This window comes from Microbacterium sp. ARD31 (genome assembly GCF_031844425.1).
The window spans coordinates 452,158-507,621 of record NZ_JAUZVE010000001.1 but is presented as its reverse complement, the minus strand read 5'-3'; the positions used below and the strand labels follow the sequence as shown (position 1 = coordinate 507,621).

The following is a 55,464-nucleotide window of genomic DNA, read 5'->3' as shown; positions in this document are numbered from 1 at the left end:
GTCGGCTCGCACGCAGCTCCGTGTTGGGCGCCTCGTCAAGGCGCACGGTCTGAAGGGCGCCCTCAAACTCGAGCTCTACACCGACGACCCCGACGGCCGGTTCGTCCCGGGTGCGGAGTTCACCCTGCAAGTGCCGGAGTCCTCGCCCTGGCACGGAAAGACGGTGACGGTCCGCGAGTTCAAGTGGATGAACTCGCACCCGGTCGTCTTCCTGGACGGGATCGACGACCGCACCGCCGCGGAATCCATCGTCCGCGCCATCCTGTGGATCGACCAGGATGCCGCTGCGCCGGTCGTCGAGGACGACGCCTGGTACGACCACCAGCTGGTGGGGCTCGACGTCGTGCGCGACGGTGAGGTCGTCGGACGCGTGACGCGGGTCGACCACTTCCCGGCGCAGGATCTGCTGGGTGTCCAGCTTGCCGCGGACGAACGCGAGGTGCTCGTCCCCTTCGTCAAGGCCATCGTGCCCGAAGTGGACATGAGCGCCGGTCGTCTCGTCGTCACTCCGCCCGCCGGGTTGTTCGAAGACCTCCCCGGTGACGACGAGCCTCGTCCGGAGGCCGGCGACGAGGCCGACGCCGGGTCCTGACGTGCGCATCGACGTCGTCACGATCTTCCCCGCCTTCTTCGACGTCCTCGAAGTGTCGCTGCTGGGGCGCGCTCGGGGCGCGGGACTGCTCGACATCCGTGTCCACGACCTCCGCGACCACACGACCGACCGGCACCGCACCGTCGACGACACGCCCTACGGCGGCGGCGCCGGGATGGTCATGAAGCCCGAGCCGTGGGCGCAGGCCCTCGACGCGATCGTCGCCGGCTCCCACGAGACGGTGACGGATGCCGCATCCGGACCGCTCTTCGTCTTCCCGTCGCCGGCGGGGGAGCGCTTCACCCAGTCCCTGGCGCGCGAGTGGAGCACCGAATCGCACATCGTCTTCGGGTGCGGGCGGTACGAAGGCATCGACGAGCGCGTCTTCGCCTACGCCACGACCATCGGCCGCGTGCGGCTCGTGAGCCTGGGGGACTACGTCCTGAACGGCGGGGAGGTCGCGGCGATGGCCATGATCGAGGCCGTCGGACGCCTCGTTCCGGGCGTCGTCGGCAACCCGGAGAGCCTCGTCGAGGAGTCGCACGAGGACGGCCTCCTCGAGTACCCCTCCTACACGAAGCCGGCATCGTGGCGCGGCTACGACGTTCCCGACGTGTTGCTCAGCGGACACCACGGGCGGGTCGCGCAGTGGCGGCGCGATCAGCAGGTGGAGCGGACCCGCCTTCGGCGCCCGGACCTGCTCAGCGAGTGATCAGCTGACGGCGGTCGCTGCGGCTGCCCGGCGGCGTAGCATCGGAGGATGCCCCTGCGTCGTGGATTCTTCTTCTGGCTCCTGCCGAGCGCGGTCATCCTGCCCCTGTGGCTGATCATCGGATGGATCGTGTCGGATGCCGGTGGCTGGGCGCTCGCCTGGGTGCTGGTCGTCGCGATCCCCTCCGTCCTCATCGGCCAGCTCGTCCTGACGCTCCTGATTCGTTCCCGCGGCACGGTCCGGCACACGCGCGCGGTCTCCTGGTGGGACGTCGGCGGCGTCGGTCTCTGGCATGTCCTGACCATCGCCGTGGGCTTCTTCTCGGAGGCGTGGTTCTGGCCTCTCCTCATCGCGGCGACCGTCGTCTTCCTCGCCGTGTTCTGGCTGTCGCTGCGACAGCTGTTCCAGGAGACACGGCCCTCCGTCATCCTGCGCAGGTACACCGCGCCCGCTCGGACGCCCGAGAGCGTGGTCGTCGTCGAGGAGAAGCGCGACCCGCTCGTGTGAGGCCGCGCGCCGCGGTTTGGCGGCCGTCGGCATCCATGGCAGAATGACCCTTTGTGCCCTGACAGTTCTCTGCCTCGGGGGAGTTCGGAGCCCAGTCGGCTCCGACGGGCGCCACATCCTTTTCTCCTCTTACTCTCGCGGTCGACCTGAGGCGGTCGCAGGAAGTGACGATCATGCAGATCCTCGACTCCGTCGACGCAGCCTCGCTGCGCTCCGACATCCCCGTCTTCAACGCCGGCGACACCGTGAAGGTGCACGTCAACATCACCGAAGGCAACCGTTCGCGCATCCAGGTGTTCCAGGGTGTCGTCATCGGCCGCTCCGGTGACGGCGTCCGTGAGACCTTCACGGTCCGCAAGATCAGCTTCCAGGTGGGCGTCGAGCGCACCTTCCCGGTGCACAGCCCGGTGATCGACCACATCGAGGTCGTCACCCGCGGCGACGTGCGTCGCGCGAAGCTCTACTACCTGCGCGAGCTGCGTGGCAAGAAGGCCAAGATCAAGGAGAAGCGCGACAACTGATCGCGTTCTCCACTGGATGCCCCGGGACTGAGTCCCGGGGCATCCGTCGTTCCCGGGTGTTTTGGTGCTCGGCGTGCACATGATGTGCGACGCTGGTGGATGGTCGCCGAGCCCCGGCACCGGTGAAGGACAGCATGACCACCGATTCCCCGTCCCCGACGCTCGGCAGCGACTCCGATTCCCGTCCCCGACGCGGACCGTGGCCGTTCATCCGGGACGTCCTGGTGATCCTCCTGGTGGCCGTCCTCGTGTCCTTCCTCGTCAAGACCTTCCTGGTGCGGTCGTTCTACATTCCGTCCGGCTCGATGGAGCGCACGCTGCTGAAGGGCGACCGCATCCTCGTCGACGAGTTGACGCCGCGGTTCACCGGGTACGAACGCGGCGACGTGGTCGTCTTCCGGGACCCCGGCGGGTGGCTCCCGACGACGTACGAGCCGGCGCAGCCTCCGTTGACGGCAGCGCTGGACTGGCTGGGCTCCCTCGTCGGGCTCACGGCGTCCGACAGCGACGACCACCTCATCAAACGCATCATCGGTCTGCCCGGCGATCACGTGGTGTGCTGCAACGCGCTCGGGCAGGTCACCGTCAACGACGTGCCCATCGACGAGACGCCCTACCTGGACCTCGGTCCGTCCCAGTCGGCACCCGACGAGTTCGACTACGACGTCACGGTGCCGGAGGGGTCGATCTGGGTGCTCGGCGACAACCGCGACAACTCGCAGGACTCGCGGTACCAGCAGGAGCAGCCGGGGCAGGGGTTCGTTCCGATGGACAACATCGTCGGGCGGGCGTTCCTCATCACGTGGCCGTTCGACCGGTTCGGTCTCATCGATTCGCACCACGACGTGTTCCGCGGGGTGCCGGCGCCGTGATGGCCGTGGTCGCGCCGACGCTGTCGCTCGAGCGTCGACTGCTCCGGGAGCATCCCCTCGTGATCGCGTGCGACGAGGTCGGCCGGGGCGCGCTGGCGGGGCCCGTCGCGGTCGGCGCGGTCGCCGCGGATGCCGCGTTCAGCCGGCGTCGCGTGCCGGAGGGACTGCGGGACTCGAAGCTCATCGTCGAACCGCGTCGAGCGGGGATCGCGGAACGCGTCCGGGCCTGGGTGCCCGCCCACGCGGTGGGGTGGGCGTCGGCGGCGGAAGTGGACGAGGTCGGGATCATCCGGGCCCTGGGCCTTGCCGCCGCGCGCGCCATCGAGGAGCTCCGCGTGCAGGGCGTCGACATCGGCGATGCCCTGGTGGTCCTCGACGGGAACCACGACTACATCACCCCGGTCGCGCCGGTGGGTCGCGGCGTCCTCCCCATCATCAAGGCCGACCGTGACTGCGCGTCGGCGTCGGCGGCATCCGTCATCGCGAAGGTGGCGCGCGACGAGCACATGAGCGAACTGGCCGCCGAGGCGCCGGTCTACGGATGGGTCCGCAACAAGGGGTACGCGAGCGCGGAACACCGCGCGGCCATCGAAGAGCACGGTCTTTCCGGACACCACCGTGCGTCGTGGTCGATCGCGGCCGCCCCGACCCTGTTCTAGGTCCGGGGCCGTTCGCCGCCCGCCTAGGATGGAGTCACCATGGATGACGAAGTCTTCGAGGACTACGACCGCGAACTCGAGCTGGCCCTGTACAAGGAGTACCGCGACGTCGTCGGTCAGTTCCAGTACGTGATCGAGACCGAGCGCCGGTTCTACCTCGCCAACGAGGTCAACGTCGTCCGCCGCGACACCGAGCACGACTTCTACTTCGAGATCTCGATGAACGACGTGTGGGTGTGGGACATCTACCGCGCCGACCGGTTCGTGAAGTCTGTGCGGGTGCTCACCTTCAAGGACGTGAACGTCGAGGAACTCCAGCGGCGCGACTTCCAGCTGCCGGAGGAGCTCTCGCTCGACGGCTGAGTCTCCTCCCCAGGAGTCGTCCTTTCGCGTTCGTCCACCGGGGCGGGTCGACGACCCCGTTCGCCGGGACGGGCGGGCCACGCTGGTCGCATGGCAGCGAAAGACGACCTCGGACGGGCCGGTGAGGAGCGCGCCGAGCGGCATCTGCGTGCCGGCGGGTATCTGATCCTCGACCGGAACTGGCGTACCCACGGCGGGGAGATCGACATCGTCGCGGCGCACGGGGCCGATCTCGTGGTCGTCGAGGTGAAGACCCGCCGGGGGGAGTGGTTCGGGCATCCGTTCGCCGCCGTCGACGCCCGCAAGCGGGATCGCCTGTGGCGGCTTGCCGCTGCGTGGATCGTGGCACACCCGGAGGCGGCCCGGGGACGCCGACTGCGACTCGATGTCATCGGCATCACGGGACCCGACCCGGAGTCGGCCGTGGTGGAGCACCTCGAGGACCTGCGATGAGCCTGGGGCGCACGTGGTCGGTCGTCCTCACCGGGCTGGTCGGCGACATCGTCGAGGTGGAGGCCGATCTGTCGAACCAGGTGCCGGGCTTCTCCATCATCGGATTGGCAGACAAGGCGATCGGGGAGGCGCAGCAGCGCGTGCACAACGCGTGCGCGAACAGCGACCTTCCGCTGCCGCGGCGACACGTGACGGTCAATCTGTCGCCGGCGAACCTCCCGAAGCGCGGATCCGCGCTGGACGTCGCCGTCGCGATCGCCGCGGTGGCGACGGAGGCGCCTCTCGACCGGCAGTCGCTGGCCGAGACCGTCCACCTGGGGGAGCTCGGGCTCGACGGTCGTCTGCGCCCGGTCTCCGGCGTGCTGCCCGCGGTCCTGGCGGCCGCTCGCGCAGGGTTCCGTCGCGTCATCGTGCCGCACGCGAACCTCTCTGAGGCGGAGTTGGTCGACGGGATCGAGGTCCGCGGCGCGGTCAGCCTGCGTGATGTCGCCCGCGCTCACGGCCTCGACGTCCCCGATGTCGTCGCCGAACCCGTGCCGGCCCCCGAGAGCGCGCCGGCGGAGGAGGAGTCGGTCCCCGATCTCGCGGACGTCATCGGGCAGAGCGATGCGGTCGAGGCGCTCATCGTCGCCGCGGCGGGCGGACACCACGTCCTCATGAGCGGTCCGCCCGGGGCGGGCAAGACGATGCTCGCCCGCAGGCTGCCCGGGCTCCTCCCGGACCTGGATGACGAGACGGCGTTGCAGGTCGCATCGATCCGATCGCTCGCAGGTCTGCCCGTCACCACCCTCCGGCGGCGACCGCCCTTCGAGGCGCCGCACCACACCGCATCCGCCGTCGCGCTCGTCGGGGGCGGCAGCCGCATCCTCCAGCCGGGGGCGATCGCGAGGGCGAGCGGCGGCGTGCTCTTCCTCGACGAGGCCGGGGAGTTCAGCGGCCACGCGCTCGACGCCCTCCGGCAACCGCTCGAGTCCGGTCGCATCGAGATACACCGGGTGGGGTTCCGCGCCGTGCTCCCGGCCCGCTTTCAGCTGGTGGTCGCGACGAACCCCTGCCCATGCGGCAACTACGGGATCCCCGGGGGCGTCTGCTCGTGCCCGTCGCTGGCCATCCGCCGCTACCTCGGCAGGCTCTCCGGTCCGTTGATCGACCGCATCGACATCGAGCTCGGTCTCCAGCGGGTGTCGGCGACGCAGACGGTGGGCGCCGGTGTCACGAGCGCCGCCGCCCGCGAGCGCGTCCGGGCGGCACGCGACCGCGCACGACGACGGCTCGCCGGCACACCGTGGACGACCAACGGCGAGGTCGACGGCACGTGGCTGAGATCGGGACCTCTGCGCGCCGCGCCCGAGTCCACCAGGCCGCTCGACGACGCCCTGCACCGGGGATCGCTGACGCTGCGCGGGTACGACCGCGTGCTGCGCGTCGCGTGGACCCTGGCGGACCTCGCCGACAGGGAGTGCCCGGACGCGGCCGACATCGGCGGAGCCCTGTTCCTGAAGCGCGGGGCGTCGTCGTGCTGACCGTGAGCCTCGCTCGGCAGCGCGAGCGATTGGCCGGTCTCGTGCCGGAAGGCGTCCTCGCGGACGAGGATGCCGTCGCCCACCATCACGCCTGCGCCGTCTGGTCGTGCCTGACGGAACCCGGTGACGGCGTCGCGGGATCCCTCATCGCGGAACTCGGCGCGGTCGCTGCGCTCCACGTCGCGTGGGGGAGCGGCGGGCCGACCTCGGCGGAGCTCGAGGCGGGAAGACGGCGGTGGCATGCGCGGCGCGACTCCGTCGAGGATGCGTTCGATCGCGCACGCCGAGTGGGCGCCCAGCTCCTGGTCCCCGGCGGTGACGGGTGGCCACGGGAGGTCGACGATCTCGGCGTCCACGCTCCGCGCGCCCTGTGGGCACGCGGTGACACCACCGCGCTGCGCGGTGCGCGTCCGGCTCTGGCCCTCGTCGGTGCGCGGGCCGCCACCGGGTACGGGGAGCACGTGACGGGGGAGTTCGCCACGCATCTGGTGCGCGCGGGCGTCCGCGTCGTCTCCGGCGGGGCCTACGGCATCGACGGCATGGCCCACCGTGCCTCGCTCGCCGCCGACGGCGTGACGGTGGCCGTCCTCGCCGGCGGTGTCGACCGCGCCTATCCGTCGGGCCATGCGGACCTCCTCGCGCGGATCGCCGCGGGTCCGGGTGTCGTGGTCGCCGAGGTGCCCTGTGGGACCGCGCCGACGAAATGGCGCTTCCTCCAGCGGAACAGGCTGATCGCGGCGCTGTCGGGAGCGACGGTCGTCATCGAAGCGGGGTGGCGCAGCGGCTCGCTCAACACCGCGGGGCATGCCGCCGCCCTCGGGAGACCCCTGGGCGCCGTCCCGGGACCCGTGACGAGCGCCGCATCGGCGGGGTGCCACCGACTGCTCCGCGAGTACGACGCGCGGTGCGTGACCTCCGCCGACGAGGCCCGCGAGCTCCTGGGACTCGACAGCCCCCGGGTCGACGCGTCCTCCGAACGGGTCGATGATGCGACGAGGATCCTGGACGCGCTGAGCGCCCGCAGCCCGCGGACCCCGGACGACGTCGCCCGTCGCGCCGGATTCGCCGCCGGCGAGGCCAGGGGCCTGCTGGCGCTGCTCGAGCTCGACGGACGCGCGCAGCGCGGACCGGAGGGGTGGCGCCGCGCCCCGGCGGCGCGGTGACCATCCGTCGGGCAGGGGCTTCCCCGCACGCCTCGCGCCGGAAGGGCGAAGGGCGAGGCATCCTGGGAGGATGCGGATGTCGGAGGCGGTCGAGCTTTACACGGAGCATCTGGCCAGGGTGCGGCGGCTGTCGCCGGCCACGGTCCGCGCCTACCGGGCCGACCTCGCCGACCTCGCGGCTTTCGCGGACGACCCGGCGGTCGCCGACCTCGACGTCGAGGACCTGCGCGAGTGGCTCTGGTCCGCCACGCAGCGCGGCATCTCCCGCGCCAGCCTCGCGCGACGCACCGCCTCGTTGCGCGGGTTCTTCGGCTGGCTGTCCGCCGAGCGGATGCGGGAAGACGACCCGACACTCCGCCTCGTGACGCCCAAGCGCGGTCGCACGCTACCGACCGTCGCCGCCGCGGCGGAGCTCGACACCGTGCTGGAAGCGCAGCGCGTCGGCGCCGACGGGACAGGAGACCCCGTCGCGCTGCGGGATGCGGCACTGCTGGAGCTCCTCTACGGCGCAGCCCTCCGCGTGTCGGAGGCCTGCGGGCTCGACCTCGGGTCGCTCGACCGCGCAGCGGCGACTGTCCGCGTCCTCGGCAAGGGCGGAAAGGAGCGAGTGGTCCCCTACGGCGCTCCAGCCGCCCGAGCCGTCGATGCGTGGTTGGTCCGCGGGCGACCCGCTCTTCTGACCGACCCCGGGATCACCGCCTTGTTCCTCGGAGCCCGCGGCGGCCGTCTCGGTGTCCGCACAGCCTACGAGGTCGTCCGTCGCACGCTCGGCCCCGTGATCGGCGCGGATGCCGTCGGTCCCCACGCCCTGCGGCATTCGGCGGCGACGCACCTGCTCGACGGGGGCGCGGACCTCCGGGCCGTCCAGGAGATGCTCGGACACGCGAGTCTCGGCACGACGCAGATCTACACGCACGTCTCGACCGAACGGCTCACCGCCGCGTATCGACTGGCCCACCCCCGGGCCTGAGACACCCGGACCTCCAGGTCAGCAGCACGGCAGCAGGATCGCTCTCGGCACCCGCCCGAGCAGCAGGAGCGGGTTGACGTACTCCCCGTCCAGCCGGACGCCGACGTGGAGCGTCCCTGCGGGCGCGTGGCCTCCCGTGGACACGGTGCCGATCGGATCACCGGCCTCCACCGCATCGCCCACGGCGACGGAGGGCGCGATCGGCTCGACGCTCGTGACCCATCCGCCGCCGTGGTCGATCGTGACGACACCGCGGTCGACGACCGTTCCCGCGAAGGCGACCACCCCCGCCGCCGGTGCGACGACGGGACCCGCCACAGGTCCGATGTCGATTCCCCGGTGGCCCGCGCCGTAGTCGTGGGCGGGGGCTTCGAACGGAGCGACCACGCTGGCACCCTCCGCCGGCAGTCGCCAGTCCGGCGCGCCGTCGGGGGCCGCGTCGACGCGCAGAGGTGTCAGCAGGACGAGGGTGGCGGCAGCCACCAGAGCCAGGGTCACGCGGCGGATCGAGGGCATGGCTCGATGGTGCTCCGCGACGTGGCCGGCACGGGCGTCCCGCTCGGCGACGGGGGATGGATGGTGGCGGGCGGCGGCGGGGGAGGAGGTCTCGTTCTTGCTATGCTGGTGGGGCACCCCGTCCGTCGGGGTGACTACGCGTGCCCACAGCGGCTCGATCCGACACCGTCGATCGACATCGCGGCATCCCACCCAACGGTCTCCTCCGGGAGCGGGTGCGTGCCGGGCACCAGGCTCGCCGCGACCATCGTCCGGCGCGATCAACCACAACGAACAGGAGAACGGCCATGGCCGTCGTCACCATCCGCCAGCTGCTCGACAGCGGCGTTCACTTCGGACACCAGACCCGTCGGTGGAACCCGAAGGTCAAGCGCTTCATCCTCACGGAGCGCAGCGGCATCCACATCATCGACCTGCAGCAGTCGCTCGGGTACATCGACAAGGCGTACGAGTACGTGCGCGAGACGGTCGCCCACGGCGGCACGATCCTCTTCGTCGGCACCAAGAAGCAGGCGCAGGAGATCATCGCCGAGCAGGCCACGCGTGTCGGTCAGCCCTTCGTCAACCAGCGGTGGCTCGGTGGTCTCCTCACCAACTTCTCGACGGTCTCCAAGCGCCTGGCGCGCATGAAGGAGCTCGAGGAGCTCGACTTCGAGAACCCGGCCGAGAGCGGCTTCACGAAGAAGGAGCTCCTCCTCAAGAAGCGCGAGCTCGACAAGCTCCACAAGTCGCTCGGTGGTATCCGCAACCTGCAGAAGACCCCGTCGGCGATCTGGGTCGTCGACGCCAAGCGCGAGCACCTCGCCATCGACGAGGCCAAGAAGCTCGGCATCCCCGTGATCGGCATCCTCGACACGAACGCCGACCCCGACGAGTTCCAGTTCCCGATCCCGGGCAACGACGACGCGATCCGCTCGGTCAGCCTGCTGACGCGCATCATCGCCGACGCCGCTGCCGAGGGTCTCATCCAGCGCCACAACCCGACGGACGAGTCGGCCGAGGCCGAGCCGCTGGCCGACTGGGAGCGCGAGCTGCTCGAGTCCGCTCCGGCCGAGCAGACCGAGGCCCCCGCCGCCGAGGCGCCCGCTGACGAGGCTCCCGCCGCGGAGGAGGCCGCTGAGGCTCCCGCCGCCGACGAGACCGCCGAGGCGAAGTCCGCCGAGTGATCGTTCCGCCTGTGCCCCGCCATCCGCGGGGCGCAGGCGCCTGGAAACACCCACCCAACTACTGAGGAGCCGCCACCCATGGCAAACTTCACCATCGCCGACATCAAGGCGCTGCGCGAGCAGCTCGGCACGGGAATGGTCGACACGAAGAAGGCGCTCGAGGAGGCCGACGGCGACCTCGAGAAGGCTGTCGAGATCCTGCGTCTCAAGGGCGCGAAGGGCAACGCGAAGCGTGCCGACCGCTCCACGAGCGAGGGACTCGTCGCCGCGAAGGAGCAGGACGGCAAGGTCACGCTCATCGAGCTGAACACCGAGACCGACTTCGTCGCGAAGAACGAGCGCTTCATCGCGCTGTCGGAGAAGGTCCTCGACGCCGCTGCCGCGGCCGGTGCCGACTCCGCCGAGGAGGCCCTCGCGGCCGACGCCGGCGGCAAGACCGTCGCCGACCTCATCTCGGACGAGGCCGCCATCATCGGCGAGAAGGTCGAGCTGCGTCGGGTGCGCACGCTGTCCGGGGACGCCTTCCAGGTGTACCTGCACAAGACCAGCAAGGACCTGCCCCCGCAGGTCGGCGTCGTCGTCGCCTACTCGGGTGACGACGCCGAGACCGCTCGCTCGATCGCGCAGCACATCTCGTTCGCGAACCCGACGTACCTGTCGCGCGACGAGGTGCCCGAGGCGGATGTCGAGAAGGAGCGCGAGATCGTCACCGAGATCTCCCGCAACGAGGGCAAGCCCGAGGCTGCGCTCCCGAAGATCGTCGAGGGCCGCGTCAACGCGTTCTTCAAGCAGGTCGCCCTGCTCGACCAGGACTACGCCAAGGACAACAAGCTGTCCGTCGCGAAGGTCGCGGCCGACGCCGGGATCACGGTCACCGGCTTCGCCCGCTTCAAGGTCGGCGCGTAAGCACATGAGAAAGGGGTTCGCATCGGATGATGCGAACCCCTTTTCCATGCCGTTCGATAGTCTCCCCATACACGAGAGGATCCCCGCGTGATCGACGAGAACACCGGACGCCGTCGCGTCCTTCTGAAACTGTCCGGCGAAGCGTTCGGCGCAGGACAGCTGGGGGTCAACCCCGATGTCGTCAGCCAGATCGCACAGGAGATCGCCGCAGCGGTCGACCGGGTCGAGGTCGCCGTCGTCGTCGGCGGCGGCAACTTCTTCCGCGGCGCCGAACTCAGCCAGCGCGGGATGGACCGCGGGCGCGCCGACTACATGGGCATGCTCGGCACCGTCATGAACGCGCTCGCCCTTCAGGACTTCCTCGAACAGGCGGGTGCGGCGACTCGTGTCCAGTCCGCCATCTCGATGACCCAGGTCGCGGAGCCCTACATCCCGCGGCGGGCGGAGCGTCACCTCGAGAAGGGGCGCGTCGTCATCTTCGGCGCCGGTGCCGGCCTGCCGTACTTCTCCACCGACACCGTCGCGGCGCAGCGTGCGCTCGAGATCGGTGCCGTCGAGGTGCTTGTGGCGAAGAACGGCGTGGACGGCGTCTACACGGCTGACCCGAGGACGGATGCCTCGGCCGAGAAGCTCGACACGATCACGTACCGTGACGCACTGCAGCGCGGGCTGAAGGTCGTCGACTCGACCGCGTTCAGCCTTTGCATGGACAACGGCATGGACATGCGCGTGTTCGGCATGGAGCCCGGCGGCAACGTGACCCGCGCCCTCCTCGGCGAATCGATCGGCACCCTCGTCAGCGTCTGAGGCAGGGGACGCCGCCGACTAGACTTAACCGGACGTACCGACGAATGGAGAGACCGTGATCGCCGACATCCTGGCCGACACGAAGACCCGCATGGACCGCGCCGTGGAGGCCGCCAAGGAGGACTTCGCGACCGTCCGCACCGGACGGGCGAACCCCCAGCTCTTCCAGAAGGTCCAGGTCGAGTACTACGGCACGCCGACGCCGCTCGCGCAGCTCGCGTCGCTCAACGCCCCCGAGGCGCGCACCCTCGTGATCACGCCGTACGACAAGTCCGCGCTGAAGGCGATCGAGCAGGCGATCCGCGACATGCCGAACCTCGGGGCGAACCCGACGAACGACGGCAACATCGTCCGCGTGACGATGCCCGAGCTCACCGCGGACCGCCGCAAGGAGTACGTCAAACTCGTCAAGAGCAAGGCGGAGGACGCGAAGGTCCACGTGCGCGGCATCCGCCGCAAGTCCAAGGACGAGCTCGACGCCCTGAAGGGCGAGGTGAGCGACGACGACCTCGCTCGGGCCGAGAAGGAGCTCGACGCGGTGACCAAGACGCACGTCGAGCTCATCGACGAGGCGTTGAAGCGCAAAGAGGCAGAACTCCTCGAGGTCTGAGAGCGCCATGTCCGAAGACGCACCGGGGAGCGCGGTCGGACCGGAGACGCCGCCGAGCAGATCCGAGCTGAAGCGGGCCGGTCGGGCGACGGGCGACCCGTCCTCGTTCCAGTCGCACGTCCGCGCGGCGCGCAGCGAGTTCGAGAGTCAGATCGAGCGCGCCCGGGTCGAGTTCGAAGAGGCCAACGAGCGCATCAACGCGCGATCGGGTCGCAACCTGATCATGGCGACCCTCATCGGCCTCGGCATCGGCGCGATCGTGCTGGGATCGCTCCTCTTCTGGAAGTGGGCGTTCATCGCGTTCGCGGTGCCGCTGTGCCTCCTCGGGGCGTTCGAGTTCTCGCGGGCCTTGCAAGCATCGGGCCGGCGGATCGACGTCCCCGCGCAGCTGACCGCCGGCGCGCTGGTGCTGGGGGCCGCCTTCGTCGGCTACCTCACGCAGTGGTTCGTCCTGTTCGCCGCCGTCGTCCTCGTGATCGTGTGGCGCCTCATCGCGCAGATGGCCGCCGGCGACGGTCGTCGCTACGGTGACGTCGTCACCGACGTCCTCGCGGGCGCCCTCGTCCAGCTGTACGTCGTCTTCCACGGCAGCCTGGCGCTCGTGATCCTGCGCCAGGAGCACGGTGAGCTGTGGTTGCTGGCCGTCCTCGTCATCGCGGTCTCGGTCGACACGGGGGCCTATGCGAGCGGGGTCGCTTTCGGGCGGCATCCCATGGCCCCGCGGATCAGCCCCAACAAGACGTGGGAGGGCTTCGCGGGTGCCGTCGTCGCGAGTCTGGTCGCCGGCGGACTGCTCGCCGTGCTGATGCTGCAGCTGCCGCTGTGGGCGGGTGCGGTCCTCGGGGTCGCGATCCTCGTGTCGGCGACGATCGGCGATCTCGGCGAATCGCTCATCAAGCGGGACCTCGGCATCAAGGACATGAGCTCCTTCCTGCCCGGTCACGGCGGAGTGCTCGATCGCCTCGACTCGATCCTGCCGTCGCTCGTCCCGGGTCTCGCCCTGTACATCCTCCTGAGCCCCCTGAGCGGACTGTCATGACCGAGCTCACCTCTCCCGCCGCCTTCCCGAAGACCTCGGGGCGTCGCAAGGGCTACGCCCCCCGCGCGGTCGACGAGTTCCTCGCCTCCGCGCGCGCCGCTTTCGAGGCCGACGACACCGACCTCACCTCCGCCGACGTCCGCGCCGCCGCGTTCCCGCTGGTGCGCGAGGGGTATGCGATCGACGCGGTCGACGCGGCCCTCGCCCGCATCGAGGATGCCTTCGCGCAGCGGGAGCGAGTGATGGCGATGAATCAGCGGGGCGCCCGCGCCTGGGTGGGGGCGTCCCGTGCGCTGGCGCAGGAGATCCTCGACCGCCTCTCTCGGAAGCCGCGACACCGCTTCCGTCGGGTTTCCCCGCTCCGTTTCGGGTACCGGGTCGACGAGGTGGATCTCGTCGCGGGTCGGATCGCGCGCTACCTCGAATCCGGGGAGGGGCTGACGATCGAACAGGTCCGTTCGGTCGCCTTCCGCATGCAGCTCCGCGGTTACGACGAGGCGCAGGTCGACGCCGTCCTCGACGCCGTCGTCGACGTCATGCAGTCCGTCGGTTGATGCGTGGCGGGTGCCGTGCGTCGCCGATATGATCGGGAGACTGTGACTTCCGGCAACGAGATCCTCCCATCGCGCGCCGGCGTCGCGACGCAGACCGTCCGGCGGTCCGGGCGCGCGGCTCCGCCGTCGCGCTGGTCTCGGCGGCGCGGCGTGCTGGCTGTCTTCTCGGTGGTCGCGACCGCCGGATTCGTGGCCGCGACGCTCGTCCCGCTGGTCTCGTTCCCCGATCCGGCCGAAGCGGCGCAACTCGACCCGCTCTCGCTCTACGCGTCGGCGGTCGAGGATGCGCAGCGGTATCAGGCCGGCGACGCCCCCGTCGTGGAGCTCGAGCGGGCGAGCGAGTACACGGTTTACGTGAAGCCCACCCCGACGCCGCCTCCGCCACCCCCGGCCGGGTCGTCCTCGTCGAAGCGGTCGTCCTCCTCCTGGCAGCCGCCGTTCGTCTCGCCGAATCCCGGCAGTGCGCAGGCCATCGCGTACGACATGGTCACCGCTCGCGGCTGGGGGGACTCCGAGTTCGCCTGCCTCGTCGCACTCTGGAAGAAGGAATCCGGTTGGCGGGTGAACGCGTACAACGCCTCGAGCGGTGCCTACGGCATCCCGCAGGCCCTGCCGGGCCGCAAGATGTCCTCGGTCGGATCCGATTGGGAGACGAATCCTGCGACCCAGATCACGTGGGGCCTGAAATACATCCAGGGTCGCTATGGCACCCCGTGCGGCGCCTGGGGGAAGTCGCAGCGCTCGGGCTGGTACTGAGCCGTGCCCCGGTCGAATCGGCGCAAGCCCAGCGGTCCGGACGCGTCGTTCGACCGTCTCCTTGCGGGCTGGAAGCGCACGGAGCAGCGCCGCGGTGTCGAGTGGACGGTGCAGCCGGTGTCCGCCGTCCAGGCGCAGAAGGACTACGTGTGCCCGGGATGCGGACGGACCGTGGCGGCCGGGACGGCGCACGTCGTCGTCTGGCGTGCCGACGGTGTGCTCGGGGATGCCGCGGACCTGGCCGCGAGGCGGCACTGGCACACGGCGTGCTGGCGGATCGCCTGATCAGAGTTCGTTCTGGCGGGGGATCAGCACCTGGCGGTAGATGATCAGAACGCTCGCTGCCACGGGGATGGCGATGAGCGCACCCAGCAGGCCGAGGAGCGATCCACCCGCGAGGGCGGCGATCACGACGACGGCACCGGGTACCGAGACGGCCCGACTCATGATCCTGGGGGAGAGGAAGTACGCCTCGACCTGCATGTAGACGAGATACCAGACGAGGGCGACCAGCGCGGTCAACGGCGACGCGAGCCCCAGGCAGGCGAGCACGATGATGGCGGATCCGGTCAGGGTCCCCACCAGCGGGATCAACGAGAAGAAGAAGGCGATCACGGCCAGGACTGCGGGGAACGGCGCCTTGATGATGGTGAGGAAGATGGCGCTCAGGATGCCGTTGATCGCGCCGAGGACGACCTGCCCCATGACGTAGTAGCCGACGGATGCCGTGATCTGCTCGGAGAGGCCGACGAAGCGCTCGCGCTTCGACGCCGGTGCCAGTTGGTAGACGGAGCGCTTGAGGGAGCGCATCGAGGCGGTGAAGTAGATCGTCAGGATGAGGACGATGATGGTCCCCGTCGTCGTCGCGACGATCCCCGCACCGAAGGAGAGCAGGCCGGTGCCGAGGGCCGCTCCGATGTCGGCGAAGTCGAGCCCGTTCCACCAATCGTTGACGTAGCCCAACACCATGTCGACCTGCAGCAGGGGGAACGTGTGCGCGAGCCAGTCCCGCGCGACCGTGACCGGGTTCCACTCCTGATCGACCGCGCTCTCCACCAGTGTCTGGATCTGCTGGACGAGCTTGGCGATCTGGTCGACGAGGACCGGGACCACGATGAGCACGAGCGCCGTCGCGATGGCGAGGAGGCCCGCGAAGGTCGCCAGCAGCGCGCCCCAGCGGGGGAGTCCGCGGCGTTCGAAGAACGACACGACGGGGTCGAGTCCCAGGGCGAGGAAGAGGGCCGTCCCGATGTAGAGCAGGACGGTTGACAGGGTCTGCACCCCGGTGAGGATGAGGACGCCGACGCCCACGCCGAGGGTGGCGATCAGCGCGGTGCGGAACGGATGCTGGATCTTCACGGTGCCCTCTCCCAGGTCTTCCCTCACCCTAGTTCGCCGATGCGCCCCGACGCGGGAGCGACGCCCTCCCACGCGTTTGCCAGCACCGTTCGCTAGGCTGGAATGTCGAATGATCGGCCGTGCACCCCGGATGCCGGCTGGAGGAGGGCGGCAGTTCGTGAGATTCGTGTGGGCGATCATCGCCTTCGTCCTTGCCACGCTGATGATCGGCGCCGGAGTGGCCCAGCGCACGATCCTCGAGGCACCGGCGACCGAGACGGCGACCCTCACGACGGATGCCGACGCCCCCTACGTCCTCATCGACGGTGCGGTCCTCGCCAGCCACCCGGGCGCGCAGACCCTCCGCATCGCCGGCGACGGCCCGGTCTTCGCCGCCTACGGTCGGACGCAGGACATCGCGGCGTGGCTGGCTCCCACCGAGTATGTCCACGTGACCCTCGGCGCCGAGGACCTGCCCGTCTCCGAGACCGTCGCCGCGTCGGCCCCCGTCGAGGGCGATGCGCCGACCGCGGCGCCCGCTGGGTCCGACCTCTGGCTGGACGAGTTCGAGCAGGACGGGTCTCTCGCCACCACACTCCGACTCCCGGCGGACATGAGCGTCCTGGTCGCCTCGGACGGCACCGCGGCGGCTCCGTCCGAGCTGAGCGTCACCTGGCCGACCGGCGCGACCACGCCGTGGGCGGGACCGCTGCTGGCGGGCGGCATCCTGATGGCCGTCGTGGGCCTCGTCCTGTACATCCTCGCTCTGCGTCACGTCCGGCGGTCCCGGGGCCCGCGTCGCAAAGGTCTGCCGACCACTGCGACGCAACCCATCGACCTCTCGGTGGAGCAGGCGGAGAAGGGCGTCATCACGGCGGCTCCCGCGCGGAAGCGACTCGGCCGCGGACGGCGCCCGTTCGGCGCGCTCTCCGCCCTCCTCGTCGGCGGGATCGCGCTCACCGGCTGCTCGCCCGACGCCTGGCCCGACCTGCAGCCCGAGACGACGCCATCGCCCTCGGCATCCGTCATCGTGCCCGAGGGTCAGGGAGCGCCCGCCGTGACGAAGACGCAGGCCGAGCGCATCCTCGGCCGGATCTCCGAGCAGGTCACCGCCGCCGACGAGGCGAAGGACCCGAAAGCCGCGGCACTGCGGCTCACGGGGCCCGCCCTCACCGAGCGTGAGACGAACTACCGACTCCGCACCGAGCTCCCCGATGCCGACCCGCTGCCCGCCATCCCGGCCGGCACGATGACCGCCCTGCTGCCGCAGGCGAAGAACGACTGGCCGCGGATGTTCATGGCGGTGGTCGAGGACGCGGACGGCGTCGCCACCGTCATGACGGCGACGCAGAGCGACCCGTGGGCCGACTACAAGGTCGCCTACATCTCGAGTCTCCGCGCCGATGCCACGATGAACCTCGCCGCGGAGTACGTCGGCGCCGTGGCTGTCGAGCCCAACTCACCGTTCCTCCTCATGCCGCCCGAGAACCTGGCCGCCGCGTACGCGGACGTCCTCGACAAGGGCGACAAGAGCGAGTTCGCCGCCCTGTTCGACGAGAAGACCGACACGTTCCGCTCCCTCGTCGCCGAGAACCGCGCTGCCGTCCTCAAGAAGTTCAACGAGACCGGTGAGGAGACCGGCCGGGTCTCGTTCCTGGCCGAGCCCGGCGATTCCGAGCCGCTCTCCCTCGTCACACTCGACAGCGGTGCGATCGTGGCCGTCACCGTCACGGAGAACGAGACCGCCGTCCCGACCGATGACGACGCCGTCATCAAACTCGGCGAGAACGTCGTGGTGAAGGCGCTTTCGGGCGTCTCACAGTCGAGCACCGGCTTCCAGACCCGTTACACCGATCAGCTGTACTTCTTCGTGCCCGCGCAGGGTTCGAACGACAAGATCCAGCTGCTGGCCTCCCGTTCCAACGTCCTCGACGCCAAGGTGGTTGAAAAAGAGTGAGCACCCCCGCACCCGGCGCCGTCCTCCGCGGCGCCGTCGATCTCTCGTCCCTTCGCAACCGGCCCGCGGGACAGCCCGAGGCCGCCGCGCCCGCCGGCGGCGGAGCCCCGGCATCCCGCCTCATCTTCGACGTGACGGATGCCGACTTCGGTCAGGTCCTCGAGCTGTCGCGGACCGTCCCCGTCGTCGTCGACCTCTGGGCCGACTGGTGCGGCCCCTGCAAGCAGCTGAGCCCCGTGCTCGAGAAGCTCGTGACCGAGCTCGGCGGCAGGCTCGTGCTCGCGAAGGTGGACGTCGACGCGAACCCGCAGCTCGCGCAGAGCTTCCGTGCGCAGTCGATCCCGCTCGTGGTCGCCCTCGTCGCCGGTCAGCCCGTCCAGCTCTTCACGGGGGCCGTGCCCGAGGCGCAGGTGCGCGAGGTCTTCACGCAACTGCTGCAGCTCGCCGCGCAGCACGGGGTGACCGGGACGGTGCCCGTCGAAGGCGCTGAGACGGATGCCGAGGACCGCCCGGCCGCCTTGCCGCCGCTCCATCAGGAGGCGTTCGACGCCATCGAGTCCGGTGACTACCAGGCCGCCGCGGCAGCGTACGAGCAGGCTCTCGCCGAGAACCCCCGCGACGAGGACGCGAAAGCCGGCCTCGCGCAGGTGCATCTGCTCGGCCGTGTGCAGAACCTGGACCTCGCCGCCGCGCGCGCCGCGGCCGCTGCCGCTCCGCACGACGTCGAGGCGCAGTTCGCCGTCGCCGATCTCGATCTCGCCGGCGGGCACGTCGACGACGCGTTCGCGCGACTGCTGGATCTGTTCGCCGCTCTGCCGACGGACGAGCGCGCGCCCGTGCGGGCACGTCTGCTCGAACTCTTCGGCGTCGTGGGCGACGCAGACCCTCGGGTCATCCGAGCGCGGGGACGACTCGCGAGTCTGCTCTTCTGACAGAGGAAAGGGGGTCCGGGCATCAGCCCGGACCCCCTTTCTCTCACGCCTGGTGACGGAGCCAGAGAACGCCGAGCGGTGGCAGGACGACGGTCGCGGTGCCGTCGGCATCCGTCGTCACGCCGCCGAAGTTGCCGACCCCGGACCCGCCGAACTCCTGCGCGTCGCTGTTGAGGATCTCGGCCCACGCCCCGGCCTCGGGCAGGGTGATCCGCACGTCGTGGCGGGGGGAGCCGGCGAAATTGCACAGCACGACCACCGTGCCGCCGTCGTGGTCGCGGCGGGCGAACCCGAGGATGTTGCCGTCAGGGGTGTGCGGCCAGACGCGGGAGAAAGCGGACCCGTCGGTGTCGCGCGACCACAGCGGCGCTTCGTCCCGGTAGGTGCGGTTGAGGGCGCCGACGAAGCGCTGCAACTGCTGGTGCGCCGGCTGATCCAGCATCCACCAGTCCAGGCCGCGCCCCTCGGACCATTCGGACATCTGCCCGAACTCCTGCCCCATGAACAGGAGCTGCTTGCCCGGGTGCCCCCACATGTACGCCAGGAAGGCTCGCATGTTGGCGAGCTGCTGCCAGTGGTCGCCCGGCATCCGAGTGAACAGCGACCCCTTGCCGTGGACGACCTCGTCGTGGCTGATGGGGAGGACGAAGTTCTCGCTGAACGCGTAGACGAACGAGAACGAGAGTTCGCCCTCGTGGTGCGAGCGGTAGAGCGGATCGCGGCCGATGTAGACGAGCGAGTCGTTCATCCAGCCCATGTTCCACTTGAAGCCGAACCCGAGACCGCCCTGGCTGGTCGGAGCCGTGACGCCGGGGAAGCTCGTCGACTCCTCGGCGATCATGGCGATCCCCGGGTGGCGCTTGTAGGCCGTGGCGTTGACCTCCTGCAGGAAGCGGATCGCCTCGAGGTTCTCGCGGCCGCCGTGGATGTTCGGCTCCCACTGTCCTTCCTCGCGGGAGTAGTCCAGGTAGAGCATCGAGGCGACGGCGTCGACACGCAGGCCGTCGACGTGGAACTCCTCGAGCCAGTAGAGCGCGTTCGCGACGAGGAAGTTGCGCACCTCGTTGCGCCCGTAGTCGAAGATGTACGTGCCCCAGTCGCGGTGCTCGCCGCGCCGGGGATCCGGGTGCTCGTAGAGCGGGGCTCCGTCGAAGCGCGCGAGCGCGAACTCGTCCTTCGGGAAGTGCCCGGGCACCCAGTCCATGATGACGCCGATGCCCGCCTGGTGCAGCCGGTCGATGAGATAGCGGAGGTCGTCGGGGCTGCCGAAGCGGCTCGTCGGGGCGTAGTAGCCCGTCACCTGATAGCCCCAGGAGCCCCCGAAGGGGTGCTCGGCGAGTGGGAGGAACTCGACGTGGGTGAAGCCCTGCGCCCCCACATAGTCCACGAGCTCGTCGGCGGCGTCGCGGTAGCTGAGACCGGGCCGCCACGAGCCGAGATGGAGTTCGTAGGTGGACATCGGCTTGTCGTGCACGGAGCCGGACGACCGTGCGGCGATCCACTCGTCGTCCGACCAGGTGTACTCGCTCTCCGTGACGACGGATGCCGTCGCGGGCGGGACCTCGGCGGCCCGGGCCATCGGGTCGGCCTTCATCACCCAGTGGCCCGCCGCGGTGAGGATCTCGAACTTGTAGGCCGAGCCCGCGCCGATACCCGGGACGAACAGTTCCCAGACGCCACTCGATCCGAGCGAGCGCATGGCGTGCTGGGTGCCGTCCCACCCGTTCAGATCGCCGACGACGCGGACGGCCCGGGCGTTGGGCGCCCACACCGCGAAGGAGACGCCGCTGACGGGGCCGTAGTGGCGGACGTGGGCCCCGAGGACGGTCCACAGCTGCTCGTGGCGCCCCTCGCGGATGAGGTGCAGGTCCATCTCGCCGAGCGACGGCAGATGCCGGTACGGGTCGTCCACGCGGTAGTCGGGCGCGCCCTCGTACGTCGCGACGAGATCGTAGGCGGTCGGCTGCGTCTCCGCGACGCCCTCCCAGACCCCTTGACGGATGTGCTCGAGTTCGACGCGGGAGCCGTCGGCCAGCACGGCGGTCACGGTCTGCGCGAAGGGGCGCCGCGCCCGGATCACCCATTCGTCGCCCTCGGGGTGCGGGCCCAGCACGTCGTGGGGGGCGTGGTAGGCGCCGGCACCGACGGCATCCAGGATCGAATCATCGGGACGGGTCATGAGTGTGCCTTCACGTGGAGGATGTGGACGGGTTCGGCGAAAGCGTCGAGTCGGACGTAGTTGTGCTCGTTCCACGTCCAGCGCGCGCCGGTGAGGAGGTCCTCGACCTCGTAGTCGTGGCCGCGGGGGAGTCCCCAGATCTGCGAATCGACGTGCACCGTCGTCTCGCGCGCCGAGTGCGGGTCGACGTTCACGACGACGATGATCGTGTCGGATTCGCCGCGCTCGGCCACCGCCGCGGGCAGGTGCTTCACGTAGGCGAGGATCGCGTCGTCGTCCGTCCCCTGCAGGTGCAGACCGCGCAGCTGCCGAAGCGCGGGATGCGCCCGGCGGATCTCGTTCAGCCGCCGCAGGTACGGGGCGAGGGAGTCGCCCGCGGCCTCGGCGCCCGCCCAGTCGCGGAACTTGTACTCGTACTTCTCGTTGTCGATGTTCTCCTCGGACCCCGGGCGGGCGACGTTCTCGTAGAGCTCGTATCCCGCGTAGACGCCGTAGCTGGCCCCCGCGGTGGCCGCGAGAGCGGCGCGGATCCGGTAGGCGGGGCGACCGCCGAACTGCAGGTACTCGGTGAGGATGTCGGGGGTGTTGACGAAGAGGTTCGGGCGCATGAAGTCGGCCGTCTCGTCCGAGATCGAGGAGAAGAACTCCTCGAGCTCGGTCTTGGTGTTGCGCCACGTGAAGTACGAGTAGCTCTGCTGGAAACCGCTCTGTGCGAGCGCCCGCATCGGCGTGGGACGGGTGAACGCCTCGGCCAGGAAGACGACGTCGGGGTGCTCGGCGTTGACGGTGCGGATCAGCCACTCCCAGAACTGCAGCGGCTTGGTGTGGGGGTTGTCGACGCGGAAGATCTTCACCCCCTGTCGGATCCAGTGCTGGACGATGCGCAGCACCTCGGCGCGGATGCCGACCGGATCGTTGTCGAAGTTGACCGGGTAGATGTCCTGGTACTTCTTCGGCGGGTTCTCGGCGAAGGCGATCGAACCGTCCGGCAGGGTCGTGAACCACTCTGGGTGCTCGGTCACCCAAGGGTGGTCGGGAGCGGCCTGGAGGGCGAGGTCGAGGGCGATCTCCAGGCCGTGGGCGTTCGCGGTGTCCACGAACGCGCGGAAGTCCTCGAGCGTCCCGAGGTCGGGGTGGACCGCATCGTGTCCGCCGTCCGCCGAGCCGATGGCCCACGGCGATCCCGGGTCCCCGGGACCGGCGTTCAGGGTGTTGTTGGGGCCTTTGCGGTTCACCTCGCCGATCGGGTGGATGGGCGGGAGGTAGACCACGTCGAAGCCCATTGCGGCGACGGCGGGGAGGCGTTCGGCCGCCGTCCGGAAGGTGCCGCTGCGGACGGTGCCGTCCGGCAAGCGGACCGCCCCCTCGGAGCGCGGGAAGAACTCGTACCAGGCGCCCACGCCGGCTCGCTCGCGCTCGACGAGGAGCGTGTTCTCCTCGTGGAGGGTGTGGAGCGAGAGGGCGGGGCGGTCGGCGAACGCCCGGGCGAGCCCCGGGTCGCGTACCACGATGAGGGCCGCCTCGTCGTCCACGGCGTCATCGCGGAGGGCCTGCGCCGCGGAGGTGAGGGCGGTGCGCTCCTCGACGGGACGGGTCTTCTCCGCGGCGGCGCGCTCGAACAGCCGCGCGCCCATCTCCCGCATGAGGATCGGGTCGACACCCGCGGCGATCTTCAGCTCGGCTGCATGACGCCAGGTCGCGTAGTCGTCGGCGAACGTCTCGAAACGGAACTTCCACGTCCCCTGCTCGAGCGGTGCCACGACGACGCGCCAGTTGTCGAAGCCGTCGTCGAGGGGCCGGAGCCGGTGGAGCGTGACCGCTCCCGAGGGCGCCGTCAGCCGCAGGTGCACACCGATGCGGTCGTGTCCCTCGCGGAAGGCGGCGACCGTGAACGGTACCGCCTCGCCGACGAACGCGGTCGGCGCGAACCGGCCGCCCGGGACGCTGGGACGATGGGAGGCGATCGGGATGCGGCCGTTGCGGATGCCGGCATCCTTCCTGGTCGCCTTCACCGGCCGGACCGGGATCTCAGCGGAACTGCGGACGGAAGCGGGGGAGATCTGTGTGGCCACGTTCCGAACCTACCGGTGCCGAGGAAGGCTCGAAACGGCCTGGATCACTCGGCCCGGAACAGGTACATTGACGGGCCGGTCGCGGTGAACGTGTCGCCGGGGGACAGCGGGACGGCATCCGAGCGCGGACGCTCGTCGACGCTCGACCACAGGGGGGCGAAGCGCGTCACACCCTCCAGCGCCGGAAGGGTGATCTCGACGTCGCTCTCGCGGCCGTGGACCACCAGGAGCGTGCGGTTGGGCGCTTCGCGCTCGGGTGTGGAGCAGGCGTCGTACTGCAGCGTGCGGTGCGAGGGATCCGTCCACTGCTCGACCGACATCGTGTTCCCCTGCTCGTCGTACCAGTCGATGACGGACGCGCTCGGAACGGTCTTCTCGGCATGGGCGAACCGGACGGGTCGCAGGGCCGGGTTCTCCCGGCGGATGCGGGTGAGCAGCTCGACGTGGGCGCGTAGGTCGTCCTGCCAGGGTTCGCGGCCCCAGTCGTACCAGGTCAGCGCGGAGTCGTGGCAGTACGCGTTGTTGTTGCCGTGCTGCGTGCGCCCGATCTCGTCGCCCGCGGTGATCATCGGAACGCCCGCCGAGAGCAGGAGCGTGCCCAGCAGGTTGCGCATCGCGCGCCGGCGGGCGGCGAGAACGGTCGGATCGTCGGTCGGCCCCTCGAAGCCGTGGTTGAAGGAACGGTTCGTGTCCGCCCCGTCCCTCCCGTGCTCGCCGTTGGCCTCGTTGCGCTTGGAGTCGTAGGAGACGAGGTCGTGGAGGGTGAACCCGTCGTGCGCGGTGACGAAGTTGACGCTCGCGAGCGGTCCGCGCTCGGCGCTGAACGTGTTGGCCGATCCGGCGAGCCGGGTCGCGAACCCGCCGATCCCCACCGGCGTGACATCGGCGCGGCGGGAGTAGTCGATGTCGCTCAGCCAGAAGTTGCGGACCCGATCGCGGTAGCGGTCGTTCCATTCGCTCCAGCCGGCGCCGAACGCCCCCGTCTGCCAGCCGCCGATGCCGACGTCCCAGGGTTCGGCGATCATCTTGACGCCCGCCAGCGCGGGGTCCTCGACGATCGCCTGCAGGAGCGGGTGCTCCGGGGTGAAGGCGTGGGACGCGTCGCGCCCCAGGACGGGGGCGAGGTCGAAGCGGAACCCGTCGATCTGCACCTCGTTCGCCCAGTAGCGCAGCGAATCGAGGACGAGGCGGGACGCGGCATCCGTCGACGTGTTCAGGGAGTTCCCGCATCCCGTCACGTCGATGTAGGTGCCGTCGTCGGCCTGCCGGTAGTACGACCGGTTGTCGATCCCGCGGAAGCTCGAGCGGGGCTCGCCGAGTCCCTGCTCGGAGGTGTGGTTGAAGACGACGTCGAGGATCACCTCGATGCCGGCCGCGTGCAGCAGCTTCACCATCCCCTTCACCTCGCGGAGCACCGCGGTGGCGCCTTCGGCCTGAGCGGCGGCCGTCGCATACGGGGCGTGCGGCGCGAAGAAGCCGACGGAGTTGTAGCCCCAGTAGTTGGTCAACCCCAGCTGCAGGAGACGGGGCTCGCTCGCGAAGGCGTGGACCGGGAGCAGCTCGATCGCGGTCACCCCGAGGCTCCGGTAGTGCTCGATCATGGCCGGATGCGCCATCCCGGCGTAGGTGCCGTGCAACGCCGCCGGCACACCGGGATGCCGTTTCGTGAGGCCCTTGACGTGCGCTTCGTAGACGACGGTGCGATCGAGCGGCGTCATCGGCTTCGCGACGCCGCCCCAGTCGAAGCAGTCGTCGACGACGACGGACCGCCAGGAGTGGATGCCGGGGGACGCCAACCCCCGCGCGTAGGGATCGATCAGCAGCGTCGCCGGGTTGAAGGTCATCCCGGGGCCGTGCGGTCCGTCGACCCGCACGCTGTAGGTGACGCCGACCCGCAGCGCGGACGTCGTCGCCTCCCACACGCCGCCGCCCACGGGGGCCAGCGGGACGGTGTCGACGATCCAGTCCGGGTCGTCGTCGTCGAAGACCACGAGCTCGACGCCGGTGGCGTGCTCCGACCACACCCGCAGCGTCCCGCCCCCGTCGTGCAGGCGTACCCCGAGCCGGTCGTAGACGTCCGACAGCATCCCCGGGACGGGGGTGTGGGACGCCGCGGTCGTCGGGCCGGCCTGAGCGAAGGTCATGCGTCCTACAGTAGTGAGCAGGCGATGAAGGTCAGCGGCAGGCGGAGGGTCATGGCGGTCTATCTCGACCACGCGGCATCCACTCCGCTGCGACCGGAGGCGCGTGATGCGTGGCTCGCCGCGTCGGAGGTCACCGGCAACGCGTCGTCCGTGCACGGCGCCGGCCAGGCGGCGCGGAGGCTGCTCGAGGACGCCCGTGAGCGGATCGCGGCGGTGCTGGGGTGCGACCCCATCGAAGTGGTGCTGACCTCGGGGGGCACGGAGTCGGTGAACCTCGCCCTTCAGGGGACGTGGTGGGCGCGCGACCCGGACCGGTCGGCGGTCGTCCTGCCAGACGGTGAGCACCACGCGACCCTCGACACGGTGTCGTGGCTCGCTTCCGCCCAGGGGGCGGAGGTACGACCCGTGCCGCTCGACGAGAGCGCGGCGATCGATGTCGCGGCCTTCGATGCGGCCCTCCCAGGCGCCGCCCTGGCGACGGCGCTCGTGGCGAACAACGAGGTCGGGAGCGTGTCGGATGTCGCCGCGCTGGCCGCATCGGCGGCGGCGGCGGACGTGCCCCTCCACCTCGACGCCGTCGGGGCCACCGCCCATCTGCCGCTTGACTTCGCCGCCCTGCGGGGACCGGGAGCCGGTCGCGGCGGACTCGTCGCGCTGAGCGTCGCGGGCCACAAGGTGGGGGCGCCGGTCGGGACGGGGGCGCTCGTCGTGTCGCGCCACGCCCGCATGGGAGCGGTCCTGCACGGCGGGGGACAGCAGCGCGGCCTCCGCTCGGGCACACCGGATGTCGCCGGTGCCGCCTCCCTGGCCGTGGCCCTGGAGCTGACGGCGGCGGAGCGCGCCACCGAGGCGGAACGCCTGCGTGCGCTGTCCGACCGGCTCCTGATCGGTGTGCGCGACATCGCCCCGGAGGTCGTACTGCTCGGCGCACCGGACCAGCGACTACCCGGCCACCTGCACCTGCTCTTCCCCGACGCGCTGGGGGAGCCCCTCCTGTTCCTCCTCGACTCCGCGGGCGTGCGCGTGTCGACCGGATCGGCATGCCAAGCGGGCGTCGCCGAACCGAGCCACGTCGTCCTCGCCCTCGGTCGCACCGATCGCGAAGCCCGTTCGGTCCTTCGGGTCACGCTCGGGCGCACGACCACGGCGGCCGACGTCGACGCGTTCCTCGCCGCCCTCCCCGAGGCGCACCGTCGCGCGGCGGCGTCCAGCGCCCGTGCGGGGTCGCGCTCGTAGACTGGAACGATGCGCGTACTGGCAGCCATGAGCGGCGGGGTCGATTCGGCCGTCGCCGCGGCGCGAGCGGTCGACGCGGGTCACGACGTCGTCGGCGTCCACCTGGCGCTCTCGCGCGCCGGAGGCACCCTCCGCACCGGCAGCCGGGGCTGCTGCACGATCGAGGACGCACTCGACGCCCGGCGCGCGGCCGACCTGCTCGGCATCCCGTTCTACGTGTGGGACTTCTCCGAGCGCTTCCGCAACGACGTCATCGACGACTTCATCAGCGAGTACCGGGCGGGGCGCACGCCGAACCCGTGCATGCGGTGCAACGAGAAGATCAAGTTCGCGGCCCTGCTGGAACGGGCCCTCGAACTCGGTTTCGACGCCGTCTGCACCGGCCACTACGCGACCCTCGTCGACGGTCCGGAGGGGCGCGAGCTGCATCGCGCGTCGGATGAGGCGAAAGACCAGTCCTACGTTCTCGGGGTGCTCACCGCGGACCAGCTCGCCCACACCTACTTCCCGCTCGGGACGACGCCGTCGAAGGCCGTCGTCCGCGCCGAGGCCGCCACGCGCGGTCTCACGGTCGCGCAGAAGCCGGACAGCCACGACATCTGCTTCATCCCCGACGGCGACACCCGCGGGTGGCTCGCCGAGAAGGTGGGCGCCGAGCAGGGTGACGTCGTGGACCGCGACGGGTCGGTCGTCGGGCGGCACGAGGGAGCGCACGCGTTCACGGTCGGTCAGCGCCGCGGGCTGCAGCTGGGCGTCCCCGCCGCGGACGGCAAGCCGCGGTTCGTCCTCGAGGTGCGTCCCGTCTCGAACACGGTCGTCGTCGGACCGAAGGAGGCTCTCGCGACGGCGGAGATCTCCGGGGAGCGGCACAGCTGGGCCGGACGTGCCCCTGCCGACGGCGTGTTCGCCTGCGACGTGCAGATCCGCGCGCACGCCGATCCGGTCCCCGCTCGGGCGAGCGTGCGCGACGGGTCGATCACGGTCGTCCCCGAGACCCCCTTCGACGGCGTCGCGCCCGGTCAGACGGCGGTGCTGTACGACGGGACCCGGGTGATCGGGCAGTTCACGATCGCGCGGACCGTCTCCGCCGTTCCCCAGAACGCCTGACCCGGCGGCCCCGTTCGACCTCGGCGAACGCCGCGCGGAGGTCGGTGTGCGCGAACCGGAATCCGGCGTCGACGAGCCGCTCGGGGAAGACCCATCTGCTCTTGAGGATCAGCTCGGGCTCGGTCCGCAGCACCCACATGGCGATCTCGAGCATCCAACGCAGCGATGGCAGGCCCACCGGCATCCCGACGACGCCGCGGAGGGTGCGCATGAGGGTGCGGTTGTCGGATGCCTCGGGCACCGCGATGTTGACGGGGCCGGAGATGTCGTCCCGCTCGATGAGGAAGCGGACGGCGCGGAGCACGTCCTCGATGTGCACCCAGCTGAAGCGCTGGCGCCCCCGGGTGCGGTACCAGGGCGGCCGGTCGCCCGTCGGCTCGTCGCCGATGCCCCGGTAGCGACGGTGCGGCGGGAGCCAGCCGTCGTGCTGCGGCCCACCGAGTCCGGTACGTGCGAGGGTGAGCAGCATACGGGAGGCGGGGCCGTCGCCCACGACGATCGCCAGACGCAGGGCGACGCGGCGCGTGCGCGGCAGTTCTCCCGCCAAGAACGCACGCTCCCACGACCGCGCGACGTCGACCGAGAAGCCCTGTCCGAGCTCGCCGCCCGATTCGGTGTTCGGGCGGTCCATCGCGTGGCGGTAGATCGTCGCGGTGGACGCATTGAGCCAGAGCCGGGGCGGGGCGGATGCCGCGGCCACCGCAGCGTGCAGGGCGCGCGTCGTCTCCACCCGCGACCGCAGGATCTCGTCGCGGTTGCGATCGGTGTAGCGACAGTCGACGGACTTCCCGGCGAGGTTCACGAGCAGGTCGGAGCCGTCGACGGCGGCCGCGAGCGCGGCGGGGTCGTCCCAGCGGACGGCGGCGGTGCGTCCGACGGTGACGACGTCGTACCCGTCGTCCATGAGGGCTGCGACGAGAGCCTCGCCGATGAATCCGCCGGCACCGGCGACGACGGCACGAGGACGGGACATGCCTCGACGCTACCCGGTCACGTCGCCGGTTGCTCGGCGAGGTCTTCCGCTACTCCGGGACCTTCGTCTACCGCATCCTGCCGGAGCGCGGAACGGTCCCGGCGGTGTCGCCGGGCCTCCCTACACTGTCGATGTGGCTGACGCAGAACTCCCCGAACTGACCCTCGATGGGGCCCGCGCAGAGGCCGCGCGGCTCACGGAGAAGATCCTCGGCGCGCGCGAGGCCTACTACGGCGGCGACGTCGGTCTGGTCGACGACGCCACCTACGACGGGTGGATGCAGCGGCTCGAAGCCATCGAGCGCGCGCACCCCGAGCTGCAGGGGCAGGATTCGCCGACGCAGACCGTCGGCGCGGCGGAGTCGTCGATGTTCGCTCCCGTCGAGCACGCCGAGCGGATGCTGAGCCTCGACAACGTCTTCTCGCCGGACGAACTGCGGGAGTGGTGCACGAAGGCCGAGGCCGCAGCGGGGCGCAAGGTGCGATGGCTGACGGAGCTCAAGATCGACGGGCTCGCCATCTCGCTGCGCTACGAGAACGGTGTGCTGACCTCGGCGGCGACCCGCGGCGACGGCCGCATCGGGGAGGACGTCACGGTGAACGCGGTGCGCGTGGCCGGCATCCCGGAGCGGCTGTCGGGGGAGGGGCATCCCCCTCTCGTCGAGGTGCGGGGGGAGGTCTTCATCCCGGTGGCGGCGTTCGAGGACCTCAACGCGCTGCAGGCGCGTCTGCGCGACCGCGTCGTCGCCGACGCCGCCTCCCGTCCCCGTTACGACGAGGAGAAGGCGCAGAAGAGCGCGGCGCGACGGTTCCCGGCGTTCGCCAATCCGCGCAACGCCGCGAGCGGAGGTCTACGCCAGCAGCTCGACAAGAAGTCGGGGCTCGAACTCGAAGCCGGCGAGGCCCGTCTCTCGTCCCTCCGCATGTACGTCCACGGCATCGGCGCGTGGCCCGACCCGCCCGTGTCCGCTCAGAGCGAGGTGTACGGCCTGCTCGCCGAATGGGGCCTGCCGGTCAGCCCGTATCCGCAGACGTTCGACGACGTCGACGGCGTCCTCGCCTTCGTCGCCGAGTACGGCGAGAAGCGCCACTCGGTCGCGCACGAACTCGACGGCATCGTCGTGAAGGTCGACGAGTTGTCCTTGCACGACGAGCTCGGCGCGACCAGCCGTGCCCCGCGCTGGGCGATCGCGTACAAGTACCCGCCCGAAGAGGTGCAGACGCGGCTCCTCGACATCATCGTGTCGGTCGGGCGCACCGGCCGCGCCACCCCGTACGCGCAGATGGCACCGGCGCTCGTCGCGGGCAGCGTCGTGCGCCAGGCGACCCTGCACAATCAGGACGTCGTCAAGGCGAAGGGCGTCCTGATCGGCGACATGGTCGTCCTCCGCAAGGCCGGGGACGTCATCCCCGAGGTGCTGGGCCCGGTCGCCGAACTCCGCGACGGCACGGAGCGCGCTTTCGTCATGCCGACGGCGTGCCCGGAGTGCGGATCGACCCTCGCGCCGGCCAAAGAGGGCGACATCGACCTCCGCTGCCCCAACACGCGCGGCTGCCCCGCGCAGGTCCGCGGGCGCGTCGAGCACATCGGCTCGCGCGGCGCGCTCGACATCGAGGCGCTCGGCGAGGTCACTGCAGCCGCGCTGACCCAGCCGATCGATCCGCAGCAGCCGGCGCTCGAGACCGAGGCGGGGCTGTTCGAGCTGACCCTGGAGCGGCTCGTGCCCATCGAGGTCATCGTTCGCGACGCCGAGACCGGCGAACCCCGGGTCGACGAGAGCACCGGCGAAGTCGTCCGCCGCGCGCCGTTCCGCCGCAACCCCACCGCGGCGGAGAAGAAGGAGGGCCTCACGGGACCGCAGCCGTCGGCGCAGGCCCTCACCCTCATCGACGAGCTCGAGAAGGCCAAGACGAAGGATCTGTGGCGCTTCCTCGTCGCGTTGAACATCCGCCACGTCGGACCCGTCGCCGCCCGCGCCCTGGCGCAGTACTTCGGCTCGCTCGACGCGATCCGGGCCGCCTCGCGCGACGAGCTCGCCGCGGTCGACGGTGTCGGCGGGATCATCGCCGACGCGCTCATCGACTGGTTCGCCGTCGACTGGCACGTCGAGATCGTCGATCGCTGGACCGCCGCGGGCGCGCGGCTGGCGACGCCCGGGCACCCGGGTCCCGGCGCCGCGGCCGCGGCCGGAGGAGTGCTCGAGGGCATCACCGTCGTCGCGACGGGGTCGCTCGAGGGGTACACCCGCGAGGGCGCGCAGGAGGCCATCATGCAGGCGGGCGGCAAAGCGGCGTCGAGCGTCTCGAAGAAGACGGACTTCGTCGCCGCCGGGCCCGGTGCGGGATCGAAGCTCGCGAAGGCCGAGGCCCTCGGCATCCGGATCATCGACGCCGCGCAGTTCCACGTCCTCGTCACCGAGGGTCCGGCCGCGCTCGGCGACGCGCCCGCCGCGGAGTGACGCTCAGGCGTCCTTCGCGAGGAGCGCGTCGCGCACCTGTCGGCGCAGGACCTTGCCGATGAGCGACCGCGGCAGCTCCTCGACCGTCTCGATCCGCTTCGGCACCTTGTAGGGCGTCAGCCGGGTGCGGGCGAACGCGCGCACGTCCTCGACGTCGACCTCGCTCACCCCCGGCGAGGGGATCACGACGGCGACGACCTGCTCGCCGCTGTGCGCGTCGGGGAGACCGACGACGGCGGCATCCGCGACCTGCGGGTGCTGCCGAAGCGTGGCCTCCACCTCGGAGGGCGACACGTTGAACCCGCCCGTGACGATGAGTTCCTTCAGGCGGTCGACCACCCGGAAGAACCCGTCGGCGTCGCGCTCGACGATGTCGCCGGTGCGGAACCAGCCGTCGACGAGCACCTTCTCGGTTTCCTCCGGCTTGCCGTAGTACCCCGAGAACACCTGCGGTCCCCGCACCACGAGTTCGCCCGGCTCGCCGTCGCCGAGGACACGGGACGGGTTCTCGGGGTCGACGATCCGCGCGTCCGTCCCCGGGATCGGGATGCCGATGGTTCCGGCCTTCCGGTTGTCGGCCGGGGGGTTGACCATCAGGACGGGGGAGCACTCACTGAGCCCGTAGCCTTCGATGAGGTACCCGCCGGTCGCCTCCTCGAACGGTTCGACCAGCGCAGGGGAGAGGGCCATGGCGCCCGACACGCCGATGCGGATGCCGCGGATCGAGGCCCCGCGTTCGCGGGCGCGTGCCAGCAGGCGCTCGGCTATCGGGGGGACGAGCGGCAGGACCGTGGGCGGGTGCTTCTTGACCGCACCGATCACCATGTCGGCGTCGAACTTGGGGAAGAGCACGAGACGCGCTCCCATCGACATCGCGAAGGTGAGGCAGAGGGTGAGCCCGTAGGCGTGGAACATCGGCAGGACGGCGTAGAAGACGCATCCGTCCCCGCGCTGCACGGCCGGGATGAACGCTTGGCTCTGTCGGGCGTTGGCGAGAAGGTTGCGGTGCGTCAGCATCGCCCCCTTCGGCGTCCCCGTCGTCCCCGAGGTGTACTGCAGGACCGCGAGGTCCTCGGTCCGCGGACCGGGGTGGGATGCCGCCAGGGCGGGCGTCCTCACCAGGTCGTCCCACGACAGCGCACCGCGCGCCTCCGAGGTCAACGCGGCTCGCGATTCCCGCGCCTTCTTCACGGGCAGCCGCAGCGCGAGGCGCGTGTGCAGGGGCAGCGCCCGCGTGACGTCGACGGCGATGAGCGCCTCGACGCGGAGGTCCGCGGGGAACCCCTGCACGGTCGGCGCGACCTTGTCCCACACGATGGCGTGCCGCGCGCCGTGGTCCTGGAACTGCGTCCGCAGCTCGCGCGGGGTGTAGAGGGGGTTGTGCTCGACGACGACCGCGCCCAGTCGCAGGACGGCGTAGAACGCGACGATGTGCTGCGGGCAGTTGGGGAGGACGATCGCGACCCGGTCGCCCTTGTTCACCCCGAGATCGCGCAGCCCCGCGGCCGCCCGGTTCACGGCGTCGTGCAGGGCCGCGTACGTCGTCTCGCGTCCGAAGAACTGCAGAGCGGGCGCCTCGGGATAGTCGCGGGCGGACTCGTCGAGCAGGTCCATCAACGACCCGTCGATGGGGGGCAGGTGGAGGGGGACGCCCTCACCGTACGAGGAGAGCCACGGGCGATCGGCGGAGGGCGAATCGGTCACGCCCCCAGCCTAGGGCGCGGGTCGGCGCGGGCTCGGGAGGGCGACCGGCCCGAACTAGACTGTCGGGGTGTCTGAAATCACCCCCGATCTCGTGCGCCATCTCGGCGTGCTCGCCCGGATCCAGCTGAGCGACGAGGAGGTGGAGCGGCTCACCGGCCAGCTCGACGCGATCGTCGACAACATCGCCAAGGTGTCCGAAGTCGCCACCCCCGAGGTCGTCGCGACGAGCCACCCGATCCCGCTGCGCAACGTCTTCCGCCCCGATGTCCCCGGCGACATGCTGACCGTCGACGAGGTGCTCCAGAACGCACCGGATGCCGCCGACGGCCGGTTCCGCGTGACCGCGATCCTGGGGGAGGAGCAGTGAGCGACATCCTGAAGCTGACCGCCGCCGACCTCTCCGCGAAGCTGCGCTCCGGCGAGCTCTCGAGCGTCGAGGCCACGCAGGCCCACCTCGACCGCATCGCCGCCGTCGACGGCGACGTGCACGCCTTCCTCCACGTCTCCGACCACGCGGTCGAGGTCGCGGCCGACATCGACCGCCGCCGCGCCGCCGGCGAGGAGCTCGGCGAACTGGCCGGCGTGCCCCTGGCGATCAAGGACGTCCTCGTGACGACCGACATGCCCTCCACGAGCGGTTCGAAGATCCTCGAGGGCTACATGTCGCCCTACGACGCGACCGTCGTCGCACGGTCCCGGGCGGCGGGCCTCGTCCCGCTCGGCAAGACCAACATGGACGAGTTCGCGATGGGCTCGTCGACCGAGCACTCGGCGTACGGCCCGACTCGGAACCCGTGGGACCTCGATCGGATCCCCGGCGGCTCCGGCGGCGGTTCGGCCGCTGCGGTGGCCGCGTTCGAAGCGCCGCTCGCGCTCGGTTCCGACACGGGCGGCTCGATCCGCCAGCCCGCGCACGTCACCGGCACCGTCGGGATGAAGCCCACGTACGGTGGTGTGAGCCGCTACGGCGCGATCGCCCTCGCCTCGAGCCTCGACCAGGTCGGTCCCGTCTCGCGCACCGTCCTCGACTCGGCGCTCCTGCACGACGTCATCGGCGGGCACGACCCGCACGACGCGACGTCGCTGATCGACGCCTGGCCGTCGTTCGCCGCCGCCGCCCGCGAGGGCGCGACCGGCGAGGTCCTCAAGGGTCTGAAGGTCGGCGTCATCCGCGAGCTCGACGACTCCGGCTTCCAGTCCGGCGTGTCGGCATCCTTCCGAGCGTCCCTCGCCGCGATGGAGGCCGCCGGCGCCGAGATCGTCGAGGTCAGCGCACCGCACTTCGAGTACGGCGTCGCCGCGTACTACCTGATCCTCCCGGCGGAGGCGTCCAGCAACCTGGCGAAGTTCGACTCGGTCCGTTTCGGGATGCGGGTGAACGTGCCTGACGGCACCGTCGAGGACGTCATGGCCGCCACGCGCGACGCCGGCTTCGGCGACGAGGTCAAGCGCCGCGTCATCCTCGGCACCTACGCGCTCTCGGCGGGCTACTACGACGCCTACTACGGCAGCGCGCAGAAGGTCCGCACCCTCATCCAGCGCGACTTCGACGAGGCGTTCGCGCAGGTCGACGTCATCGCGACGCCGTCCGCGCCGACGACCGCGTTCCGCCTGGGCGAGCAGCTCGACGACCCGCTGCAGATGTACCTCAACGACGTCACGACCATCCCGGTCAACCTCGCCGGCGTCCCCGGCATCTCGATCCCCTCGGGCCTCGCGGAAGAGGACGGGTTGCCCGTCGGCATCCAGTTCGTCGCTCCCGCCCGCGAGGACGCGCGACTATACCGCGTGGGGGCGGCGCTCGAGGCGCTGCTCGTCGACAGCTGGGGCGGTCCGATCCTGGACCGCGCCCCGATCCTCGGAGGAGCCCGCTGATGGCCAAGGACGCGCTGATGGACTTCGACAAGGCGCTCGAGCTGTTCGAGCCCGTCCTCGGATTCGAGGTCCACGTCGAGCTCAACACCGAGACCAAGATGTTCTCGCCCGCCGGCAACCCGGCGAACGAGGCGAACCACGATGCGGCACCCAACACGCTCGTCGCGCCCGTCGACATGGGGCTGCCGGGGTCGCTGCCCGTCGTGAACGAGACCGCCGTCCGCTATTCGATCAGCCTGGGCCTCGCCCTCGGCTGCTCGATCGCGCCGTCGTCGCGGTTCGCGCGGAAGAACTACTTCTACCCGGACCTCGGCAAGAACTACCAGATCTCGCAGTACGACGAGCCCATCGCCTTCGAGGGCAGCGTCGAGATCGAGCTCGAGGGCGGCGACGTCGTCGTCGTGCCGATCGAGCGGGCGCACATGGAGGAGGATGCCGGCAAGCTCACGCACATGGGCGGCGCGACGGGTCGCATCCAGGGCGCCGAGTACTCGCTCGTCGACTACAACCGCGCCGGCGTGCCCCTCGTCGAGATCGTCACCAAGCCGATCTTCGGCACGGAGCACCGCGCCCCCGAGGTCGCCAAGGCCTACGTCGCCGCGATCCGCGACATCGTGCGCTCGCTCGGCATCTCCGAGGCCCGCATGGAGCGCGGCAACCTCCGCTGCGACGCGAACGTCTCGCTGCGCCCGCGCGGACAGGAGAAGCTCGGCACCCGCACCGAGACGAAGAACGTCAACTCGATGCGCTCGGTCGAGCGCGCGGTGCGCTACGAGATCCAGCGGCAGGCCGCGATCCTCGCCGCCGGCGGCACCGTCACGCAGGAGACGCGGCACTGGCACGAGGACACCGGACGCACCTCGCCGGGTCGTCCCAAGTCGGATGCCGACGACTACCGCTACTTCCCCGAGCCCGACCTGCTCCCCGTCGAGCCGTCCGCAGAGCTGATCGAAGAGCTCCGCGCGGCGCTCCCCGAGACTCCGGCGGTGTACCGGCGCCGGCTGAAGGCGGAGTGGGGGTTCACCGACCTCGAGTTCCAGGACGTCGCGAACGGCGGGCTGCTCGCCGAGGTCGAGGCGACGATCGCCGCCGGCGCGTCACCGGCATCCGCCCGCAAGTGGTGGACCGGCGAGATCACCCGCATCGCGAACGCGCAGGGCACCGAGCCCGCCGCCCTCGTGTCGCCCGAGTCGGTGGCGCAGCTGCAGAAGCTGGTGGATGCCGGCACCCTCACCGACAAGCTGGCCCGCCAGGTCCTGGAAGGCGTCATCGCGGGGGAGGGCACGCCCCAGGAGGTCGTCGACGCCCGCGGTCTCGCCGTGGTCTCGGACGACGGGGCGCTCATCGCCGCGATCGACGAGGCCCTCGCCGCCCAGCCCGACGTGCTCGCGAAGATCCAGGACGGCAAAGTTCAGGCCGCCGGCGCCGTCATCGGTGCGGTCATGAAGGCGATGAAGGGCCAGGCGGACGCCGCCCGTGTCCGCGAGCTCATCCTGGAGCGCGCCGGCCAGTGACGCCCTGACGATGCCGTCAGCCCCGGATCCGTACCGGTGTCGGCGGCATCGTCGACAATGGACGTATGGGACGCGGTGACGGGACGGGGCGGATCGTCTCGCCCGACGGCGCCGACGACACCGGCACCCGCATCCTCCACGTCGACATGGACGCGTTCTACGCGTCCGTCGAGGTCCTCTACGACCCTTCCCTGGCGGGCAAGCCGCTCATCGTCGGCGGCATGGAGGGGCGCGGCGTCGTCTCCAGCGCCTCGTACGAGGCCCGGCGCTTCGGCGTGCGCTCCGCCATGTCGGTCGGGCGCGCCCTGCAGCTGTGCCCGCAGGCGATCGTCGTCGTGCCGCGGTTCGAGCGCTACTCGGAGCTGTCGAAGAAGGTCATGGCCATCTTCCGCGACGTCACCCCGCTCGTGGAGCCGCTCTCGATTGACGAGGCGTTCCTTGATGTGAGCGGCGCGCGCCGGCTGTGGGGGAGTCCCGGCGAGATCGCCCGCATGGTCCGGCGTCGCGTGCTCGACGAGACCGGACTGACGTGCAGCATCGGCGTCGCGGCCACGAAGCACGTCGCCAAGATCGCCTCGACCGTCTCGAAGCCCGACGGCCTCCTCATCGTCAGCGAGCCGGACACCCAGGCGTTCCTCGCGGCGCGGCCCGTCGGTGCGCTGTGGGGCGTGGGCCCCAAGGCGGCCGAAGCCCTCGAGGCCCGCGGCATCCGGATGGTGTCGGACATCCTGAACACGCCCCGGGGTGTCCTCGACCGGGCGCTGGGACCGGCGATGGGGGCACGGGTGTCGCAGCTGGCCCGCGGGATCGATCCGCGGTCCGTGCAGACCGAGCACACCGAGAAGAGCGTGGGTCACGAGGAGACCTTCCTCGAGGACGTGTCCGACGTCGCGACGCTGCGGAGCGAGTTCCGGCGGTTGTCGGACCGGGTCGCGAGCCGCCTCCGCGCGGGCGGCTGGGAGGCCCGCACGATCGCGGTGAAGGTGCGGTTCTCCGACTTCACGACGCTGTCGCGGTCGGTGAGCGTCCCCGAGCCCACCAACGTCGGCCAACGGATCGGCGACGTCGCCCTCGACCTCTTCTCGAAGATCGATCTCGTGCAACCCGTGCGCCTCATCGGCGTGCGCGGCGAGAAGCTGACCGCCGACGGCGTGGGCGGCCTCGCACTGTGGGACGACGATGCCGAGTGGCGCCGCGTCGACGCCGCACTCGACGACGCGCGCTCGCGCTTCGGGCGCGGCGCCGTGACGAGGGCGAGCACACTCGGCCCCAGACGCGACGTCAATGCGCTGCCGACCAACCCGCGACCGGTGCAGGAGTGAGGACGCGTCACGCGCAAGCCCCTGTGCGTGGTGATGCGACCGGCTAGCGTGGTCGTCATGGCCAACCTCCCTCTCGAACTCGGCAAGCAATTCGCGTCCCTCGGTGTCACGAGCGTCTACGGCGAGCAGCAGGACGTCGACGGCATCCGGCTCATCCCCGTCGCCCTCACCTGGTCGGGCTTCGGCGCGGGGGAGGACCCCAACGGCGGCGGCGGCGGTGGCGGAGGTGCCGCGATCCCGGTCGGCGCCTACATCCGCAAGGGCGACGACCTGCGGTTCGAGCCGAACCTCGTCTCGCTCCTCGCGGTCGGGATCCCTTTCGTGTGGGTCGCCGGACGGGCGCTCAGCCGCGTCATCCGTGCCCTCACCCGCTGATCCCTCCCTCACCACTGCGGCAGCGGCGGGGATCGAGCGGGTCGCCGACGCGGTGAACGCGGCGTCCGGCGTCCCGGTCGTCGTCCTGATCGACGGACGCTCGGGTGCCGGCAAATCGACCTTCGCCGACACGCTGGCCGGGCGGTTCCCGGATGCGGCCGTCGTGCGGCTCGACGACGTCTACCCGGGGTGGGACGGACTGCGGGCGGCGACCGACATCGTGCACGAGCGGGTCCTGACGCCGCTCCGGCGCGGTGAGCCCGCCCGGTGGCCGCTCTGGGACTGGTCCCGCGACAGACCGTCGGGACGTCACGCGACGGTCGAGCCCGCCCCGGTGGTCATCGTCGAAGGAGCCGGCGTCCTCACCGCGGCATCCGCCGTTCTCGCGGACGTCACGGTCTGGCTGGAGGCACCGGATGCCGCGCGCAAGGCGCGCGCCCTCGCCCGCGACGGCGATGCCTATCGCCCGCACTGGGAGCGGTGGGCGGCGCAGGAGGATGCGCACCTGCGCGAGAACCGACCGGCGGAGCTCGCGCGGATCGTCGTCGTCCTGCCCTGATCCTCCGTCAGTCGTCGAGGGCGCGGACGAGCACGTCGAGTCGGTACCCGACCCACTCGTACACCCCGAAGCGGGGATCCCCGTCGCCGTCGTGGTCTTCGCCGGTGACGCCGAGCCGCTCCGCGAGCACGAGCCGCAGCGCGGCGAGGGTCCGCAGCCAGGCGCCGGCGACCTCCGGCGTCAGCTCGACGACCAGCGCGTCCTCGGCCTGGGTGCGGTCGAGCTCCGCAGGGGCCAGGTCGCGTCCGTCCCGGCGCAGCGACGCGCGCACCACCCCGGCATCCGTCAGCCGTCGCTCCAGGATGTCGTCCTGCGTGAGGCGGCGGAACTCCGCGGCCGCGTCGGCGTCGTCGCGGTAGGCATCGGGGACGAGCCGGCGGACGGCGGGATCGCGAGCGTCCCGCTCGGCCACGACCTCTTCGAACTGCGCGAGGAGGTCCGACAGGTGCGCCGCCTCGAGCAGCGTGAGCTCGAGGGTGATCCGCCGACCGGTCACGAGCCGGCCTCGCGCACCGTCGCCCAGAGACCGTAGTCGTGCATCGCCTGCGCGTGGAGTTCCATCTGCTCCCGCGACCCCTCGGCCACGACGGCGTGCCCGTCGTGGTGGACCGCCAGCATCAACCGGTGCGCCTTCTCGCGGGAGTACCCGAAGTACTCGCGGAAGACGTGGACGACGTAGCTCATGAGGTTCACCGGGTCGTTCCAGACGACCGTCTGCCAGGGACCCGAGGTGGATGCCTGCAGGTCGACCTGTTCGTCGAGGTCGGGGCTCGCGATGCTCATGTCACGCCCATCCCAGTTCGTGCAGGCGCGTGTCGTCGATCCCGTAGAAGTGGGCGATCTCGTGCACGAGTGTCGTGTGCACCTCGTCGCGCAGCTGATCGAGGTCGTCGCACGCATCCAGGTGCGGCTCGCGGTAGACGATGATGCGGTCGGGGAGATCTCCCATTCCGTACCGGTCGCGCTCGGTCAGGGCGAGGCCGTCGTACAGTCCGAGCAGATCGAGGGATCCGTCCTCGGGGCGGTCCTCGACGACGAAGACGACGTTGTCGAGACCGGCGACCATCTCATCGGGCAGGGCGTCGAGTTCGGACGCCACGAGGTCCTCGAAGGCCTCGGCATCCATCTCGATCACGATCGCGCCTCATGAGGGGAAAGCATGGGGTGAGTAACGGGACTCGAACCCGCGACCCCCTGGACCACAACCAGGTGCTCTACCAACTGAGCTATACCCACCATGTGCCCGTCTCCGGGCAACCACACAAGTGTATTACAGACCCGAGGCGAACGATGACACCGTCGCGGCCGCGGCGCTCCGCGCGTCGTCGCTCGTCGGTCCGGGGGCGGCGACGAAGACCGTCTCGCGGTAGTACGCGAGTTCGCGGATGCTCTCGCGGATGTCGGCGAGGGCGCGGTGTCCGCCGTCCTTCGCGGGGGCGTTGAAGTACGCGCGGGGGTACCACCGCCGGGCCAGTTCCTTCACGCTCGACACGTCCACATTGCGGTAGTGCAGCCACCGGTCGACACGCGGCATGTAGCGGGCGAGGAACATCCGGTCCGTGCCGATCGTGTTGCCCGCCAGCGGCGCCTTGCCCTCGGGCACGAAGCGCTGGATGTACTCGAGCACCTGGAACTCGGCGTCGGCGAGGCTGACGCCGTTCGGGATCTCGGTCAGCAGACCCGAGCTCTCGTGCATCTTCGTGACGAAGTCGTTCATGTGGGCGAGGGCCGAGTCGTCCGGCTTGATGACGATCTGGAACCCCGGGTCGAGCACGCGGAGGTCGAAGTCGGTGATCACGACGGCGACCTCGACGAGCTCGTCCACCGACAGGTCGAGGCCCGTCATCTCGCAGTCGATCCAGACGAGGCGGTCGTTCTCCGCAGCTGACACGTGGTCTCCTCCCACAGGAGTCGGCGTGGTCACGGCGACTCGGAGCCCCTCCAGGAGGATTCGAACCCCCGACCTGGCGGGTAGAAACCGCTCGCTCTGTCCACTGAGCTATGGAGGGAAGGATGCTCGTTCCCCAGGCTACCGCTCAGACCGCGATGGTCGCTCGGCGTACACGCAGCGCCCGCCACCGCGCTGACAGGTCGAGGGCGAGGTGGACGCCGGGGCCGATGAGGACGGCGAACAGCACGGTTCCGAGCCCGACCGTACCACCGAGGAGCCAGCCGGTGACGAGCACGCTGCCCTCGACCGCGAACCGGCACACCCAGATCGGCCAGCCGAACCGCGCGTGCAGCCCCGTCATGAGTCCGTCCCGAGGGCCCGGCCCGAGGTCGGCCCCGAGGTAGATCCCGGATGCGGCGGCGATGAGCGCGATGCCCAGGAGGAAGACGACGACGCCCCAGAGGTAGTTCCCGATCGGGGGGATCACGGCCAGCGCGCCCTGCATGACCGTCCCGACGACGAGGATGTTCGCGATCGTTCCGATCCCGGGCTTCTGGCGGAGCGGGATCCACGCTACGAGGACGAGGGCGCCGGTGAGGACGACGATCCAGCCGATGCCGATCCCGGTCTGCAGCGCGAGTCCCTCGGCGAGCACCGTCCAGGGGTCGAGGCCGATGCCGGCCTGGACGAGCACGGCGCATCCGACGCCGAAGAGAGCGAGGCCGACGACGAGACGGATGAGGCGGAGGGTCATGAGTCCATTGCAGCGTACGATTGGCCTCCTGCACACAGTCCAATCTCGGATCGGTGGACCATGGACTCTCGAATCGGCGCCCGGACCCTCGCCGGCGCCCTCGGCGGCTGGCGGACGCGGACGCCCACCTACGAAGCCCTCGCCGACGGCATCCGGCTGCTCTGCCTCGACAACCGCATCCCGGCCAACACCGCCCTTCCCGCCGAGCGGGAACTCGCCGTGACCCTCGGACTCAGCCGCGCGACCGTCGCCGCCGCGTACCGCTCGCTGCGCGACAGCGGTCACATCGAGAGCACCCGCGGATCGGGGAGCGTGACGCTCCCGCAGGTGCGTCGCGGGACGGGCCGGGTCTTCGACGACGGGGACGGCATCGATCTGCAGCAGGCGAGTCCGGCCGCGTGGCCCGGCCTCGCGGGGATCATCGCCGAAGTCGGTGCCGATGCGGCATCCCTCGTCGGCCGGCCGGGCTACGACATCGTCGGCAGCAGCGAGCTGCGCACGGCGATTGCGGACCGGTACACGATGCGCGGCCTCCCGACTGCTCCCGACGAGATCCTGGTGACGAACGGCGGCCAGCACGCCATCCATCTCGTCACCTCCGCCCTCCTGCGTCCGGGCACGACGGCGCTGCTCGAGACGCCCACCTACCCGCACGCGACCGAGGCGATCAAGGCGACGGGCGCGAGGGTGACGGGGACACCGGTCACGGTGGAGGACGGCTGGGACCTCGACCGAGCGGTCCAGGCCTTCCGCCGCGCCCGGCCCACCCTCGCGTACCTCATGCCGTGGTTCCAGAATCCGACGGGACGGAGCATGACGACGGCGGATGCGGCGACGTTCCGCTCCGCGGCCGCCGGCGCGGGCACCGTGCTCGTGATCGACGAGACGACGGCGGAGCTCTCCATCGACGGCGACACCCCCGCCGCGCTCGACTTCGGCCCGCGCGCCGTCCGGATCGGATCCCTCGGCAAGACGGTCTGGGGCGGACTGCGTGTGGGGTGGGTCCGCGCCGAGCGGGCGTTCGTCCGCAGCCTCGTCGCGTCGCGGCCGCGGCGGGACCTCGGGACGGCGGAGTTCGAGCAGGCCGTCGCGACGCGCCTGGTCCGTTCGATGCACGAGATCCTGCCCCAGCGGGCGGAGCTCCTCGGGCGGGGGAGGGATGCCGCCGTCGCCGCGCTGCGCGAGACGGTGCCGACCTGGTCGGTGCCGGTGCCCCGTGGCGGTGTCTCGCTCTGGGTCGGGCTGGACGCGCCGCGCAGCGGCGGCCTGGTCCTGGCGGCTCGTCGCGAGGGGGTGCTCCTCTCGGCGGGTCCGCGCTTCTCGGTGGACGGCGGCTACGACGGACACCTGCGCCTGCCCTTCACCGCACCGCCGGAGCAGATCCGTCAGGCGGTCGCCGTCCTGGCACGCGTGTGGCCGGAGGTGACCGGTCGCACCGCGCTCCACCCCGTCGAGGAGCGCGAAGCGATGGCCGCGATCGTCTGATTCGTCGCTCAGCGGGAATCGTGGAGGGCCGCGACGGCGTCGTCCATACGCCAGAACTCCCCGACCTCGACGAAACCGCCCGCCGAGGCGCGGTAGCGTCGGGCGAGGTAGCGGCATCCGTCGCCGTCACCGGTCCGTGCGACGTGGCCGATCACGCGGCCCGACCCGTCGACGACACGCGCCACGCGGTCGGACACCGCGACCAACCGGTACGCACGGAACCGGTGGGCGGTGCTCGCTGCGATGGTGCTCATGGACCCTCCTCCGACGGTTCCACACGGTACGCTCGGCCTCCGACACTCCTCCCTCGGGGAACAGCGCAGCCGTCGCGCGCGTTCTCACCGGTGACGATCCAACAGTGAAAGGAAGGTCTCGCATGCAGACCTATGTGCTTGCCGGAGGCTGCTTCTGGTGTCTCGACGCCGCCTACCGCGCTCTCAACGGAGTCGTCTCGGTGGAGTCGGGATACGTCGGCGGATCGGTGCCGTCGCCGACGTACGAGCAGGTGTGCACCGGGACCACCGGGCACGCCGAGGCGGTCAAGGTGACCTTCGACGAGGAGGTCATCCCGTCCGACGTCATCCTGGATGCGTTCTTCACGATGCACGACCCGCGGCAGCTGAACCGCCAGGGCAACGACGTCGGCACCCAGTACCGGTCGGCGATGTTCCCCGCCGACGACGCGCAGCGCGAGACGTTCGAGCGTGCCGCCGAGCGCGCGGCCGAGTGGTGGGGCGGCGGACTCGTCACCACCATGGAGCCGCTGACGGAGTGGTACCCGGCCGAGGACTACCACCAGGACTTCTTCGCGAAGAACCCCGGTCAGGGCTACTGCCTCGCCGTCGCCGTTCCGAAGGTGAACAAGGTCCGGGCGCGGTTCGGCGAGTACGCCCGCAGCTGAGCCTCCTCCACAACGCCTCGGCCCCCGATCGGATCCACCGGTCGGGGGCCGAGGCGTTCGTGCGTGCGGCTCCGGCGCGATTCTGAGGGGGCTCCGACGCCCGCCGGGCACGCGGGCGTCGGAGCATCATCCGGGCACGCCGTGCCCCCGACCTCTCAAGGAGTCGCAATGAAGGATCACATCACGATCGTCGGCAACGTCGGCGCGGACCCCGAGTTCCGGCGGCTGCCCGACGGCACACCGGTGGTCTCCCTGCGGGTGGCGAGCACCGAACGCCGGTACGACGCGAAGGCCGGCGCGTGGGTCGACGGACACACGAGCTGGTACCGGGTGTCGGTGTTCCGCGCCCTCGGCGAGCACGTGGCCGCCTCCGTCCGACGGGGACAGCGCGTCGTCGTGCTCGGCACCCTCGCGATCAAGCGGTGGGAGGCCGGGGAGAAGTCGGGGACGGATGCCGAGATCGACGCTCTCGCCGTCGGGCACGACCTCGCGTTCGGGACGACCGTCTTCACCGGAACAAGTCGGCCGCGGGAAGAGGCCCGACCGGTCGAGGCGGATGCCGAGTGGGCACCGGCCGGGCCGGTCGAGGACTCCGCGGACGACCGCGTCGACCGCCCCGAACCGGTCGCGACGCCGTTCTGAGGGGACCCAGCCGGCTCGGAGGGCGCACGCCCTAGACTCTGGCCCGTGCGCCGACACCAGTCCCCGCGGGGAACCCGCCTGCTTCTCATCGCGTTCGCCCCCGCCGTGGCCGTGTCCCTCGTCGCGTGCGCGCCGGATGCGGCGCCGCGTGCCTCCGAGCCGGCCTCTCCTTCGCCGTCGGTGTCGTCGCCCGGTCCCACGCCCACGGGGACCCCGGGTCCTGCGGACGGCTCGGCGGAGGCGCTCCTGCCGACCTTCACCTCCGTCATGGACGAGGTGTGGCGCGGATCGAAGTCCGTGAAAGGCCGCGACTACGTCGACGCGCTCGTCGCCGCCGGATTCGCGAAGGACGCCATGCAGGTCACCTTCGACGAGACGTCCGTCGGCCTCCCGGCCGACAGCATCCAGTTCTCGGTGCGCATCGATGACGAGTGCCTCGTCGGGCAGGTCGGTCCGTCGGTGCCGGGCCCGACCGCACTCGTGATGCCGGGGCTTCCCGCGGGGGAGTGCCTGGTGGGGGAGACCCGCCCGATCGACTGGTGACCGCTCCGCGGTGCCGCAGGACGAAGCGTCGCCCGTAGACTTGGGTCGTTATGGCCGAATACATCTACTCCATGGTCCGCGCCCGCAAGGCCGTCGGCGAAAAGCTCATCCTGGACGACGTCACGATGGCGTTCCTGCCCGGTGCCAAGATCGGCATGGTCGGCCCCAACGGCGCCGGTAAGTCGACGATCCTGAAGATCATGGCGGGCCTCGACACCCCGTCCAACGGCGAGGCGAAGCTCTCCCCGGGCTTCTCGGTCGGCATCCTCATGCAGGAGCCCGAGCTCGACGAGTCCAAGACGGTCCTTGAGAACATCCAGGACGGCGTGGCGATCAAGCCCAAGCTCGACCGCTTCAACGAGATCTCCGCCCTCATGGCGGACCCCGACGCCGACTTCGACGCGCTCCTGGCCGAGATGGGCACCCTGCAGGAGGAGATCGACGCCGCCGACGGCTGGGACCTCGACTCCCAGCTGGCGCAGGCCATGGACGCGCTGCGCACCCCGTCGGCCGACGCCGCCATCGCGCCGCTGTCCGGTGGTGAGAAGCGCCGCGTCGCCCTCGCCAAGCTCCTGCTCCAGAAGCCGGACCTCCTGCTCCTCGACGAGCCCACCAACCACCTCGACGCCGAGAGCGTCCTGTGGCTCGAGCAGCACCTGCAGGCCTACAAGGGCGCCGTCATCGCCATCACCCACGACCGGTACTTCCTCGACAACGTCGCGGAATGGATCGCCGAGGTCGACCGCGGGCGCCTCATCGGCTACGAGGGCAACTACTCGACCTACCTGGAGAAGAAGGCCGAGCGCCTCGACATCCAGGGCAAGAAGGACGCCAAGCTCGCCAAGCGCCTGAAGGAAGAACTCGACTGGGTGCGCTCGAGCGCCAAGGGCCGCCAGACCAAGTCGAAGGCGCGCCTGGCCCGCTACGAGGAGATGGCCGCCGAGGCCGAGCGCACGCGCAAGCTCGACTTCGAGGAGATCACGATCCCGCCCGGGCCGCGTCTGGGCAACGTCGTCATCGAGGCGAAGAAGCTGCAGAAGGGCTTCGGCGACCGTTCGCTCATCGACGGGCTCAGCTTCAGCCTGCCGCCGAACGGTATCGTCGGCGTCATCGGCCCCAACGGCGTCGGCAAGACGACCCTCTTCAAGACGATTGTCGGTCTCGAACCCCTCGACGGCGGCGACCTGAAGATCGGCGAGACCGTCAAGATCAGCTACGTCGACCAGTCGCGCGCCAACATCGACCCCAACAAGACGCTGTGGGAGGTCGTCTCGGACGGGCTCGACATCATCACGGTCGGCAAGACCGAGATCCCCTCGCGCGCCTACGTGTCGAAGTTCGGTTTCAAGGGACCGGACCAGCAGAAGAAGGCCGGGGTGCTCTCCGGCGGTGAGCGGAACCGCCTGAACCTGGCTCTCACCCTCAAGGAGGGCGGCAACCTGCTCCTCCTCGACGAGCCGACGAACGACCTCGACGTCGAGACCCTGAGCTCGCTCGAGAACGCCCTGCTCGAGTTCCCCGGCTGCGCCGTGGTCATCACCCACGACCGGTGGTTCCTCGACCGCATCGCGACGCACATCCTCGCCTACGAGGGCACGGCCGAGAAGCCCGACCAGTGGTACTGGTTCGAGGGCAACTTCGAGGCGTACGAGGCGAACAAGGTCGAGCGACTGGGGGCGGATGCCGCCAACCCGGCCAAGTCGACCTACCGCAAGCTGACGCGTGACTGAGGCCCGCATCCGGGTCCCCATCCACCTCCGGTGGGGGGACCTGGACGCGTACAACCACGTCAACAACGCGTCCATGCTGAAACTCCTCGAGGAGGCGCGCGTCCGCGCCTTCTGGATGCCGGGCGCCACCGAGCGCGCCGTGCCCACCGCGGTCATCGACGCGAGCCACGGCGCGGCGCAGCTGACGCTCATCGCGCGGCAGGAGATCGAGTACCTCGCGCCGGTGCCGTACCAGCGGGACCCGATCGACGTGCAGATGTGGTTCGGCAAGATCTGCGGATCGAGCGCCGAGGTGCACTACGAGGTCTTCACGCCCGAGGGCCACGAACCGCGCACGCTGTACGCACGGGCATCCACCGTCATCGTCCAGGTGGATGCGGTCACCGGGCGCCCTGTGCGGCTGTCGCCAGAGACGCGTGCCGCCTGGGAGCCCTACCTCGGCGAACCGCTGCCGCCGCTCGGACGCCGCTGAGGCGGCTCACTCGGGTGCGGGCACCCGGATCATGATCTCCTGCGCGACCGAGGCCACCAGCTGACCGTCGCGGGAGAAGATCCGGCCCGTCGCGAGCCCGCGACCGCCCTGCGCGCTCGGCGACTGCTGCACGTACAGCAGCCACTCGTCGACCCGCGCCGGGCGGTGCCACCACATCGCGTGGTCGAGGCTCGCGACCTTGAGGCCGGGGGTGGACCACGACGTGCCGTGCGCCCGCAGCACCGGCTCCTGGATCGTGAGATCGCTCATGTAGGCGAGGGCGGCCCGGTGCAGGCGCGGGTCGTCGGGCAGGTCGCCGCGGGTGCGGACCCAGACGGACTGCTGCGCCACCTTCTCGTCGCCCGCCGTCGCGTAAAGGGGCTGCTCGACGTGACGCACCTCGATGGGACTCTGGTCGAAGTGCCGCTTGCTCATCGGGTGGAGTCCGGCGAGCACCGCGTCGTCCGACAGGTCCTCGGGTCCGGGGACGCCCGCCGGCATCTCGTCCTGGTGCTCGAGCCCCGTGGCGTCCGTCTCGAACGACGCGATCATCGAGAAGATCGGGACGCCCTCCTGGAACGCCTGAGTGCGGCGGGTCGAGAACGACCGGCCGTCGTGGATGCGGTCCACGGAGAAGGTCATCCCGCGCGTCGAGTCACCCGGCCGCAGGAAGTAGCCGTGCATCGAGTGGGCGGCGCGATCGTCCTCGACGGTGCGCTCCGCGGCGATGACCGCCTGTGCGAGGACCTGCCCGCCGAACACCCGGCCGAGCGGCATCGACTGCGACACCCCGGTGAAGATGTCCTCGGTCGTGCGGGCATCGCTCGACGCGAGATCCAACACCGCCAGCAAACCGTCGACGTGATCCGATTCGCGCACAGCGTCCCCTCCCGGGCGACCCGAGGCGGCGCCCGGTTGGTAGTTTAGGTCGGATGGCCCCGCAGCTCGTTTTCCCCGACCCGCGCTCGGCGGCAGACCTCCTCACGTTCGCCGGACGCGCCGCCCGACTGGGCGATCCCGCCGTCCGCCTCCGCGCCGCCTCCGGCACGCTCGCCGTCTCCGCGGCCCCGCTCTCGCCGCGCGGGTTCGGCGAGGACACCCCGACGGTGCTCGGCATGCGGTTCCTGCGCATCGACCCCGAGCTCGCCTGCGATCTGGTGGTGGATGCCGGTGCCCTCCGCGCGGGAGACGACGCCACCCGTGTCGCCCTGCCCGACAGCGGCGTCTCGGCGGCGTGGGCGGGCATCTCCCCGCCGCGCAGCGGATGGGTGCCGGGCGATCCGGTGCCGGTCGAGAACCTCGCGCGCGCCGTGCGTCGCGGCGTCGACGAGGTGGCCCGTGCTCTGCCGGCGTCCCCCGGGGAGGACCTCGTGCGCACCGTCCGCGCCGCCGTCTGGGGCGCCGAGGACACCGAGTTGAACGGGCTCATCGCCGGGGTCGCCTTCGCGGCCGACGCACTCGGGTTCCTCGGGCCGGATGCGGGAGGGGAGGCATCCGTCCTCCGGACCGGCACGTGGACACGTGTCACGCTGCCCCGCGGTCACGTCCTCGTCCGGGCGGGCAACCCGACGGGGCTGACCGCCGTCCGCGCGACCGGCACCCGCTGAGCGGACGACGGGCTCAGGACTCGGGACGCACCGGCAGTGTCGACCCGCCGTGCGGCTTCGCGGTCGGTCCGATGCCCGTCGGCTCGAAGGTGTTCACCATGGCGTGGGCGGCACGCTGGAGGTAGTCCCACAGCGTCGCCTCGTGCAGCGGCGACAGGTGCGCCTCGTCGACCGCGATGCGCATGGCTCGCAGCCAGCGGTCCCGGGCGTCCGGGTTGACGTGGAACGGCGCGTGGCGCATCCGCAGGCGCGGGTGGCCGCGCGTCTCGCCGTAGGTGGTCGGCCCGCCCCAGTACTGCTCGAGGAAGAGCAGCAGCCGTTCGGCGGCGGGACCGAGGTCCTCCTCCGGGTACATGGGGCGGAGCACGTCGTCGGCGGCGACTTCGCGGTAGAACACGTCGACGATGCGCCGGAACACCTCGTGCCCGCCGACCTCGTCGTAGAAGCTCACGGTCTCGCTCACGGGGCCGAGCTCCCCTCGGGTGCGTCCCCGTCGGTGCGCCCGCGTTTCTTCGGCCGCCACGCCAGCCGCGGCGGAGTAGCCGGAGCGACCTGCTGGGGCTTGGTCTTGGGCGGGTTCGCTCCGCGGATGCTCTGCACGGCGTCCGCACCCTCGAGCAGGGTGGACTGGAGCTGGGGGAGCGGCACACCGAGCGCGTCGAGCGCCGACTTCAGGCGCTTGCGCAGCGCACGCGAGACGTCGTCCTTCGCGTTCGGCCGGGTCTTGAGCACGAGACGCGTCACGAGGGTGTCGCCGTCGATCGACTCGAGCCCCCAGATCTCGGGCTTGTCGATGATGCGCGTACGCCATTTCGGTTCGCGGACGAGATCCTTCGCCGCGGTGAGCATGGCGTCCTCGACGGCGTCGATGTCGGCATCGGCCGGGACCCCGACATCGATCACGACGCGCGCCCAGCCCTGCGACATGTTGCCGATCCGGGTGATCTCACCGTTGCGGACGAACCAGAGCGTGCCGTTGACGTCGCGCACGTGCGTGACGCGGACGCTCACGTACTCGACGATGCCGGTCGCGAGCCCCACATCGACGACGTCGCCGATGCCGATCTGGTCCTCGGCCACGATGAAGATGCCGTTGAGGACGTCCTTGACGATGTTCTGCGCGCCGAAGCCCAAGCCCGCACCGATGGCCGCGGACAGCAGGGCGAAGGAGCCGAGCACCCCCTGGTTGATGATCGACACGATCGTGAGCACCGCGACGATGACGATCGCCACGTTGACGATGTTGGTGAGGATCGATCCCAGCGTGCGGGTGCGCTGGACGATCCGGACCCGCGCCAGCGGCGACATGTCGATCGCGCGCGTGTCCTCGGCGGCCGCGCGGGACTTGGCGCCCGTCACGATCCGGTCCACGACGCGGGCGATGAGCCGTCGCATCAACCACGACGCGGCGAGGGCCACCACGACGGTGACCGCCACCCACAGGATGTTCCAGCCCGCATCGACGAGGAAGCGGAGGAAGCCGTCGCGGACGGTCTCCCAGTCGACAGCACCCGTTCCGTTCATCCCACCGATTCTATCGAGCCCGTCCCGGACCGGCCTGAGACGCGTCAGGAGTCGGCCGGGTCCGCCAGCCCGTGGGCGATGAGCACAGCGTGCACCCGGTCGCGCGCCGGGAGCTTGGCGAGGATCCGCCCGACGTGCGTCTTGACGGTGGATTCGCTGAGGAACAGCGCCGCGGAGATCTCCGCGTTCGTGAGCCCGCGCGCCATCGCGTCGAGCACCTCCTGCTCGCGGGCCGTCAATGCGGCGCTCCGGTGCGGCTCGGGGTGCGGTCGCCCTCCCGCGGTGACCAGCTCGATCATCCGGCGGGTGACGCGGGGCGAGAGCGTGGCCTCGCCGGCAGCGACCGCCCGGACGGCCGCGACGAGCTCTTCCCGCTCGGCATCCTTCAGAAGGAAGCCGCCGGCACCGGCGCGGAGCGCGCCGAAGGCGTACTCGTCGAGGTCGAACGTCGTCAGGACGAGCACGCGGGTGCCGGGATGGTCGCGACGGATGCGGCGGGTCGCCTCGATGCCGTCCAGCCCCGGCATCCGCACGTCCATCAGAACGACGTCGGGCGCGAGCGCGGCGACGGCGTCGACGGCCGCGGCTCCGTCCGCGGCCTCGCCGACCACCTCGATGTCGTCGGCGGCTTCGAGCACCATCCGGAACCCCAGGCGGATGAGGGACTGATCGTCGGTGATGACCACGCGGATCGGTCGCTCGCTCATCCCTGCTCCTCCCGCGGCAGCCACGCCCGCACCGTCCATCCTCGCTGCTCGCCGGGGCCGGCCGTCACGGTGCCGCCCGCGAGTTCGACGCGCTCGCGCACACCCTGGAGGCCGAAGCCTCCCGCCGCCGAGGGAATCGGGGCGGACAGGCCGTCGTCGACGACCGAGACCGTGACTCCTTCGTCGGTGTACCGGATGTCCACGTCGATGCGGGTGGCCGCACGGGCATGGCGCAGCACGTTGGTCACGCCCTCCTGGACGATCCGCGACACCGCCAACCGCGTCGCCGTCGGCACGTCGGGCTCGCCCACCACCGTGAGGTGCGTCTCGAAGCCCGCAGCGCGGGCGGAGGCGACCGTCTCCGCCGTCGTGTCACGGACGAGGGGCGCGAGGGGAGCGGCATCCGTGTCCCGCAGGACGCCGAGGGTCGCCCGCATGTCGCGGAGCGCCTCGCGACCCGTCGCCGAGATCGCCTCCGCACCGGGACGGGCCTGCGCGGCATCCTTCGACGCGGCCACCCCCTCGGCCAACGCGACCATCACCGTCAGCGAGTGGGCGACGATGTCGTGCAGCTCGCGGGCGATCCGCTCGCGCTCGGCTGCGGCGGCGAGCTGCGCCTGCTGATCCCGCTCGACGAGGAGGCGGCGGGAGTGCGCGATGAGGGCTTCGACGTAGCGTTTGCGGCCGCCGACGTTCGCGCCGACGAGCCCTCCGATCAGCATCAGAAGCGCTTCGCCGATGAGGACGTTCCAGGCGATGTCGGGGGCGATGATGCCGCTGAACCCGAGCGCACCCGCCACGACGACCAACAGCGAGAGCCCCGCTCCCACGGCGATCAGGCAGACCCGATTGCCGCGGTAGACCGCGACGGTGTAGGTCGCGATCCCGACGAGCGGCCCGCCCAGCGACACCGGGGAGAAGAGGTAGGCCGCCGCGACGAGGACGGTGATCGCGAAGACGCCGACGGGGTTGCGACGACGGACGAGGAGGGCGAAGCTCCCGAGGATGACGACCGACGCGAGGACCGGCCAGATGCGGTCCCAGGTCTGCGGGTCGATCCGATCGTCTGCGACGGCCCGGTCCGGCAGGGCGACGACCGGAGCGACCGAGAGGAGCAGACAGAAGCCCGCGATCGCGATGTCGGTGAGGACCGGGTGACGCGCCCAGAACCGCCGGAGGACGCCGGGGGGACGCGGAAGCCGCGGCTCGGCCTCGGGAGAGGCGTCGCCACGGCTTCCGGTGATCACCCGATGACCTTACGCGTCGCGGGTGCGCAGCACGGCCCAGCCGAGGAGCAGGGCGCCCGCGGGCCAGGCGACGGTCGCGGCGAGAGAGGGCCAGAAGACCTCTCCGTCCAGATCCGTGAGCGCCGCGGCCGCGTTGCCCGGCAGCCAACGGCCGAGATCGACGATCCACTGCCACGACTCGCCGAACAGCATGAACAGCTGCAGCACGAGGGGCAGGACGAACAGGATGCCGACGGTCGTCGCGATCGCCCCGGCACCGTTGCGGACGATGAACCCCCACCCGAGGCCGAGTAAGCCGAATGTGGCCATGGCCAGCATGCTGAGCAGCAGCGGCAGCCACAGCTCCTTCGCGTCGCCCCAGGCGTAGGAGTCGGCGCCGAGGATCGGCATGATCACGAGCCCGGCGATCGCCGACGTCACGGCCGCGAGCAGGGCGAGGGTCGTCGCGATCACGACGGACTTGGCCACGAGCACACGACCACGGCGGGGCTCGGCCGTGAGGGTCGAGCGGATCATCCCGGTCGAGTACTCGCCGGTGATCGCCATGGCGCCCAGGATGCCGGCCACGAGCATCGTGAACTGAACGGGCAGGGTGATGGCGGCGACGGGGCTCAACCCGGGACCGAAGCTCGACGACGCACCGGCGATCATCGCCGCCAGTCCGACAGTGAGGAGGGCGGCGATGCCCAGGGACCACCATGTCGAGCGCAGCGTGAACAGTTTGAGGAACTCGCTGCGCACGAGGCGACCGAACGACAGCCGGGCCGACGGGTGACCCGGGGCGGACGTCTGACGGGTCAGGGGAGCGGACGGGGCGATGGCGGTCATCGCGCGACCTCCTTGGTCTGGTACTCGACAGCACCTTCGGTGAGGGCGAGGTAGGCGTCTTCGAGCGACCCGCTGCGCGGAGTCAGCTCGTGGAGCGGGATACCGGCATGGGCGGCGGTGTCGCCGACCGCCGCGGCGGTGAGGCCGGTGACCTCGAGCACGCCGTCGGCACCGGACGAGACGGTCACGTCCGCGGCGGCCAAGGCGTTCGCGAGCTCGGCGGCGCGCGGAGAGCGCACCAGCACGGTGGTCCGGGTCCAGGCGCGCACGATCTCATCGATGCCCGCATCCGCGAGCACGCGCCCGCGACCCAGGACGATGACGTGGTCCGCCGTCTGCGCCATCTCGCTCATCAAGTGGCTCGACAGCAGGACGGTCCGCCCCTCGGCGGCCTGTGCTCGCACGAACTGCCGGACCCAGCGGACACCCTCGGGGTCGAGTCCGTTGACGGGCTCGTCGAGGATGAGGGTGCGCGGGTCACCGAGCAGGGCGGCGGCGATCCCGAGGCGCTGGCCCATGCCGAGCGAGAACCCGCCGGCGCGTTTGCCGGCGACGCTCTGGAGACCCGTGATCTCGATCACCTCGTCGACGCGCGAACGCGGGATGCCGTGGGTCGCGGCCATGGCCCGCAGGTGACTGCGCGCGCTGCGGCCGGTGTGGACCGCCTTCGCGTCGAGGAGGATGCCGACCTCCGTCAAGGGCGAGCGCATCGACCGGTACTCGCGTCCGTCCAGGGTGACCCGGCCGGCCGTGGGCCGGTCGAGCCCGACGATCATGCGCATCGTCGTCGACTTCCCGGCGCCGTTCGGGCCGAGGAATCCCGTCACCTTCCCGGGTTGGACGGCGAAGTCGATCCCGTCGACGGCGGTCTTGTCTCCGTACCTCTTCGTGAGGCCTTCTGCAACGATCATGACCTCGACGTTACGGACCGGATGCGTCCGCCGCGTCCCCCGTGAGGGCGATATCGACGAGGGGGCGTCGTACCACGGTACGACGCCCCCTCGTGTGTCCGGCGGCTCAGTCCTGGCGGTCGCGCTCCTGCACGGAGAGGGCACGCTCGACGCCGGCGAGGTTCTCGTTCACCAGGCGTCGGAGGGCAGCGGGCGCGTCCCGGTGCTCGGCGAGCCAGCCGCGCGTGGCGTCACGCAGGGCGGCATCGGCGAGGGGAGCCGGGTACAGCCCCACGATCAGGTACTGCGCGATCTGGTAGGTGCGCGACTCCCACACCGGCAGCAGCATGTCGAAGTACGCGTCGACGAACTCGCGGAGCGCGGGCACGCCCGCCGGGTGCACGAATCCGGCCGCGGCCGAACGCACCACGGTGTTGGGCAGGTCGGCGCTGTCGACGAGGGACTGCCAGGCGGCGCGCTTGGCCTCCACCGACGGGAGCGCCGCGCGCGCCTGGGCGGCGAACTCGCCGCCCTTCGCGGTGTTGTCGGCCGCCAGGGCCTCGTCGATCTCCGCTGCGGAGACGACTCCGCCGGCGGCGAGCGACACGAGGAGCGCCCACGAGAGGTCGGCATCGATCTCGAGCCCGGGCAGCTCCTGCGCGCCGGAGCGCAACTGCGCGACGCGCTCCCATTGAGCAGGGGTGGATGCCGCCGACGCGTACGCCGTGACGAACTGCAGCTGGCTGTCGCTGCCGGCCTCGGCATCCTGCGCGAGGGCCCAGAGGCCCTCGGCGACGCGCTCGCGCGCGACGTCCCGGGTCGCCGGGTCCACGTAGGAGTTCGCGGCGAGCTGCAGCTGGGCGAGAGTGGTGCGCACGGTGGTCGACTCGGTCTCGGTGCCGATGTTCTGCAGCACCAGGTCGAGGTACTCGGTCGCCGACGCCTCTCCGTCACGCGTCTGGTCCCACGCCGCGCCCCAGACGAGCGAGCGGGCGAGCGGGTCGCTGATCTTGCTGAGGTGCGCCGTGGCGGTGCGCAGCGACTTCTCGTCGAGGCGGATCTTGGCGTACGCGAGGTCGTTGTCGTTCAGCAGCACGAGGTCCGGCTGCCGGTGCCCCACGAGGTCGGGGACCTCGGTGAGGTCGCCGTCGACGTCGAGCTCGAGGTGGTGCGTCCGGACGAGCTCCTCGCCCTGCAGCGTGTAGAAGCCCACTCCCAGGCGGTGCGGGCGGATCGTCGGGTAGTCGGCCGGGGCTGTCTGGACGATCGCGAAGCGCGTGATCACACCGTCACCGTCGACGCGGATCTCGGGAGCGAGCGTGTTGACGCCGGCCGTCTCGAGCCACTTCTTGGACCAGGTGGTGAGCTCGCGCCCGCTCGTGCTCTCGAGCTCCACCAGGAGGTCGCTGAGCTCGGTGTTGCCCCACGCGTGCTTCTGGAAGTACGCCGACACCCCCGCGAAGAACGCCTCGATGCCCACCCAGGCGGCGAGCTGCTTGAGGACGGATCCGCCCTTGGCGTACGTGATGCCGTCGAAGTTGACCTGCACGTCCTCGAGATCGTTGATCTCGGCGAAAACGGGGTGCGTCGAGGGGAGCTGGTCCTGACGGTATGCCCAGGTCTTCTCCATGGCGTTGAACGTCGTCCACGCCTCGGTCCACTCCGTCGCCTCCGCCGTGGCGATGGTCGACGCCCACTCGGCGAACGATTCGTTCAGCCAGAGGTCGTTCCACCACTTCATGGTGACGAGGTCGCCGAACCACATGTGCGCGAGCTCGTGGAGGATCGTGACGACGCGGCGCTCCTTGA

The 55,464-nt window shown here is 70.9% G+C and carries 58 protein-coding genes and 2 tRNA genes (2 of these 60 cut by a window edge); 37 read left to right on the top strand and 23 right to left on the bottom strand.

The annotated features are described in order from the left end of the window. The 11 genes from rimM to Q9S36_RS02510 all read left to right on the top strand — a co-directional run. A protein-coding gene (rimM, locus tag Q9S36_RS02560) for a ribosome maturation factor RimM (RefSeq protein ID WP_311283812.1) crosses the window boundary here: on the top strand, positions 1-592 show its 3' portion. Its footprint begins 11 nt before the window's first position; the window shows 592 of its 603 coding nt (coding positions 12-603); the start codon falls outside the window, past its left edge; it ends in the stop codon at positions 590-592. Position 593: 1 nt separating this feature from the next. Continuing rightward, a complete protein-coding gene (gene trmD, locus Q9S36_RS02555) occupies positions 594-1,304 on the top strand; it encodes a tRNA (guanosine(37)-N1)-methyltransferase TrmD (RefSeq protein WP_311283811.1) in 711 nt (236 codons plus the stop codon). Between the two features lie 48 nt (positions 1,305-1,352). Then, positions 1,353-1,811 (top strand): hypothetical protein, encoded by a 459-nt coding sequence (locus Q9S36_RS02550; protein ID WP_064001963.1) that lies wholly within the window; start codon positions 1,353-1,355, stop codon positions 1,809-1,811. 173 nt (positions 1,812-1,984) lie between these two features. Next, positions 1,985-2,332: a 50S ribosomal protein L19 gene (gene rplS / locus Q9S36_RS02545; protein ID WP_064002469.1), complete on the top strand. Its 348-nt coding sequence runs from the start codon at positions 1,985-1,987 to the stop codon at positions 2,330-2,332. A 134-nt stretch (positions 2,333-2,466) separates the two neighbouring features. Next, on the top strand, positions 2,467-3,204 hold the full coding sequence (gene lepB / locus Q9S36_RS02540; protein ID WP_311283810.1) for a signal peptidase I: 738 nt from the start codon (positions 2,467-2,469) through the stop codon (positions 3,202-3,204). Then, positions 3,204-3,863, top strand: a complete 660-nt coding sequence (locus tag Q9S36_RS02535) for a ribonuclease HII (RefSeq protein WP_311284441.1) — start codon at positions 3,204-3,206, stop codon at positions 3,861-3,863. Before lepB ends, Q9S36_RS02535 begins: the two co-directional genes overlap by 1 nt. 39 nt (positions 3,864-3,902) lie before the next feature. Then, a complete protein-coding gene (locus Q9S36_RS02530) occupies positions 3,903-4,226 on the top strand; it encodes a DUF2469 family protein (protein WP_036309185.1) in 324 nt (107 codons plus the stop codon). 90 nt (positions 4,227-4,316) lie between these two features. Beyond that, positions 4,317-4,679 (top strand): YraN family protein, encoded by a 363-nt coding sequence (locus Q9S36_RS02525; protein WP_311283809.1) that lies wholly within the window; start codon positions 4,317-4,319, stop codon positions 4,677-4,679. Then, entirely contained in the window at positions 4,676-6,202 is a 1,527-nt protein-coding gene (locus Q9S36_RS02520) for a YifB family Mg chelatase-like AAA ATPase (RefSeq protein WP_311283808.1), read from the top strand. Before Q9S36_RS02525 ends, Q9S36_RS02520 begins: the two co-directional genes overlap by 4 nt. Then, entirely contained in the window at positions 6,199-7,365 is a 1,167-nt protein-coding gene (gene dprA / locus Q9S36_RS02515; protein WP_396653720.1) for a DNA-processing protein DprA, read from the top strand. Before Q9S36_RS02520 ends, dprA begins: the two co-directional genes overlap by 4 nt. Positions 7,366-7,435: 70 nt before the next feature. Then, on the top strand, positions 7,436-8,335 hold the full coding sequence (locus Q9S36_RS02510) for a tyrosine recombinase XerC (protein WP_311283806.1): 900 nt from the start codon (positions 7,436-7,438) through the stop codon (positions 8,333-8,335). 18 nt (positions 8,336-8,353) lie between these two features. Here Q9S36_RS02510 and Q9S36_RS02505 read toward each other — a convergent pair whose 3' ends face one another. Then, complete coding sequence (locus tag Q9S36_RS02505) at positions 8,354-8,851, bottom strand: M23 family metallopeptidase (protein ID WP_311283804.1); 498 nt, start codon at positions 8,849-8,851, stop codon at positions 8,354-8,356. Between the two features lie 287 nt (positions 8,852-9,138). On the opposite strand from Q9S36_RS02505, the gene rpsB reads away from it, so the two are divergent. From rpsB to Q9S36_RS02465, 8 genes are all read left to right on the top strand, one after another. Next, positions 9,139-10,017: a 30S ribosomal protein S2 gene (gene rpsB / locus Q9S36_RS02500; protein ID WP_253034403.1), complete on the top strand. Its 879-nt coding sequence runs from the start codon at positions 9,139-9,141 to the stop codon at positions 10,015-10,017. 78 nt (positions 10,018-10,095) lie between these two features. Next, positions 10,096-10,923, top strand: a complete 828-nt coding sequence (gene tsf, locus Q9S36_RS02495; RefSeq protein ID WP_064001970.1) for a translation elongation factor Ts — start codon at positions 10,096-10,098, stop codon at positions 10,921-10,923. 87 nt (positions 10,924-11,010) lie between these two features. Beyond that, complete coding sequence (gene pyrH / locus Q9S36_RS02490; RefSeq protein ID WP_064001971.1) at positions 11,011-11,730, top strand: UMP kinase; 720 nt, start codon at positions 11,011-11,013, stop codon at positions 11,728-11,730. Positions 11,731-11,785: 55 nt separating this feature from the next. After that, complete coding sequence (gene frr / locus Q9S36_RS02485) at positions 11,786-12,340, top strand: ribosome recycling factor (RefSeq protein WP_217532011.1); 555 nt, start codon at positions 11,786-11,788, stop codon at positions 12,338-12,340. A 7-nt stretch (positions 12,341-12,347) separates the two neighbouring features. Then, positions 12,348-13,379: a phosphatidate cytidylyltransferase gene (locus Q9S36_RS02480; RefSeq protein ID WP_253034404.1), complete on the top strand. Its 1,032-nt coding sequence runs from the start codon at positions 12,348-12,350 to the stop codon at positions 13,377-13,379. Continuing rightward, complete coding sequence (locus tag Q9S36_RS02475; RefSeq protein WP_311283803.1) at positions 13,376-13,933, top strand: DivIVA domain-containing protein; 558 nt, start codon at positions 13,376-13,378, stop codon at positions 13,931-13,933. The genes Q9S36_RS02480 and Q9S36_RS02475 overlap by 4 nt, the downstream gene beginning before the upstream one ends. A 42-nt stretch (positions 13,934-13,975) precedes the next feature. Next, positions 13,976-14,689, top strand: a complete 714-nt coding sequence (locus Q9S36_RS02470; RefSeq protein ID WP_311283802.1) for a lytic transglycosylase domain-containing protein — start codon at positions 13,976-13,978, stop codon at positions 14,687-14,689. Positions 14,690-14,692: 3 nt separating this feature from the next. Next, positions 14,693-14,974, top strand: a complete 282-nt coding sequence (locus Q9S36_RS02465) for a hypothetical protein (protein WP_217532004.1) — start codon at positions 14,693-14,695, stop codon at positions 14,972-14,974. On the opposite strand, the gene Q9S36_RS02460 is transcribed toward Q9S36_RS02465, so the two are convergent. Further along, on the bottom strand, positions 14,975-16,048 hold the full coding sequence (locus Q9S36_RS02460; protein WP_217532096.1) for an AI-2E family transporter: 1,074 nt from the start codon (positions 16,046-16,048) through the stop codon (positions 14,975-14,977). 157 nt (positions 16,049-16,205) lie between these two features. On the opposite strand from Q9S36_RS02460, the gene Q9S36_RS02455 reads away from it, so the two are divergent. Together Q9S36_RS02455 and Q9S36_RS02450 are read left to right on the top strand one after the other, a co-directional pair. After that, the gene (locus Q9S36_RS02455; protein WP_311283800.1) at positions 16,206-17,984 is read left to right on the top strand and encodes a glycosyl transferase; all 1,779 of its coding nucleotides are present in this window, start codon (positions 16,206-16,208) and stop codon (positions 17,982-17,984) included. Further along, complete coding sequence (locus Q9S36_RS02450) at positions 17,981-18,916, top strand: tetratricopeptide repeat protein (RefSeq protein ID WP_311283799.1); 936 nt, start codon at positions 17,981-17,983, stop codon at positions 18,914-18,916. The genes Q9S36_RS02455 and Q9S36_RS02450 overlap by 4 nt, the downstream gene beginning before the upstream one ends. Before the next feature lie 43 nt (positions 18,917-18,959). Here the strand turns inward: Q9S36_RS02450 and glgB are convergent, their stop codons facing one another. Genes glgB through glgX form a run of 3 tightly spaced genes read right to left on the bottom strand, consistent with a single transcriptional unit; the run spans position 18,960 to position 25,311 of the window. Then, a complete protein-coding gene (gene glgB / locus Q9S36_RS02445) occupies positions 18,960-21,095 on the bottom strand; it encodes a 1,4-alpha-glucan branching protein GlgB (protein ID WP_311283798.1) in 2,136 nt (711 codons plus the stop codon). Then, positions 21,092-23,167 carry an alpha-1,4-glucan--maltose-1-phosphate maltosyltransferase gene (locus Q9S36_RS02440; protein WP_311283797.1) on the bottom strand — a complete coding sequence of 692 codons (2,076 nt, stop codon included), beginning with the start codon at positions 23,165-23,167 and terminating at the stop codon, positions 21,092-21,094. Before Q9S36_RS02440 ends, glgB begins: the two co-directional genes overlap by 4 nt. 44 nt (positions 23,168-23,211) lie before the next feature. Beyond that, positions 23,212-25,311 (bottom strand): glycogen debranching protein GlgX, encoded by a 2,100-nt coding sequence (gene glgX / locus Q9S36_RS02435; RefSeq protein WP_311283796.1) that lies wholly within the window; start codon positions 25,309-25,311, stop codon positions 23,212-23,214. 51 nt (positions 25,312-25,362) lie between these two features. On the opposite strand from glgX, the gene Q9S36_RS02430 reads away from it, so the two are divergent. Then, positions 25,363-26,547, top strand: a complete 1,185-nt coding sequence (locus Q9S36_RS02430; protein ID WP_311283795.1) for a cysteine desulfurase family protein — start codon at positions 25,363-25,365, stop codon at positions 26,545-26,547. Between the two features lie 9 nt (positions 26,548-26,556). Then, positions 26,557-27,654, top strand: a complete 1,098-nt coding sequence (mnmA, locus tag Q9S36_RS02425; RefSeq protein WP_311283794.1) for a tRNA 2-thiouridine(34) synthase MnmA — start codon at positions 26,557-26,559, stop codon at positions 27,652-27,654. On the opposite strand, the gene Q9S36_RS02420 is transcribed toward mnmA, so the two are convergent. Then, positions 27,611-28,627, bottom strand: coding sequence for a DUF1731 domain-containing protein (locus Q9S36_RS02420; RefSeq protein ID WP_311283793.1), 1,017 nt, complete (start codon positions 28,625-28,627; stop codon positions 27,611-27,613). The two genes, mnmA and Q9S36_RS02420, sit on opposite strands and share 44 nt — an antisense overlap. Before the next feature lie 133 nt (positions 28,628-28,760). On the opposite strand from Q9S36_RS02420, the gene ligA reads away from it, so the two are divergent. After that, entirely contained in the window at positions 28,761-31,085 is a 2,325-nt protein-coding gene (gene ligA, locus Q9S36_RS02415) for an NAD-dependent DNA ligase LigA (protein ID WP_311283792.1), read from the top strand. Positions 31,086-31,088: 3 nt separating this feature from the next. Here ligA and Q9S36_RS02410 read toward each other — a convergent pair whose 3' ends face one another. Beyond that, positions 31,089-32,789, bottom strand: coding sequence for a long-chain-fatty-acid--CoA ligase (locus tag Q9S36_RS02410; protein ID WP_311283791.1), 1,701 nt, complete (start codon positions 32,787-32,789; stop codon positions 31,089-31,091). A gap of 67 nt (positions 32,790-32,856) precedes the next feature. Here Q9S36_RS02410 and gatC point away from each other — a divergent pair, with 67 nt between their 5' ends. From gatC to Q9S36_RS02380, 6 genes are all read left to right on the top strand, one after another. Continuing rightward, positions 32,857-33,156 carry an Asp-tRNA(Asn)/Glu-tRNA(Gln) amidotransferase subunit GatC gene (gatC, locus tag Q9S36_RS02405; protein WP_064001987.1) on the top strand — a complete coding sequence of 100 codons (300 nt, stop codon included), beginning with the start codon at positions 32,857-32,859 and terminating at the stop codon, positions 33,154-33,156. Then, positions 33,153-34,664, top strand: coding sequence for an Asp-tRNA(Asn)/Glu-tRNA(Gln) amidotransferase subunit GatA (gene gatA, locus Q9S36_RS02400; protein ID WP_311283790.1), 1,512 nt, complete (start codon positions 33,153-33,155; stop codon positions 34,662-34,664). The genes gatC and gatA overlap by 4 nt, the downstream gene beginning before the upstream one ends. Next, positions 34,664-36,178: an Asp-tRNA(Asn)/Glu-tRNA(Gln) amidotransferase subunit GatB gene (gene gatB, locus Q9S36_RS02395; protein ID WP_311283789.1), complete on the top strand. Its 1,515-nt coding sequence runs from the start codon at positions 34,664-34,666 to the stop codon at positions 36,176-36,178. Before gatA ends, gatB begins: the two co-directional genes overlap by 1 nt. A gap of 65 nt (positions 36,179-36,243) precedes the next feature. After that, the gene (dinB, locus tag Q9S36_RS02390) at positions 36,244-37,500 is read left to right on the top strand and encodes a DNA polymerase IV (RefSeq protein ID WP_311283787.1); all 1,257 of its coding nucleotides are present in this window, start codon (positions 36,244-36,246) and stop codon (positions 37,498-37,500) included. 57 nt (positions 37,501-37,557) lie between these two features. Then, positions 37,558-37,875, top strand: coding sequence for a hypothetical protein (locus Q9S36_RS02385; protein WP_064002474.1), 318 nt, complete (start codon positions 37,558-37,560; stop codon positions 37,873-37,875). Further along, on the top strand, positions 37,859-38,434 hold the full coding sequence (locus Q9S36_RS02380) for a hypothetical protein (RefSeq protein ID WP_217531973.1): 576 nt from the start codon (positions 37,859-37,861) through the stop codon (positions 38,432-38,434). The genes Q9S36_RS02385 and Q9S36_RS02380 overlap by 17 nt, the downstream gene beginning before the upstream one ends. A gap of 7 nt (positions 38,435-38,441) precedes the next feature. Here the strand turns inward: Q9S36_RS02380 and Q9S36_RS02375 are convergent, their stop codons facing one another. From Q9S36_RS02375 to Q9S36_RS02345, 7 genes are all read right to left on the bottom strand, one after another. Further along, complete coding sequence (locus tag Q9S36_RS02375; RefSeq protein WP_311283785.1) at positions 38,442-38,930, bottom strand: DUF2017 family protein; 489 nt, start codon at positions 38,928-38,930, stop codon at positions 38,442-38,444. Then, the gene (gene clpS / locus Q9S36_RS02370; RefSeq protein ID WP_064001993.1) at positions 38,927-39,217 is read right to left on the bottom strand and encodes an ATP-dependent Clp protease adapter ClpS; all 291 of its coding nucleotides are present in this window, start codon (positions 39,215-39,217) and stop codon (positions 38,927-38,929) included. The genes Q9S36_RS02375 and clpS overlap by 4 nt, the downstream gene beginning before the upstream one ends. Before the next feature lies 1 nt (position 39,218). Beyond that, entirely contained in the window at positions 39,219-39,560 is a 342-nt protein-coding gene (locus tag Q9S36_RS02365; RefSeq protein WP_064002475.1) for a metallopeptidase family protein, read from the bottom strand. Between the two features lie 34 nt (positions 39,561-39,594). Then, positions 39,595-39,670, bottom strand: a tRNA-His gene (locus tag Q9S36_RS02360). Positions 39,671-39,704: 34 nt separating this feature from the next. After that, positions 39,705-40,325, bottom strand: coding sequence for an oligoribonuclease (gene orn / locus Q9S36_RS02355; protein ID WP_082886092.1), 621 nt, complete (start codon positions 40,323-40,325; stop codon positions 39,705-39,707). Positions 40,326-40,370: 45 nt separating this feature from the next. Next, positions 40,371-40,443, bottom strand: a tRNA-Arg gene (locus Q9S36_RS02350). A gap of 27 nt (positions 40,444-40,470) precedes the next feature. After that, the gene (locus tag Q9S36_RS02345; RefSeq protein ID WP_311283784.1) at positions 40,471-41,079 is read right to left on the bottom strand and encodes a hypothetical protein; all 609 of its coding nucleotides are present in this window, start codon (positions 41,077-41,079) and stop codon (positions 40,471-40,473) included. A 60-nt stretch (positions 41,080-41,139) separates the two neighbouring features. On the opposite strand from Q9S36_RS02345, the gene Q9S36_RS02340 reads away from it, so the two are divergent. After that, the gene (locus Q9S36_RS02340) at positions 41,140-42,564 is read left to right on the top strand and encodes a PLP-dependent aminotransferase family protein (protein WP_311283783.1); all 1,425 of its coding nucleotides are present in this window, start codon (positions 41,140-41,142) and stop codon (positions 42,562-42,564) included. A gap of 8 nt (positions 42,565-42,572) precedes the next feature. Here Q9S36_RS02340 and Q9S36_RS02335 read toward each other — a convergent pair whose 3' ends face one another. Continuing rightward, a complete protein-coding gene (locus tag Q9S36_RS02335) occupies positions 42,573-42,818 on the bottom strand; it encodes a hypothetical protein (protein ID WP_311283782.1) in 246 nt (81 codons plus the stop codon). Between the two features lie 122 nt (positions 42,819-42,940). Here Q9S36_RS02335 and msrA point away from each other — a divergent pair, with 122 nt between their 5' ends. From msrA to Q9S36_RS02310, 5 genes are all read left to right on the top strand, one after another. After that, a complete protein-coding gene (gene msrA, locus Q9S36_RS02330) occupies positions 42,941-43,465 on the top strand; it encodes a peptide-methionine (S)-S-oxide reductase MsrA (RefSeq protein WP_253034424.1) in 525 nt (174 codons plus the stop codon). A gap of 168 nt (positions 43,466-43,633) precedes the next feature. Next, positions 43,634-44,107, top strand: a complete 474-nt coding sequence (locus Q9S36_RS02325) for a single-stranded DNA-binding protein (RefSeq protein ID WP_217531820.1) — start codon at positions 43,634-43,636, stop codon at positions 44,105-44,107. Between the two features lie 45 nt (positions 44,108-44,152). Further along, positions 44,153-44,650, top strand: coding sequence for a DUF6993 domain-containing protein (locus Q9S36_RS02320; RefSeq protein WP_311283781.1), 498 nt, complete (start codon positions 44,153-44,155; stop codon positions 44,648-44,650). 50 nt (positions 44,651-44,700) lie between these two features. Further along, entirely contained in the window at positions 44,701-46,380 is a 1,680-nt protein-coding gene (gene ettA / locus Q9S36_RS02315; RefSeq protein ID WP_311283780.1) for an energy-dependent translational throttle protein EttA, read from the top strand. After that, on the top strand, positions 46,373-46,852 hold the full coding sequence (locus Q9S36_RS02310; protein ID WP_311283779.1) for a thioesterase family protein: 480 nt from the start codon (positions 46,373-46,375) through the stop codon (positions 46,850-46,852). Before ettA ends, Q9S36_RS02310 begins: the two co-directional genes overlap by 8 nt. Positions 46,853-46,858: 6 nt before the next feature. On the opposite strand, the gene Q9S36_RS02305 is transcribed toward Q9S36_RS02310, so the two are convergent. Next, positions 46,859-47,731 carry an acyl-CoA thioesterase II gene (locus tag Q9S36_RS02305; RefSeq protein ID WP_217531826.1) on the bottom strand — a complete coding sequence of 291 codons (873 nt, stop codon included), beginning with the start codon at positions 47,729-47,731 and terminating at the stop codon, positions 46,859-46,861. 53 nt (positions 47,732-47,784) lie between these two features. Here Q9S36_RS02305 and Q9S36_RS02300 point away from each other — a divergent pair, with 53 nt between their 5' ends. Then, a complete protein-coding gene (locus Q9S36_RS02300) occupies positions 47,785-48,459 on the top strand; it encodes a hypothetical protein (protein WP_311283778.1) in 675 nt (224 codons plus the stop codon). A 13-nt stretch (positions 48,460-48,472) separates the two neighbouring features. Here the strand turns inward: Q9S36_RS02300 and Q9S36_RS02295 are convergent, their stop codons facing one another. The 7 genes from Q9S36_RS02295 to pepN all read right to left on the bottom strand — a co-directional run. After that, entirely contained in the window at positions 48,473-48,922 is a 450-nt protein-coding gene (locus Q9S36_RS02295; RefSeq protein WP_311283777.1) for a globin, read from the bottom strand. Beyond that, positions 48,919-49,983: a mechanosensitive ion channel domain-containing protein gene (locus tag Q9S36_RS02290; RefSeq protein WP_311283776.1), complete on the bottom strand. Its 1,065-nt coding sequence runs from the start codon at positions 49,981-49,983 to the stop codon at positions 48,919-48,921. The genes Q9S36_RS02295 and Q9S36_RS02290 overlap by 4 nt, the downstream gene beginning before the upstream one ends. 44 nt (positions 49,984-50,027) lie before the next feature. Further along, positions 50,028-50,690, bottom strand: a complete 663-nt coding sequence (locus tag Q9S36_RS02285; RefSeq protein ID WP_311283775.1) for a response regulator transcription factor — start codon at positions 50,688-50,690, stop codon at positions 50,028-50,030. Then, complete coding sequence (locus tag Q9S36_RS02280) at positions 50,687-51,937, bottom strand: histidine kinase (RefSeq protein WP_311283774.1); 1,251 nt, start codon at positions 51,935-51,937, stop codon at positions 50,687-50,689. The genes Q9S36_RS02285 and Q9S36_RS02280 overlap by 4 nt, the downstream gene beginning before the upstream one ends. A gap of 9 nt (positions 51,938-51,946) precedes the next feature. Next, complete coding sequence (locus tag Q9S36_RS02275; RefSeq protein WP_311283773.1) at positions 51,947-52,765, bottom strand: ABC transporter permease subunit; 819 nt, start codon at positions 52,763-52,765, stop codon at positions 51,947-51,949. Beyond that, positions 52,762-53,676, bottom strand: coding sequence for an ATP-binding cassette domain-containing protein (locus Q9S36_RS02270; protein ID WP_311283772.1), 915 nt, complete (start codon positions 53,674-53,676; stop codon positions 52,762-52,764). Before Q9S36_RS02270 ends, Q9S36_RS02275 begins: the two co-directional genes overlap by 4 nt. Before the next feature lie 106 nt (positions 53,677-53,782). Next, positions 53,783-55,464, bottom strand: partial view of an aminopeptidase N gene (gene pepN / locus Q9S36_RS02265; protein WP_311283771.1) — the 3' portion only. Its footprint extends 868 nt past the window's final position; the window shows 1,682 of its 2,550 coding nt (coding positions 869-2,550); the start codon falls outside the window, past its right edge; its stop codon occupies positions 53,783-53,785.

Excerpts from the sequence above, each read along its gene's own strand:
- Q9S36_RS02550 (WP_064001963.1), top strand. The coding sequence starts at position 1,353 with ATGCCCCTGCGTCGTGGATTCTTCTTCTGGCTCCTGCCGAGCGCGGTC.
- rplS (WP_064002469.1), top strand. The coding sequence starts at position 1,985 with ATGCAGATCCTCGACTCCGTCGACGCAGCCTCGCTGCGCTCCGACATC.
- lepB (WP_311283810.1), top strand. The coding sequence starts at position 2,467 with ATGACCACCGATTCCCCGTCCCCGACGCTCGGCAGCGACTCCGATTCC.
- Q9S36_RS02535 (WP_311284441.1), top strand. The coding sequence starts at position 3,204 with ATGGCCGTGGTCGCGCCGACGCTGTCGCTCGAGCGTCGACTGCTCCGG.
- Q9S36_RS02530 (WP_036309185.1), top strand. The coding sequence starts at position 3,903 with ATGGATGACGAAGTCTTCGAGGACTACGACCGCGAACTCGAGCTGGCC.
- Q9S36_RS02525 (WP_311283809.1), top strand. The coding sequence starts at position 4,317 with ATGGCAGCGAAAGACGACCTCGGACGGGCCGGTGAGGAGCGCGCCGAG.
- Q9S36_RS02520 (WP_311283808.1), top strand. The coding sequence starts at position 4,676 with ATGAGCCTGGGGCGCACGTGGTCGGTCGTCCTCACCGGGCTGGTCGGC.
- Q9S36_RS02510 (WP_311283806.1), top strand. The coding sequence starts at position 7,436 with ATGCGGATGTCGGAGGCGGTCGAGCTTTACACGGAGCATCTGGCCAGG.
- Q9S36_RS02505 (WP_311283804.1), bottom strand. The coding sequence starts at position 8,851 with ATGCCCTCGATCCGCCGCGTGACCCTGGCTCTGGTGGCTGCCGCCACC.
- rpsB (WP_253034403.1), top strand. The coding sequence starts at position 9,139 with ATGGCCGTCGTCACCATCCGCCAGCTGCTCGACAGCGGCGTTCACTTC.
- tsf (WP_064001970.1), top strand. The coding sequence starts at position 10,096 with ATGGCAAACTTCACCATCGCCGACATCAAGGCGCTGCGCGAGCAGCTC.
- Q9S36_RS02480 (WP_253034404.1), top strand. The coding sequence starts at position 12,348 with ATGTCCGAAGACGCACCGGGGAGCGCGGTCGGACCGGAGACGCCGCCG.
- Q9S36_RS02475 (WP_311283803.1), top strand. The coding sequence starts at position 13,376 with ATGACCGAGCTCACCTCTCCCGCCGCCTTCCCGAAGACCTCGGGGCGT.
- glgB (WP_311283798.1), bottom strand. The coding sequence starts at position 21,095 with ATGACCCGTCCCGATGATTCGATCCTGGATGCCGTCGGTGCCGGCGCC.
- glgX (WP_311283796.1), bottom strand. The coding sequence starts at position 25,311 with ATGACCTTCGCTCAGGCCGGCCCGACGACCGCGGCGTCCCACACCCCC.
- Q9S36_RS02430 (WP_311283795.1), top strand. The coding sequence starts at position 25,363 with ATGGCGGTCTATCTCGACCACGCGGCATCCACTCCGCTGCGACCGGAG.
- mnmA (WP_311283794.1), top strand. The coding sequence starts at position 26,557 with ATGCGCGTACTGGCAGCCATGAGCGGCGGGGTCGATTCGGCCGTCGCC.
- Q9S36_RS02420 (WP_311283793.1), bottom strand. The coding sequence starts at position 28,627 with ATGTCCCGTCCTCGTGCCGTCGTCGCCGGTGCCGGCGGATTCATCGGC.
- gatB (WP_311283789.1), top strand. The coding sequence starts at position 34,664 with ATGGCCAAGGACGCGCTGATGGACTTCGACAAGGCGCTCGAGCTGTTC.
- dinB (WP_311283787.1), top strand. The coding sequence starts at position 36,244 with ATGGGACGCGGTGACGGGACGGGGCGGATCGTCTCGCCCGACGGCGCC.
- Q9S36_RS02385 (WP_064002474.1), top strand. The coding sequence starts at position 37,558 with ATGGCCAACCTCCCTCTCGAACTCGGCAAGCAATTCGCGTCCCTCGGT.
- clpS (WP_064001993.1), bottom strand. The coding sequence starts at position 39,217 with ATGAGCATCGCGAGCCCCGACCTCGACGAACAGGTCGACCTGCAGGCA.
- Q9S36_RS02365 (WP_064002475.1), bottom strand. The coding sequence starts at position 39,560 with ATGGATGCCGAGGCCTTCGAGGACCTCGTGGCGTCCGAACTCGACGCC.
- Q9S36_RS02345 (WP_311283784.1), bottom strand. The coding sequence starts at position 41,079 with ATGACCCTCCGCCTCATCCGTCTCGTCGTCGGCCTCGCTCTCTTCGGC.
- Q9S36_RS02340 (WP_311283783.1), top strand. The coding sequence starts at position 41,140 with ATGGACTCTCGAATCGGCGCCCGGACCCTCGCCGGCGCCCTCGGCGGC.
- Q9S36_RS02335 (WP_311283782.1), bottom strand. The coding sequence starts at position 42,818 with ATGAGCACCATCGCAGCGAGCACCGCCCACCGGTTCCGTGCGTACCGG.
- msrA (WP_253034424.1), top strand. The coding sequence starts at position 42,941 with ATGCAGACCTATGTGCTTGCCGGAGGCTGCTTCTGGTGTCTCGACGCC.
- Q9S36_RS02325 (WP_217531820.1), top strand. The coding sequence starts at position 43,634 with ATGAAGGATCACATCACGATCGTCGGCAACGTCGGCGCGGACCCCGAG.
- ettA (WP_311283780.1), top strand. The coding sequence starts at position 44,701 with ATGGCCGAATACATCTACTCCATGGTCCGCGCCCGCAAGGCCGTCGGC.
- Q9S36_RS02300 (WP_311283778.1), top strand. The coding sequence starts at position 47,785 with ATGGCCCCGCAGCTCGTTTTCCCCGACCCGCGCTCGGCGGCAGACCTC.
- Q9S36_RS02290 (WP_311283776.1), bottom strand. The coding sequence starts at position 49,983 with ATGAACGGAACGGGTGCTGTCGACTGGGAGACCGTCCGCGACGGCTTC.
- Q9S36_RS02285 (WP_311283775.1), bottom strand. The coding sequence starts at position 50,690 with ATGAGCGAGCGACCGATCCGCGTGGTCATCACCGACGATCAGTCCCTC.
- Q9S36_RS02275 (WP_311283773.1), bottom strand. The coding sequence starts at position 52,765 with ATGACCGCCATCGCCCCGTCCGCTCCCCTGACCCGTCAGACGTCCGCC.
- Q9S36_RS02270 (WP_311283772.1), bottom strand. The coding sequence starts at position 53,676 with ATGATCGTTGCAGAAGGCCTCACGAAGAGGTACGGAGACAAGACCGCC.